Raw genomic sequence first — 57,671 nt, forward strand, 5'->3', positions numbered from 1 at the left:
TTCGCCATAAAAAAACCCCCAATAAAGTAAACAGATTTTTTATTATTTCATCTGTCTACTTTATCGGGAGCATATCAATTTGCACACGTCTTTTTGCTTATTTATTAGGGTTTTTAAGCATATTTAATAAGTGTTGGCATAGCTAATGACATCAATATATATGCTGGACAATAAGTATTGTACAATCAAAAGAGAATGCCAAAACTACTGTCAATATATTAGAGGCTTATGAAAGTATAACCAAACATTCTGTAATTAGGTTGAAGAATACTGAGTGCTATTATATAGGTTAAGTGAGATATTTTCACTTTAAAGATACATGGTTCATAAGGATTGATGCCTTTGTAGTTAAACTCTACATAGAACTATTGAAGCAGCATTCCTGTAAGGAGTATTTTAATGAACAAACGGAGCAGAAGCGTTTATTAAGGAAGTGCTACTGAAAAAAGCATAACATTAGATTATGGATGTTTATGGTAATGAAGAGCTGAATATGTTGAAAATAAAAAATGGCTTAAGAACCACTATCTCTTACGTCTAATGCATCTAAATTTAATGGTCGCGAGAACTGAGATTATTTAAAATTTTATTATATTCTTGGTCACTAATAATCCCTAACATTTTACATAAGTGAGAATGTAAACAGATTTTTTTCCTTTTTCGTTTAGATGGAGACACCCTTATCACTCCTTTTATTGATAGTATATTTCACTCTTTCAAAAAAGTTTCCTATAACCAAAAAACTGAATGAAAAGTATTGTCTATATTAAACTTAAAATAAAAATATAATCCCGCCGAAATAAATGCTTATCGACAACAAAAGTTTTGTGAAGGATTGCAATTAAATAACGAGCATTCCTTTAATAAGGGATGCCACTGTATTGAACAAACGAAGCCGATTTGCTCAATAAGAACATCGAATACATTATTAAATCTTTGTTGTTAATGAAAGGAGCAACCTCGTGAGGAAGTTTGACGATTATACTTTAAAACTAATTGGTGTTTTTTCCCTAGTGGCAATTGTGATAGGTACTGGCTTTACAGCACTCTGGTTAGCCCAAATTGTGGATTTACTAAGTGTTATTGCGAATAAGTAATGTATTATTTGAGGATGTTTTATTCGAAGAGCCGGAATTTATAATAAGGAAAACTCGCCCATTTTGTGGCGAGTTTTGCTTTTTTATATGCCAATTCTAATGTCAAAATGACTGTCATTTTGGTGCATATTTTTTAGTAAAGCACTTCAAAAATGGACCCTTTACCATATAAACTCTGAGCTTTTAGATCCTTTTGAGTATTTACATGTGGAACTTCGTTAGCTCTTCCTGTAATTCCTCTGCTAAACGATTTAATGCGAGGGCAGATGCAGCAATTTCCTGCATAGTTGCCAATTGTTGTTCAGATGCAGCAGCAACATTTTGAGAGTTAGAAGATGTGTCTTGTGCAATGGTAGCTAGAGATTGAACGTTATTTGTAATGTTTTCAGTGGTCTTAGCCATCTGTTCGGCAGAAGAGGAAACCTCGTTAATACGATTGGTAACCATTTGAACAGAATCGAAAATTCGTTTGAAGTTTTCTCCGGTTTCATGAATGACTTTTGTTCCAACCTCGACTTCCTTTAATCCATCAGCCATTGATTCTACTGCAGTCGATGTATGGAATTGAATTTGGTGAATCAGTTTCGCAATTTGGTCTGCAGAAGTTTTTGATTGCTCCGCTAATAATCTCACTTCGTCTGCTACAACAGCAAAGCCTCGTCCGTAGTCACCGGCACGGGCAGCTTCAATAGCCGCATTTAGTGCTAATAGGTTGGTTTGATCGGCTATTCCTGTAATGACACCAACAATTTCACCAATTTCTTTAGAACTTTCGCCTAAAGTAAGAACAAGATTAGAGGTGTGACCAACGGATTGTTGAATCGAATCCATTTGTTGTATTGCTTGTTGAACCAGTTCATTTCCTTCTTTTGCTCGTTGAGTAGAATCTTGAGATGCTTGAGCCACTTGGTTTGAAGCTTGGGCGATTTTTAACATATTATGGGCCATTTCATCCATGGTTAAAACGGTTTCTTGTGCACTGACAGATGATGTTTCAGCACCTGACACAATTCCTTGAATAGAGAAAGTAATTTGTTCGGCTGAAGAAGAGGTTTGTTCAGCGGAAGCATTAAATTCCTGTGAAGCAGCAGCCACTTGATTGGATGTTTCAGAGACCTTTTGTATTAATGACTTTAAATGATCTACCATGATGTTTGACGCACCGATTAAACGTCCGAGTTCATCTTTTGATTTCGTTTGTAAATGGTCTCCTCGTAAATCACCATTCGCGATTTTTTCTAACCGTTTAACGACTAGAGAGATATTATTCGAAATCACTCTTGCATTATATAACCCAATCATAATCGCAATCACAATGGCGATAAGAGAGCCAAAAGTAATCAGACTCTCAGAACTATCAGCTAAAGATTCCACATTTTCTGCTTGAGTCACTGTAATCTGATTCTGCATGTCTACGACTTTTACCCAAGCATCGATGGCTTCTTGGCTGTAAGGTAAGCATTTTTCCTCCATTAGGGCGATGGCGCCTTCCACGTCTCCACGATCATAAAGAGGAATAATTTCATCGGTTACAAGTTTTCGCCACTTACTTGTTTTTTCATCCGCATCAATCAATGCAGACTCGATTTCTTTAGAAATACGACCTTCATTAATCGCCGCTATTAATAATTGTTCGGTTTCTTTTGCAATTTCTGTTTCAGCTAGAAACTTCTCTTTAAACTCACTTTCATTAAAAAGGATGTAATCTCTAGCGATTTTCGCACGATTTGCTACACTAAAGGTCATAGAATTTGCAGCTTCTAAAAATTTCATATCGTTTGCTGTGATGTCTTCTACATCATTAGATATGGAAAAAATCGAATAGTAGCTGTAGGAGGCAATGATGACCAATATAGCAAGAATCAGACCAAAACTGAATAAAATTTTTCCCTTAATACTCCTCATAAAAATTCCCCTTTTGCAATTAAAATGTAATGTTAGACATCGGTGGATCGAAGAAATACGAGGACTAAACTAAGGTTGCGGTAAAACTTTCGTACTGAATTGTCCATTGGGTCTTTTGGTCTATAATTTAAGCAAAAAAATAGTTTGAATTAAAGGTAAAAAAGTTCAAACTGAATTCTATTTTTGCAACCTACTAAGCATTCTAGTATCCTCGTAATTAGAACTTTATTTTATACACGAGAATGCTAGAAGACAATTTTGAATGTGCTGTATCTTATGAATTCAGGGGATCCATTTAGGAAAGGGGTTAAAAACAAGATGATTACTTTAAGAAATGTTCAATCTACAGATTTAGAACAGCTTTTATTGATTGAGAATGAAGGGTTTTCTAAAGAAGAAGCTGCCACGAAAGACGCATTTGTGGAGAGGATTCAGTTGATACCTGATACATTTATAGTGGCAGAAATGGATGGACATATCCTAGGCTATATTAATGGCCCTATCATAAATCAGCCTTACATAACCGATGATCTTTTTGAGAAAATCAGTGAGAACCCGACAAGAGGAGGGTATCAGAGCATTTTAGGATTAGCTGTGTCCAAACAGGCAAGAAATCAAGGAATTGCAAAAATCTTGATTAAAAAAATGAAAGTGCTTGTTGAAGAAAATGAAAGAGAAGGAATCACGTTAACCTGTAAACAGGATTTAGTTTCTTTTTATGAAAAATTAGGTTTTGTAAACCATGGAATGTCCGAATCACAACATGGAGGAGTATGCTGGTATAACATGGTCAAACGGAACACTCTTGCATAGAAAAAGGAGGACATCTTTTAATAGAACGTCCTCCGATTCATTATCTTTGATTCGTATGAGTGGGACTCGATAACGAGTAACTTTTAATCATTTTTTGTAAATTGATGTGTCCTTCTCTTAATTTAATCGTTTCTTGGAGGATTTTCTGGAATCCTTCCAAATCGCGATCCGATGCATTTAATACAGATTTAGGTATCGCCTCTACAAGTTGTTGTAAGTTTAAGTCTGCCATAAAATGACCACCTTTCTTTATTTTTAAATTACTTAAGATTCATTTTTTCGTAGTGTTCATAAAACACTTTAAATAGTCTTTCATCCCCACCACGATCAGGATGAAGAAACTTTAGTAGTTTTCTTAGTTCTTTCTTCAGGAAGTCCTTGTCAGCATCCTCCTCGATCCCTAAGAGGGAGTGGATGGTATAAGGGGCAGGCGTGAATAAAGAATTCTCAGATCTGACCATTTTTTTCAACGAGCGAACTTTGGCTCGTTCGATTCGTAGAGTTATTTCTAGTTCTTCCATTTTCTCTTTTAATTTTGTATTTTCATGAAACGTTTTTTCCCAATGTTCATAATCAACGCCGAATTGTTGACTCAATCTCTCATTTTTCTTTTCAACAATAAAAGTGGCTAAATCGAAAGGATCAATAGAAAAGTTTATGTTCAAATCTTTTGTTCTTTTGGCCCTTATTTTCCCCTTGAGAATCCAACGAATGACCGTCTCTTCACTGTCCGCGATGCCTTCACTCCGAAGTAATTCAGTAGTTTCTTTCACATTTAACATAGTATCAACTCTTTAATCTTACTTGTAAATTTAATGTATCATAGGATTCACTATTACAAATTTACAGGTTTGTTTAAATTAGATGTTAAATGTAACTAATGTAACGATTATATTACATTTCAAAGTTCGAAAAGGGAGATTATGAGCTTTTTTAACATATAAATGGAAAAATATGATGTTTATAGTAAAATTAGGGAGAGATAATAAGTAGCTGGGAGGTTCCATGCATTTATACGAAACTCTTAAAAAGAAAAATGTGAAGATTAGGGAGATACCAAAATGGGCTCCGTACTTACGAAAGAAATGGGAAGTTCATTTTGCAAGTCACCTTAGTTCGGAGGAAAAAGAATCTATTCACTTTTATGACGATAAAGACCATGCCTGTGGGTTTATGTGGCATTTCTTTAGTTATGAAAAGACGAGATACTTGGAAAAAGAGGCAGCAAATGCAGCTCAGCGGCTTCCTTAATAGGTACCAAATCGATATTGGTGGGTATTCCTGTCAACTTAGGCATAAAAATGGTTCAATCCCATGTGACACTTGATCGTTTTGAAGTATTTCAAACACTGCAGCACGGGATTTAATTTGCGCTGGGGCAGGTGGGGAATAAGATCAGTTAACATGTGCTAATCATAGTGTGGGTATGTAGTCGATGAAGGTCATTTTAGAAGGAAAAGTTGGTGGAAATGACCTTCATCGAGGGTATGAAGGTCGTTTTTGAGTGAAAAGTTGGATGAAATGACCTTCATCGAGGGTATGAAGGTCGTTTTTGAGTGAAAAGTTGGTTGAAATGACCTTCATCGGGGGTATGAAGGTCATTTTTGCATGAAAGGTGGTTGGAAATGACCTTCATTGAGATCTCAAGATGATGTTGTGGAGAAAGGCTCTTGAATTAACGAAGGCCCCAATCTTGTTCAGATGGGGCCTTACATGTTACTGCTTTATAATTTTTTCTTCTACGCGTTTTTCGATCCTCTCGACTAATAACTTATCCTTTAGTAATTCCTCTTTATTTCGCTTCATCAGTTCTTCTAAAGTTAGTTTTCCGGGTTTCATCTCTTTCTTCCTTCCTGATATTAAAATTTGATTTTTCTGACAATATGATTCAATAAAAAACCTCTACCACTATGGTAAAGGTTTAATGTAAATAAACCTTTACAAACAGGTAAAGGTCTTGCTAACAACGACAAATGGTTGCCAACAAAGCCGGGAGTGAAGTGACTCCGTAATGACGACTTTGCTGTAAAAGCTACTCCCCTTTAAGGAGATATTTGTTTGTATGTGTTAATCATAAAAGATTGTGAATTATTAGTCAAATGATATGCACTGCTTTAGAAAGGAAAAACAAAGATTTAATTGGTAAAAGTGAGGAGTATAATAGTAGAATAAGATAAAAAGTTAAAAAAAGGGAATATAGGAAGACTTAGACAAGAGATATTTTTAGATTGGAGTCCTCTGGTATGGTGAAGAGTATTTATAAAAGTGTGGCAGGAAAAAGAATTTTGAATGAGCATTATGAACAGTATGTTAAATCGTTTCCTTTTCCAGTAGAACGAAGATACGCGAGTACGAGTTTTGGGGAAACGCATGTGCTTGTGGCAGGTCCACCAGAAGGGAAACCAGTATTTTTATTTCAGGGGGGCAACTGCATCAATCCCATGACATTCGCATGGTTCACTCCTTTAATTAATCAGTATCGCATATATGCACCAGATACAATCGGTCATCCCGGCTACAGTGCCGAAACGAGAATTTCCGCAAAAGACGATAGTTTTGCTAAATGGATTGAGGAGTTAATGAATGAGTTTCACATACCTAGCTGTGCATTTATCGGACCTTCTTATGGAGCGGGAATTATTTTAAGATTAGCGACTTACCTGCCTAATAAAATTGCCTGCTCCGTACTGGTGTCACCAGCAGGAATCAAATTGGGATCCAAAAGGAAGATGATTAAAGAAATATTACTTCCTTTACTGTTGTTTCACTCTTTCTCTCCAGACAAAAATTTAAACAAAATTGCTGCGATCATGTCTGATCATAGCATGAAAGAACTAGATAAACAGATTATCGGTGATGTGTTTCGTTATACAAGGCTGGAACAAGACATGCCTAAATTAACGGAGGCGGAAGAGTTAGTCCATTATCACGCACCGACACTTATTATAGCAGGTAAAAAAGATGTTTTTTTTCCTGAAAAAAATGTAAGCCCTACAGCAAAGAGCATTTTTTCCAATTTAATTGATTTTAAGTCGTATGATATGGGCCATTTTCCTTCAGAAGAATATTTAACCACCATTAATAAGGATATTTTGGAGTTTCTTCAGAAGTATTACTAATTTTCTAGTACATAAAAAAACGTTTAGAGCAGGGGCTCTGAACGTTTTTTACTTCGTTACGATTGTAAAAGAGCGGTAGAAGGGGAGTTGTTTGTTTCATTGTTCGCCGCTTATAAAATGTCCCTTAAGCGTGGCAAGTTAATCAAGGGTCGCATAATGATCATAGCAATAAGAGTCGCTAAACAAAGATTCAATCCAACCCGTTCCCCAGCCCCAAGCGTAAACACTAAATATCAACCAGGAAATAAAATAAACACAAATAAGGAATTGCTAGCAGAAAGGCGCTTTCGAAATGTGCTTTCGAATGATTCGGATGTATTTATTCATGGTTTCGAAGGTCGCTTCCGAGTCATTAGGAAGTATATATTCCTAGTTTCGAAGTTGGCTTTCGAATCATTCGTAAGGTAAAACAGTACGATCTATGTTTTCGAAGGTTGTTTCCGAGTCATTCGTAGGGTGAAATGAAATGACCCTTACTCAATACCTATTCGGAAAAGTAAAAGTGCAAGCAAAGCAGTAATTGGAGTCATTATGATGGTTTCAAAAAACGAATTTGATGCTAAATTTCCAATCGTATTTAGGATCATAAGAACAAACATAACCCAAATCCCCATATTTACAACTCTATTGAATTGTCCCTCGAACAAATATCCTGCCTTTACCCCAATTACAAAGAGAAATAGGATTTGTACAGTGATGGATATAGTTTCAAAGATGAACAAGTCAGTCGAACTGTTTAATCGGCCACCCCAAACAAAATGATACGGAATGATTTGAAAAAGGATCAGTATATGCATGAAAAGGGCTAATGTACAGATGGTTATGGTACTAATACTTGCAAGTTTAAAACTGATGAACTTTTTCATTTATATCCTCCCATATAACGAGGTTTTTCTATTTTAATATATTCATTGGGAAGCGATATATGTTAAATGAGTTTTTTTATCATGCTTTGATATTTTAACAAATGGTAGCCACATATATGTAACAATTGGAAATTAAACAATGCCAGAAATGGCCGATATAAGGTACGAGGGAACTAGATAGTATCTAAAATGTATATTTATACAAACACAACAAGAGTAACTTCCTGGAGGTAGGTTTATGATAAAGAGAAAAAGTAGTATTAAAATGAAAATGCTCAGTATGTTTTTACCTATTATTCTTATTTCAACCATTGCAATCACGGCTTTAAGCTTCTTTAGCTCGAAAAAAGAAATCACTGTACTTACAGAATCTAGTGTAAATAACCAGATGGCAACGATTTTAGAGGAAATGGAGCATGGTTTCACGGCCCATACAAGGCTTGCTGAGTCCATTGCCACGTTGTACAAGGTAAAAGGGAACACTCTAGTAAAAGAAGATTACAAAAAGTCCTTAGAAGAAACCATTAAATTAAACGCCAATACATTCGGGCTAGGCATCTGGTTGGAACCATTCCAATATAACCAGAATACTAAATTTTTTGGACCGTATGTTTATAGAGATGGTGAAACAATTTCGTACACAGAGGATTATGAAACGGCTGAATATAACTATCCGGAACTAGATTGGTATATTCAGGGGAAAGAAGTCGGGGAAGGCAAGATCGCATGGTCACCCCCTTACTATGATGAGGGATTAAATAAAACATTAATTACAGCATCTGTTCCTATTTTTGTGGGTGGGAAGTTCATTGGAAATATTACGGCAGATTACGATTTGACAACGATACAAGACTTGATTGTTACTCAAAAGTTTGAACAATCGGGCCATCTGTTCCTTGTAGGCTTAGCGGGAGAATTTATCGCCCATAAAGAAAAATCTATGACCGATAACATAATGGATGATTCCGAGCTAAAACAACTAGGAGAAGAGATACTTGAACATGAAAGTGGAACCAAGGTTTATACCACGAACAATAAAGAATGGGAAGCTTTTTACTCTACCTTTCCTGAAACAGGATGGAAACTGGTATCGGTAGCCCCTGCAAGTGAACTATATGATGGGGTTACTTCCTTGCTAGTAAAATCCGTTGGTATTACTGCCTTCTTTTTACTAGTGTCTATCACCTTAATTGTTGTATTTAGTTCGAGCATGTCAAAAAAGATGCAGCAGTTTGTTGAGAAGATAGGATTCCTTGCGGAGGGGGATTTAACTCATCCGATTCAAATAAAAACAAAAGATGAACTGGGACAAATGGGTGATCATTACAATCAAGCCTTGAGTCAGTTAAACCAGATGTTTTACACGATCCGTTCCTCTTCTGAACAAGTAGCGGCTAGTGCAGAAGAATTATCAGCGAGTGCCGAACAGACAAGTTCATCGGTAGCGGAAGTGGCAGGGTCTATCCAGGATGTTGCTGCGAATAATAATGAGCAAAACAATTATACGAGCCAAATGAAAGACAGTACGAGTGCTATTTATCAAAGTATGGAACAAATTACGTCCAATATTGAAAATGTGAAAGACTCTTCTGCTCAAACGACGATTCTCGCCCAAGATGGAACTGACGATGTGAAAAGGGCCATTGAACAAATGAATGAGATCCATTCAACGGTTCAACAAACAGCTCAGTCTATTAACCAACTAGATAACAAATCCAGACAAATTGAAGAAATCGTTGGTCTGATTAATTCAATCGCTGAACAAACCAACTTGCTTGCATTAAATGCAGCGATCGAAGCTGCGAGAGCTGGGGAACATGGAAAGGGCTTTGCCGTTGTAGCAGATGAAGTGAGAAAACTAGCAGAGCAATCAAGTAAAGCTTCTGGAGATATTAAGGAATTAATTCACGAAATTCAGAATGAAATTAGTACCTCCGTATCTGTTATGAAATCGAGTACTGAGTCAACTCAGTCTGGAATCCATGTGGTTGAACAAACAGGACAATCATTCAATCAAATTTATGATGCGATTGGAAATATGACGCAGCACACGGAAGAGGTATATCACTCCATCGTTCATATCCTTAAAGAAGTGGATCAAATGAAAGATGTAGTAGATGCGGTGAACGAATTGGCTGTAACCAATGATGAAAAAGCTCAAAATGTATCGGCTGCAACGGAAGAACAAGCTGCCATGGTACAAGAAATGACGGCTTCGAGTGAAGCATTAGCACAAATTGCAACGGATCTTCAACTAGAATTAGCCAAATTTAAGCTGTAAGAAAGGGAAGGAAAGATGGGAATCATACATCTTTCCTATTTTTTTTCGGCAAAATATTTCTTTCGCTTTCGATTGTTTTCTTGCAATCTCGAAGTCATTACAGAAACAAAATTCTGTATAAAGGCATTGTAATTGAAAGATAAAGCGATCTTATCAAGCGTTTCCACCGGTTCAACATCAGGTTTTGCTCGGAAATCTGCACTTGATGTTCCCCTAGAAAAATTCGAAATGTCAACTCTCGCTCTCCTCGAAAAGAATTGAAAAGACTCGGGGCTGACAATGGAGTATAGAGTAAGAACATCATGAACTGCGGCAGCCTGTAATCCAGGGATTAGTTTATTATACGCATTAATATAGTAATCCATTATGGGCTTAAATAAGCTTGAGAAAGGATTGCTGTTAAGTGAGGATATATAGTTTACTATTTGAGGAGATATAAGAGAATAATTCGTAACATTTAGCGGTAAAATCGTAATGTTCCTGCCTTTTTCTAAGACCAAATCACTCGCTATTGGATCACCATAAAAATTAGCCTCCGCCGAAGCTGTTACATTTCCTGGGTGATTAAATGCACCTCCCATAATATACATGGAGTTTACTTGATTCATAAATTCTGGCCCTGCTAATATAAATGCGGTTGCAAGTGAGGTTGAGCGACCAACATCCACGATCGTTAATTCACTTTTGTACGTCTCAATAATTTTAAATATGCTAGAAAAATCCTGAATATTTGCTGTAAAGGTATCAGGTGGACGTATCGGTCCAAGCCCTTCTGGTCCATGTATTTCAGGATAAAACTGTACTAATTCTCCGGAAAAAGGTCCTTTTGCTCCTCGTATGACCGGAATGTCTAGTCTCCCAGCTAATTGGAGCAAAAAAGCAGCATTTTTTGCAGCCTGTGTTTCATCCACATTTCCATATCCCGTAACCACACCCACTAATTCTATTTCTGGATGCAATAAGGCATAGATAATGGCAACTGCATCATCAATCCCTGGATCACCAAATAGCAACACTTTCTTCATCTCATTCACCTGATTTACTAAGACTTTTTAATAATATATAGCTCTCGATAAAAACAGGTAACTTGTTCGTTTGGATTTGATAATTCTTATCGGAGAAGTTAGTGAGAAGAGGTGAAAGCGTAAAACCCGAAAAAACGTTTTCAAACTAAGAAATTATTGTTAAGATAAATAGGTTGGATATATTTGGTAAGTAGGTGGTGATATTTCCAGTTGACCTATATGACACATTATTCTTACGGAGGAACAAAAAAATGAACTTTTTAAAAAATAAAATCGCTATTGTTACAGGGGTTAGTCGGCTGAAAGGAATAGGCGCGGCTATTTGCCTGGAGTTAGCGGAGGCAGGCTATCATCTGTTTTTTACGTACTGGACGAAATATGATCAAACGATGCCTTGGAGTGTTCAGAGTGATGAGCCAGCAAGATTAAAAGAAGAACTGCTGAAAAAAGGGGTGAAGGTGGGATGTATGGAGTTAGATTTAACGCTAGATGATGCGCCCTTACTGCTATTCGATCAGGTTTGTGAAGAGTTGGGGGAGCCTGATATTTTAATTAATAATGCCGCCTACTCTACAAATAATGATTATTCAAATATAACCTTCGAAGAATTAGATAAGCATTATCTAGTAAACATTCGGGCAACCACATTAGTTAGTACGACATTTGCCAAAAGGTTTCATAAAAAATTTGGTGGAAGAATCGTCAATCTTACTTCAGGTCAATTTAAAGGACCGATGCCAGGTGAATTAGCGTATGCAACCACAAAGGGAGCTATTGATGCGTTAACGATTACGCTGTCAGCTGAAGTGGCTCCTTTAGGTATTACGGTGAATGCCGTGAACCCAGGTCCAACGGATACTGGCTGGATGACGGAGGAACTGAAAGAGGAGTTAACACCATTATTTCCTTTCGGTCGAGTAGGGATGCCAAGAGATGTGGCAAAAACGATCAAGTTTCTCGTCAGTGAAGAAGCGGACTGGATCACAGGGCAGATTATTCATTCAGAAGGTGGATTTAAAAGATAACAAAAAGGCGGGGAAAATCCCGCCTTTTAGGTGACGCTTAGAACTCTCTTTTCTTCCTTTTTAGGTTCTTTAATTAACATAACTCCGATCAAACCCATAAATGAAAAAAGCACGGGAATTAAAAAGCCATAATGATACCCAATATGAATGGCTTGTGGTGGGAATAAATCTAGTATCTTTCCAAAAATACTAGGCAATAAAACGGCACTTAGAAATCCGCCTGTATTGGCAAAGCCTGATACCACACCAACTTCTTCTATAGGAAAAGACTTTCGTACGACAGCAAATGTAAGTGAACTCGCACCATTTCCAAATCCAATGATAAAAAGCAAAGCTACTACCATGAAAAAAGAAGGATTTACGCCAGCAAAAAACAGTCCTCCCCAACTAAAAAAGACGGTTATATGAATGAGGGTGTAAACTCTTTTGATAGAATCTAATCGGCTTGTTATCCAACTGATTAACGGTCCACCAATAATGGAGCCAAATAGACAATACATAATCAGTTGACTGGCCTCAGAACGTGACAAGTCAAACACTTGAATACCATAAGGAACACCCCATGAACCGATAAAGCCAATATAGGTACCAACGATTCCAAAGTGGCAGAGGAACGTGGCCCAACCTTGCTGAGTGGAAAACACTCGCTTTAGAATCGCCCAAACACTTTCACGCTTTATGGTCGAACGTTTTTTTGATTTTGGATTTTCTGTAAATAGTTTTTTAGGTTTAGAAACGAGAACCGTATAGAGGAGAACCGATGCTCCCACTAGGATAAGTCCGATGGTAAGAAAGGGTGTTCTCCAACCGGAAAAAGAAATCCACGCGGAGAAGGGAACGGTAGATGATAGGGATCCAAGACTGGCTGTCATCGAAACGACACCTAATAAACTGATAAATTCCTGAACTTTAAACCACTGATTCATAATTAAAACAAAGTTGACAAAAATCGTGGCGTCTCCCATTCCCACTAATATTCGAGAGAGCAATAATACATACTCATTCGGGGCAACACTGTAAATTATGCTCCCTATTCCATTAAGAAGGGTTCCAAAAATCAGAAAATGATTAGGACCATATCGATCAGACAGCAATCCGACCGGTATTTGCAGTCCTGCATAAGCTAAAAATTGAATGCCCGTAATGAGTCCAATGAGAGAAGCGGAAACTTGAAAATCAGTCATTAATTGGTCAGTGATGAGGCCAGGTGCGGTTCGTTGACTTACAATAATAAAATAGGCAAACAAGACGGTACCAAACACTACCCATCTGTAGTTGCTTTCCTGTTTGTTCATGTAGATTAGATCCCTTCTGAGTTACAAATATTATTCTATTACGTTTGTTGTTTTACTTCGAAAAAAGCCACCTAAATCAGCGATAGAAGGAAAGATAAAACGAAAGGTTGTCCCTCTACCCACTTCACTTTGCACACGAATCATTCCATTCATGGCTTTCACAATACTATACACCACCATCATCCCAAGACCCGTACCCTTTGATCCTTTGGTCGAATAATAAGGCTCTCCCAGTCGATCTAATTGTTCTCTTGTCATTCCAATTCCGTGGTCAATGACGGATATCGATACATTTTTTCTGCTTGTATCTGTACGTATGAATAACTGACCACCACTAGGCATGGATTCAATTCCGTTTTTTATCACATTCAAAAAGCATTGGTGAAACTTTAGTCGATCTCCGATAATATGTCCTTCTGTTTCAATTTGAGTAATTACTTCAACTGAATTTTGATTCGCTGTGGGTTGCAGCATTTTTACAATTAGAGTGAGTTCCTTACTAACATCTATGGGTTCCACTTTTTCTAACGATGGTTTTGAAAAGGTTAGGTAATCTTTTATGACCTGTTCCGCTAAAATCAATTCATGTGAAATAATCTTCAGATAGTCTATATGTTTTTGAGATGTTTGTGGACCTTCTAGTAGCAATTGAACAAACCCTTTAGCCGAGGTAAGGGGATTTCGTATCTCATGGGATATGGCGGCGCCCATTTGTTCCACGACTTCTAACTTACCTGATTTAATTAATTGATTTTGTAAATGGAAATTCTTTATAACAAACTCACTCGTTATGGAAATCATGGCGATACCTAAATTAGGAACCACTAAATACGCTATGTATGCATCAAATCGATTAACATTTAAATCCATAAATACCAAGGAAGAAACAGTTATGATACTAAGTACAATACCAAACGAGATGGAAATGACCACCCGACGAGATGGACGTTGATTCCAAAACCAGGGGTAAATCTTCCAAAAGAAAAAGGCTAATGGTAAATAAAGGGCGATATTTGTAAAGAATCCTGTATCGATTCCATATAATCCTCTAATAAAAATAACCATGATAGAAAGGATGGGACCAATTCCTAAGTAAAGTCCACCAATCAGCACGGGAAGCTCTCGTAAATCCATTGAAATATGTGGAACGGGTTGGTAAGAGAATTGGAAGCATGACCAAAGGAGAACGATGCCCCAAAATAATGAAAAACGTTTCGATATAGAAAAATTCCTCATCTTGGCTGACCATACAAGTGCAAAAAACAAAAGTATGAATATTAAGGAAAGATTAAAAAAGAAGTGTTGAGTGATTTCCATGAGACTTCCTCCGACAAATTCAACCATTTGATTCTATTATATATAGGGTGATTAGAAAAAACATTAACATATTTTGTCTTACATTCCTATGAAATTATAATATGGAAATTTATGTTATGATAGATAAAAAGAAAAATAGAGGGAGAGTGAAAGGGATTTTACCTAGAAAAATCATTGCTGCATCCATTTCAGGGTCTATTTTTGGTATTATTTTAGGATTCGTCTTTAATTCACTTGGTGAATCCAATAGCCAAGGGTATTTAGTTTCTGCTATTTCGAGCATTCCGTTTTATATGATGTATAGCTTTCCGGTTATTTTAATCTACGGAGTTAGTACATCGATGATTAGTGACAAAATCGGTGAGTTTATTTCAAAACAAAATAAAAGGACTGAATGGGTGGTTTCAGCAGGTTTTCACATTCTTTTTGGCCTAATACTGAAGTGGATTAGTCTTGGAGCATCCGTCCTATTTTTTATAACTGATCGGCTGTTAAGAAGACGTAAGCCTCATTACCCGTGGGGACAAGCGTTGAAAAGTTTGTGTATTCCTATAGGAACCTGGCTAGTTTGCATGATTACGGTTTGGGCTGTTTTTTAAACAAGATAGAAGTGGCGGTGCTTTCATATGGAACCCAAATGGTTAGAATGGGCGAAACAACTTCAATCCATTGCGCAAGCAGGATTAACGTACTCGAAAGATGTGTATGACATAGAAAGATTTGAAATGATTAGAGATCTAAGTGTTGAAATTTTGTCTTGTTACACGGATGTAAGTATGACGAAAATAAAGGATCTATTTGCGAACGAAACAGGATATGCCACTCCTAAGGTAGATATAAGAGCGGTTGTTTTTAGAGAGAATAAAATTCTAATGGTAAAAGAAAAGAATGATGGAGCTTGGTCTTTGCCAGGCGGTTGGGGAGATATAGGATTCACTCCTAGTGAGGTGGTGGTGAAAGAAGTGCAAGAGGAGTCAGGGTTTGATGTAAGACCCTTAAGATTAATAGCTGTTCTTGATAAGAAGTGCCATCCTCATCCTCCGGCACCATACCATGTATATAAAATGTTTATCCAGTGTGAAATAATCGGTGGGAAGGCAAAAGAGGGAATGGAAACGAGCGAAGTCGCGTTTTTTGCTGAAGATGAACTACCTCCTTTATCAATAGAAAGAAACACAGAATCACAAATTCGGATGGCATTCGAATACTTGCATGATTCGCTAAAAGCCGTTTATTTGGATTAGAACACATGAGGATGAATGATCAAATGAAATGTAATTGCGAACAGAAGACATGTTATGAAGTAAAAGTGGAAGCGGATGTTGGGGCAGATCCTCTCTGGTGTCAAAAATGCGGATACAATCTTGACCTCGACCAATTCATATTCTCCATGGAATTAAAGAAAGAATTAATGAAGTGGATGAAGCAATACGGGGAATGGATTGATTGGGACGCTGATAAGTTGGTTGAAAATGGGGTTAAATTGGAAGCGAAACATAACATAGAAGGTGAAAGACTAACGGAAAGAGTGAAAAAAGAACTTGGATTAGCATACAGAGTCATTTTTTCACCATCCACAGTGGCACGTAGTTATGCGAATAAATAGCATATTTGGGATTAAAAAAACCAGCTTCCCAAGGGAAACTGGTTCTCATATGTAGCGCCGCCTTTGCCGTATGAAGTGTAAGAAAGTTTTAAACCACCACTCCTCAAAGTGGGTGTCTGCAGAAACATTCCTGCCTGTCCTCCAGATCATATAGATGGAGACTTGTCATTCCTGTTTCAATGTTAAACTCCCTATTACAGCTTAAAGGTTAAAACTTACTTATGAATACGAACAATGCAGCTTGTATTGTTATACTAATATAATAGTGGTTGTGGTTCAATGGTAATTATTTCCCAGTTGGTAGCTTTGCTTCTTGATCTCTTTTTTCGAGAATAGTAAGGTTGTTGTGCTTTTCTTGGGTAAGTGACACGGGATTACCAGAAACTAGTGAAGATAACGAAAAGCCAGACAGACTTTTGGGGGAATTTTACAGATGAAGGGCGTTAACAAGTTCGATTGGTGCTTGGAACGTCCTACATAAAGGTGAGGAAAGACGCTATGGCATATATTTAGGTTCAAAACGTTCTTCATCGGTGCTATGAAGAACGTTTTGGCCTCATCCGAAGCACGAAATGAAGTTCATTGACGTTATGAAGGTCATTTTAGGTTTAATCGTTGCACGAATTGAAGTTCATCTACGCTATGAAGCTCATTTTAGCTTTAATCGTTGCACGAATTGAAGTTCATCGATGCTATGAAGGTCATTTCAGCTTCAATCGCAGTACTAATTAATGTTCATCAAGTCTATGAAGCTCTTTTTATCACACATCCGCTACATTCCACAGCTACCCCCACTCTCAGCCCCATCTAAATAACCACTTCACAAATTTAGAACCATTTTTTTCACGCTGAGTTGGGAAAAGAAGAATATGAAAACGGTTTCAACATAAAATGAAGTACACCGAGAATCAACCAGCTAGAATGGAAACGAAAGGGAGGGGACAAAGTGAGGATTTTATTATGTTGTGCCGCGGGAATGTCTACGAGTCTATTAGTGACGAAAATGGAGAAGTCCGCGGAGGAACAGGGGTTAGAGGCGAAGATTTGGGCGGTATCCGCGGACGTGGTTCGAAATCACGTCGACAATGCAGATGTACTTCTCGTGGGTCCGCAGGTTCGCTACATGCTGCCTCAACTGAAAAAACTTGGCCAGGAAAAAGGGATTCCGGTGGACATGATTAATACCGTGCACTATGGAACATGTAATGGCGCCGAAGTGTTGAAATTTGCAAAACAGTTAGTCACCAAATAAGGAGTGATTGGAATGAGCAAATTTACGGATGTGTTGGAAAACAAGGTAATGCCAGTGGCTGGACGCATTGCCGGACAGCGTCATTTACAAGCGTTGCGTGATGGACTTATTTTAACGATGCCTCTTATTATCGTCGGTTCCATTTTCTTAATACTCGGATTTTTGCCGATTCCTGGCTATGAAGAATTCATGGCGAATACCTTTGGTGATGCTTGGCTCACCAAGCTACTCTATCCAGTGGGTGCGACATTTGACATCATGGCGCTCATTGCAGGATTTGGGATCGCCTACCGGTTAGCGGAAAAGTACAATGTGGAGCCATTGTCTGCAGGTGCGATTTCGGTTTCTGCCTTCCTGCTTGCCACTCCATTTGAAGTGTCGTTTTTAGCAGAAGGTGCCTCAGAAGCGGTCATGGTTGGTGGGGCAATTCCGGCTGCTTTGATGGGAAGTAAAGGGTTATTCGTAGCGATGTTAATCGCGATGCTGTCTACTGAAATTTATCGATATATTATCCAGAAGAATATTGTTTTCAGACTGCCTGACGGGGTTCCGCCCGCAGTTAGTAAATCGTTCGTTGCGTTAATTCCAGGTGCGATTGTTATTTTCGTTGTTTGGATTTTACGTATATTAGTAGAAAATACCGACTTCGGGAGCTTACACAATATCGTCGGAGAGCTTCTTGGAAAGCCACTCGGCGTGCTTGGCGGAAGCTTGATTGGTAGTTTAGTAGCCGTTTTCCTTGTACAACTCTTATGGTCATGCGGATTACACGGTGCCTCCATCGTTGGTGGTGTCATGGGGCCGATTTGGTTAGCGGCCACAGATGCAAACCGTCTTGCTTTCCAAAATGGTTCGGATGAACTGCCAAATATTTTCACGGCTCAATTCTTTGACCTGTTCGTGTATATCGGTGGATCGGGTGCGACATTCGCGCTTGTGGTCATGATGCTACTTAGAGCACGAAGTCAGCAAATGAAGCAGCTCGGAAGGTTAGCGTTCGGACCGGGGCTCTTCAATATTAACGAACCGATCACGTTCGGGATGCCAATCGTGATGAACCCGCTGATGATTGTGCCGTTCATTTTAGCACCACTTACGATTGTCATCACCACGTATATCGCGATGAGTACAGGTCTTGTAGCCAAACCAGCTGGAATTGCCGTACCGTGGACGATGCCACCAATCATTGGAGGCTATTTAGCAACAGGAGGGAAGATTTCCGGAGCCCTTCTGCAACTCTTCAATTTCTGCGTCACCTTCGCGATTTATTATCCATTCTTTAGAATGTGGGATCGTCAGAAGTATGCGGAGGAACAAGGGAAATAAAGCATTTTAGGAGGAGCCTATGACAAAGTTAGTGATCAACGCAGATGATTTCGGGTACTCGAAAGGAGTCAACCTAGGAATCCTCGAAGCGTACAAACACGGAGTCGTCTCCTCAACCACCATGATGGTCAATATGCCTAGAGCTGCGCACGCTGCAGCTCTAGCGCTTGCCCATCCAGGGTTGGGAGTCGGGATTCATCTTGTGTTGGATTGTGGATATCCTGTCCACTCAAACGTTCCATCGCTCGTCGATGGTACAGGCCGATTTTACAAAATGGAAGAAATGCTGGAAAAAGCAGATCCTCATGACATTGAAAAAGAACTGAATGCTCAAATCGAGAAGTTTTTCTCATTTGGCTTAACTCCGACACACTTGGACGGGCATCATCATGTCCACGGACAGGAAAAGATCTATCCTTTTGTGGAAAAATTGGCCAATGCCTTCAAGCTTCCGATTCGGAAGGTGTCAGCTGATCCCAACCATTCAAGCAATCAGCTTCTACAAACCACCCAAACCTTCCTGTATGAATTTTACGGAAACACATTAACTCCAACTTCTCTCATAGATTTAGTAAAGAAGTCCACTTCCTTTGAAACGGCAGAAATCATGTGCCACCCAGCGTTTATTGACGAAGAGGTGCTAACGGGCAGTTCGTACAATGTCCAGCGTGTACGGGAGTTATCGATTTTAACTGACCCAATGGTCAAACAGATGATTGAGGAGAACGACATCGAGCTTCTTACATACAAAGACGTGATCAAGTAAAAGGGGGAGAAACATGGAACAAGAACAAATTGTGTTTCAAATCATTTTACACGGGGGAAACGGTCGGAGCTCTTCGATGGAGGCAATCATTGCAGCGAAGGCTGGAGATTTTGCTAGAGCACGGGCCAAGCTTCAGGAAGCAGCGGACGAGTTACATGAAGCTCATAAAATACAAACAAATCTCATTCAATCAGAAATCCGAGAAGGTCCATCTACAGTCTCGCTACTAATGGTTCATGCGCAGGATCATTTAATGAACGCGATCGTCGTAAAGGATCTGGCATCTGAATTTGTGGATTTGTATGAAACACTAGGGTTTTCACAGGAGGGTGAAGCATGACAAAAAAACTGAAGGTAGCCACGATTGGCGGAGGATCTAGCTATACTCCGGAATTAGTGGAGGGGTTTATTAAACGATACGACGAGTTCCCGGTCAGTGAGCTTTGGTTAGTCGATATTGAGGCAGGCAAGGAAAAGCTCGAGATCGTCGGAAACCTAGCGAAACGGATGGTGAAAAAAGCAGGCCTTCCGATTGAGGTTCATTTAACATTGAATCGTCGGGAAGCACTAAAGGACGCGGACTTTGTGACGACTCAGTTCCGGGTTGGCTTGCTAGAAGCGCGCGCGAAGGATGAGCGAATTCCGTTGAAATATGGAGTGCTCGGTCAGGAAACGAATGGTCCGGGAGGCTTGTTTAAAGGGTTACGCACGATTCCTGTGATTTTAGACATTTGCCGTGACATGGAGGAGTTATGTCCAAACGCGTGGTTGATCAATTTTACAAACCCAGCTGGCATGGTGACAGAAGCCGTTCTTCGTTATTCTACTATTAAAAAGGTCGTCGGGCTCTGTAATGTTCCGATTGGCATGGAAATGGGAATTGCGAAGCTGTTGGGTGTGGAGCACTCTCGTATTCGCATTGACTTTGCGGGGCTCAATCATATGGTGTATGGCTTGGATGTGTTTGTGGACGGGGAGAGTGTGAAGGAAAAGGTATTCACCCTTTTAACGGACCCGAATAACACAAGCTTTGTGAAAAACATCCCAGGCTACGGGTGGGAGCCGCAGTTTTTGAAAGCACTAAATGCCCTGCCATGTCCGTATCATATGTATTATTACAAAACAAAAACGATGGTCGATAAAACGCTTGAAAGTGCCGAAAAGGAAGGCACACGAGCCGAAGTTGTTCAACGGCTAGAAAAAGACTTGTTTGAGTTATACAAGGACGAAAACCTAAACATCAAACCACCACAGCTCGAAAAACGCGGAGGAGCGTATTATTCAGATGCCGCCGTTCGACTCATTACTTCTATCTATAATGATAAAGGGGACATCCAGCCAGTCAACACGAGGAACGCCGGTGCGATCGCAAGCATTCCGTACGACTCGGCCGTCGAAGTAAGCTGCATCATCACAAAGGACGGACCACGACCCATCACGATGGGAGACCTCCCAGTCGCTGTTCGCGGATTGGTTCAGCAAATTAAATCGTTTGAACGAATAGCAGCAGAGGCAGCAGTGACCGGTGACTATGCGACCGCGTTACTTGCGATGTGCATCAACCCGTTGACTCCGTCGGATACAGTAGCAAAAGAGATCTTGGACGAAATGTTGGAGGCACATAAGGAGCATCTGCCTCAATTTTTTAAAGAGAGCGGCGTGTGAAACACACGTCGTTTTTTTGTGGAGTGCCCGTGAATTCCAGAATTTAGTGGGATGGGGTCAATAAAAATAGATTTAGTGCCCTTGAAATCCATATTTTAGTAGAATTAGGTCACTAAGAATAGATTTAGTGCCCGTGGATTCCAAAATTTAGTGGAATAAGGTCACTAAGTTTAGATTTGGTGCCCGCGATTTCCATAATTTAGTAGGTAGAGGGAACTAAGTTTGGATCTAGGAACTGTGAATTCCAGAATCTAGGGTGATAATACTAATACTTGGAATTTTTTGTTGGATAAGCAGATAAAAACTCATTAAATATGTTCTTCATAGGTCGAAAATGGTAAAATTTACATTAATGAAATATAAAGGAGGTCCGGACCTGTATGCCCGTTATCATAGCTAGTCTTTTCTCAGCCCTCATTATCCTGATGACCGTATCATTCATGATTAAAGTATTACATATCGGTTATAAACGTAAGGAAATTAGTTTTCGCCAGCTTATCTTATATGTTTGTTCCTCTGTAGCCGTTGGATCAATCGTTGCTATAAGTCTGCCTTTTGCTTTCATAAAGCTGTTTCACTCGGTATTAGGAGCTTAATTTTAAAGAAGGGAGTGGCAAGAATGACGCTATCCACCGAAAGATTAATCCTTAGAAAGCTGGAAACAACAGACGCCAAGCGAATTGAAGAATTAGCAGGAGACTTCGATGTGGCGAAAACGACATTAAGTATTCCTCATCCATATCCAAAGGGCTCAGCAGTGGTCTTTATTCATAGTGTAAAAGAATCTGAGAGCAAGGGGAAACTGGTCACTTACGCGATCACAAAAAGAGAAACGAACGAGCTAATCGGACTTATGGCCATCAGCATCAACTCCACCTTTAACCGCGGGGAGCTTGCGTATTGGGTCGGAAAGCCTTATTGGGGACAAGGGTACGGGACCGAAGCCGCAAAAGCTCTTCTTCAATATGGATTTGAAGTACTTCAGCTGAACCGAATTTACGCACAAAGCTTTACTACCAATCCAGGCTCGTGGAGAATCATGGAGAAAATTGGTCTCACTTACGAAGGAACCCTCAGACAGCATGTGTCCCGATTTGGTCAATACTACGATTTGGCTCAATACGGTATCCTTAAGAAGGAGTTCAGTTAAGGAGGACTACGGTTGGAGAAACAGAAGAAGAGAAAACTAGATTATAAAAAAACTCTACTTTGGTTGATCGGGTTAACTATTGTCACCGGTGTTATGTATTATTTTGACAAACAAAAGGTGTACAAAGAAGAGAAGCCACCAGTACCTGTCGTTTCTTTGGGAGAGCAACCAACACAGGTGTATCTAGGTTCGTATACATGGAATGACGGTGATGTGAAAAAGAAGCTAGCCGACCTAAAAGACGTCAATTTTAAAAGAGTAGAGTACCAGGAACAGTTACATATTGATTTCCCAGAAGGCAAGGAACCTTTATACATAGCAAAAGGTGCATACGACCCAACTGGAAAGGCTACGTATCCCATACCGAGTATGTTTAATGATGAAAATGTTAGCTTCTTAGGGAATTATCCGAGCGTACTAACTCTTTCATTAAAAGCTTTCTGGAAAAATGGCAGGCGGGCGGAGTATATCGTCCCATTAAACGTTCAAGCGAATCCTCCAGATAAAGAGTATTTACCAGTGAATAAAGGATTTTATTCCTTACTAGGCGTTTACAGTGGAGATTCAGAGATTGATACAAAAATAAGACAACAAATTTCCGAAGTATCTCCGAATTTTTTAATGGAATATAAGGGGAATGTCCATTTAGAAATGGCTCGCAACTATTATCCAGAGCTACAGATTGAAAGGGCTCCAATGTATCTACTGTTTAACCATGAAAAAGAAGTTTTTCGAACAGATTCCGTTGATACATTGTTGCAATATATAAAAGAACACACGTATGTGAGTAAAGAGACCGTGGAAGGTATCGTAACCAAAGTCGATCGGGAATTTGGGTTCGTTTATGTAGACAACTATCCTTTTTATCTTATGGATACGTTGGTACGAGTGGGTCAAAAAATTCAATTAGATGTGGCTAACTTAAGCAACGAAATTCCTTATCAGCAAATCGTTGAAAAAGTAGAGGTGCTTGAAGAGCCTGATCAAGTTCTTTTGAATAAAGACTGGTTATCAAAGAAAGAAGAAGGTACGTTATCGCTTTTAGTTATAGGGGATACTGCATTCAGCAAACCCTTTAAGAACCCGCAAAAAGAAGATTTGACGTTAATTGACCAGATCACCATTAAGAAGTCCCTTTCGTCCATTGAAGAACCATCCATTTTTGTATTTAATACCGAAGAGCTGGTATTTCAAACAGAGGACTATGACAGTCTATTAAAATATTTGTTTGAAACGGAACAGCTGATGCCTTAGAAACTAATTTATCGAATTGAAAGCTGAGACCATAAAAGGCAAAGGGTTCCGTTTTGAAGTGCTTTTCTTAAAATACAGTAAAATAAGCGGAGATTTTCCGGTTAGATGCAGAATGGAGTTCGTTTCGGGGTAAATTAGGGGAGGTTTTCCGCTTATGCAAAGCAAAATCTCCCCTTTTCGACTTTATCAAGCCAATAGGCGTAATCTCTCCGTCTATTTAAGCTATTTTTAATAATAATTAATAATTAAGCGGAATTTCTCCGTCTATTTATCAGCTCGCGTGATTAACCTAAACCCCCAACCGATAAGTGCGGACCCTCTTGAACCTAGATGTGGGAATCATCAGCTTTTTATCGCTTATAAAGACCAATAAAAGTCAATTCTTGTGTATTTTAATAAGAAAGTACCCGAAAACGGAACCCTTTACATAAAAGGTCCTCAGCTATTTTTTTGGAAACATTAAAAAAATCCAGATAAAACCAATTCCGTGCTATTGAAAAAGATTATATATGAATTGTAAAAATATAAAATTAAACTGTAGTGATTAAAAAAGATAGGAGGTTTAAGTATGTAAAAGTATTTTGGACGAATTATGCTCTGGAAATTTTGTAAGCGCATTCAAAAAGGATAAGACTAATTAAATTGGATAGGGGGATGGATGATGAAGACATTTAAGAGTTTGATAGTGATGATTCTAACTGTTGCTTGTGTTTTTTCCACCATTGAACCTTTACATTCTCAAGCAGCTCGACTGGAGGGAAAGAAAGTAGACATCGTGAAGGTGGAAGGCGGGTTAGTGAAAGGCGTTAAATCAGATGTGGAGGGAGTTCAGTTATTTAAGGGAGTACCATTTGCGGGTTCTACTGCTGGTGAAAACCGATGGAGCGCACCTCAACCTGTGGAGCCTTGGGATGGGGTGAAGGTAAGTGATAGCTGGGGCGACCAGGTCATGCAAGATGTCACGTTAAACCCCATCGGAACGTTTTGGGGAGACGAGTTTTATTTCGATGATCGCTTTACTCCTAAAGCAAGTGAAAATGGACTAAACCTAAATGTGTATACGCCTGCTAAAAAAACAAACGAGAAGCTCCCTGTACTTGTTTACATCCATGGCGGAGGAAATAATCATGGGCATGCATCGGAAATGGAGTTTTATGCATCAAAGTTAGCTGAAAAAGGGATTATTGTTGTTACGGTTCAATACCGTGTAAGCATGTTTGGATTCCTAGCCCTACCAGAGTTATCAGAAGAAAGTGAACAAGGAGTGTCAGGCAATTATGCCGTATTGGACTTGGTAAAGGCTTTAAATTGGGTAAATGATTATATTGCTGGATTTGGTGGAAACCCAAAAGAAGTAACCATTGCAGGACAATCGGCTGGAGCAATGAATGTAACGGCACTTTTAAGAACTCCATTAGCTGATGGCTTATTTAATAGAGCTATTATTCAAAGTGGTTTTTACGGTCTATTAACTGCACAAGGAGCATCAGCCTATAAACCTCTTAAAGCAACAGAAACCCAGGCTGAAAATGCTGTTACGAATGCTTTCGGAAAAGAGATGAGTTTAGATGAGTTAAGAGCGTTACCTGCGGAATATTACATGACAACAAAAACCGCAGATGGAACCCAAACTCTGTATAATGCATTAACGGCAGCTTCCTTACAAGGTGGTGGGTACATATTAGATGGGTATGTGTTCACAGAAGAATCTGTTGATCTTATGAGAGACGGTGCCTTAGATGGGATCGATATTATGATTGGCGGTACAGCAGATGAAATGACTTCGCTCGTTCCTGGACCGTCTAACTTGTCGTTGGAGGATTTTCAAAATACGATGAAAGCAACGTATGGAGAGGAATATTCAAAGGCTTACAATCCTACAAACACAACGGAAGCCTATAACTTATCTTTACGCGCACGAAGTGATCAGTTACATCAAACATATCTTCTATCAGCCGAATATATACAAGCACATAATAAAAACCTAAATGTTTACACCTACTACTTCGATCATGCACCTCCTGGAAGAAATTCAGAATTTTATGGCGCGTTCCATTCCTCAGATTTATGGTACTTTTTCAATTCAATAAGAAATACTGCTGGTCAGAGATCATGGACACCAGCTGACTACTCCATGGCGGAGATAATGTCCTCTTACTATGCGAATTTTGTTAAAAAAGGAAATCCAAATGGAAATGGACTAGCAAAGTGGCAGGAAACGAGCTATAAAACTGGAGAAAATTCTGCATTTATAAGATGGTTTGATGGAAAGGCTGAAAATGTTACAAGCACTCCTTATCCATCGAGAGATGCTATAAACCGAAACGTAGTTTTAAAAGCCTTCGGAATGACAGAGGAAGATCTCAAATAATGATGATCATAGCGCCACTGTTTACTTGAGCATTCATTTAATGAGTGCTCTTTTTATCATATTTGATAGACCATCTAGAGAAAAAATGAGTACATCACTAAAAAAGTGAGACTTTCTGTAAAAGACTACTCTTGATATGATCTAAATATTAAGCGTTTACAATTCTTTTGGTAATTGAGGGGAGGTAGAAGAAGCTTTTTACTAGTGTTATAGATTAATTACTAAATAAATAGTTTGAGAGGGGAGTAAAAAATGAAATCACAGTTAAAAAGGTATATGTATTTCTTATTAATTGCAATATTTTTAACGAGTGTCTTAGCTTTGCCAGTTAGTGCACAAGATATTGGGGTGAAGGTGGAAAATAGTGTACAAAAAGAAGGAGTAACAGTTAAACGTGATAATCATTCCCCTACAGGATATACAGCAACTTTTGTATATAAGAATGCAACGGCAAATTCCGTTCAGTTTTATGGACAATTCCAATTTGCAAAGCCCGGTGTAGACTACCCAATTGATAATGTACCAACGTATAGCCCAGAAGAGTGGACAAAAGAAATGTTTCCGTTAAATATGAGCACGCCATACTTAAAGGGAATGACAAAAGTAGAAGGAACTGACTTTTGGACAATAAGCATGCCACTTCCAAGTGGGGGGTACCCATATTCCTATATTGTTGATGGGGTAACCATTTCAGATCCATCAAATATGCCAATCGAAAACCAGGATACTGGGAAACAGAATCTAAGCATGGCCTATATTCCTTTTGATTCAAAAAAACAATCCTTTGATTATTCCTATGTATTACCGAAAAAAGGAGCAAAGACTGGAAGTGTTTCCTTTGAAACATATTCAACCAGTGGATTATTAACAACAGATCAGTCTCTAGGAATCTATTTACCACACGGTTATGATCCAAATCGAAATGAGCCGTATAAAGTGATCTATTTATCACATGGCGGAGGTGGTAATGAAGCGGATTGGTTTAATACAGGTAGCGCTGCCAATATTCTTGACAACCTAATTGCACAAAAGAAAACGGAGCCTGTCATTGTGGTAACGATGAATAATTCCGTATTTGGTTGGGACATGGCTAAAATTACAAAGAATTTAATGGAAAATATTATTCCGTATATGGAATCAAACTACCAAGTATCTAAAGACTCCGATGATCGAGCATTTGCTGGTCTATCCATGGGAGCTTTAACCACTACGAACATTTATTACAGCAATTCAAATGATTTTGGTTATTTCGGGATCTTTAGTGGAGCAGATGCTAGGGTTGATTTAAGTAATTACAATTTAGATGACTTACGTAAACCTAAGCTATTCGTGGCTGCGGCATGGTATGATATGGCATACCATGATGTAGGCTTTAATTCCGAAATAAATACCCTAAAATTCATGTCAGTACTAGAAGCAAACCAAATACCATACGAATTTAAAAATGTAAATGGAGCACATGATTGGTTTACATGGCCACAATTATTGAATCAATTCTTAACAGACGTAGTGTGGAAATAGTAGTTCGTAAACACTCTTATACTTTTACTCGTATAGGAGTGTTTTTTCTATTATGCATGTAAAACCCACCTACTAAAGTCTGATTTTTCTGAATCGTTTTGAACTGTTACGTTAATTTTGATAAGATTTTATATAATAATTAACGCTCGTACAAACGATTTAAAAGAGAGGAAGATGGATTCTTCAATGAGAGCCCAATTAGACATTCAGTCAAAGGACGTACCTATGCAAGACTCAGAAAATATGTTTGTAGAATTTGAAGTATTTACTAATGAAAGAATTCAAAAACAGTTTCTAATCGTAAAACAATTGATTGAGGGTGATCTAGAAAGTGCAGAACAATCGATCAGTGAATTATTGGGACTGATACAACGTAGTCAATTGCCGAAACATATAAAGAAACAAGTAGTATACGGATTTTTAGATATCTTAATGTTTAAAATTCAACATCTTTCCCTTACAAAAGAAGGTACAAAGAAAGAAGACCTTTTATCGTTTTCTGAAATCAACAAAATGTTAACAACTAATGACTTCCAGGAGATCGAGAGGATGTTATTAGTCAATTATAGAAGAATAATAGAGTTTGAGAATCATTTGAAAAACAGCAGTAAAATGAAAGAAGTCTTAAACTATATCGATACGAATTATAGAGACCCGGAGCTTACCTTAAACAGTATAGCTCAGAATTTTGAATTAAATCATACATATGTCTCTAATACGTTTAAGAAAGAATTCGGTTATAATATCCTCGAATTAATCCAAATAAGAAGAATAACAGAAGCGAAATACTTACTTGAGAACACACAGCTGAGCGTCTCTAAAATCGCATTTAAAGTTGGCTATTACAGCTATAGAACACTATCTAATATTTTTAAACGCTTGGAAAAAATGACGCCAACGGAATTTAGGGAATTAAAAGAGAATTTTAAATTAAATGGTGTTATGAAACAGCCAACTAAATAGGGTAACTAGGACCAAAAAGGGTCCTTTTATTTTTGGTACCAGAATTAGAGTACCCAATATCTCTCATCTAATCTGAAGTCATACCGATTTCAGGTTTTTTATTTATAAACTGACTGGCTGCACTTGGGGTTTCACTGATGATATCGGCTACTTCAGCTTTCATCTATCTCAGAGATCAAGAGTGGAAAATTGAACTTTGAGAATGTCCGAAAAAATAAAGAAGTGCTCGACCTCTCGTTATTAGGGTTTGACGAACCCACTTTTGAAATCGTTTTATCAGAGCCGATTCAAAACAAAAGCAAAACTATACAACGAATTTTTTCATTTGACGATGAGCGTGGTTTTTACGAGCTAGTTAATCATGGGAGGATACACGAATGAGCATCTTCTATTGGGTGGTACTTATGTTCCTTGTCACGTATGAACCGGTCTATGGCTATTTTGACTATCAAAGGTTTAAAGGGAAAGTCCAGCAAAATCCATTAGAACGAGTGAAGTTTTATAAAAAAGTCATGTTCGGACTTTGGATTCCAACCCTTTTGATCTTAGCAGTAACTGCATTTGGTCCTTTGAACTTCCAAGACATCGGTCTAAAAGGAATCACCATTAACACATCAACATTAGGACCTTGGGTCACTTATTTTTCTTTCGGTTTAGCTGGAATCTATATTGTTAGTCTCATATATTATTTAGTAGGTTCAAAGGTTAGTCAAAAAATGAGAACCGAAATTGCTGAGCTAAAGAAAAGTGAGCACGAGAAAATCGCGTTCAAAGACATCCTGCCTCATTCCCAAGAAGACAAACGCGTATGGACGTTTGTGTCTTGGACAGCGGGAATCACGGAAGAAATCATTTACCGAGGCTTTTTGATTTTTGCAATCGCTCAGCTCTTTCCCGTCCTTTCTATTTGGCCCGTGTTGATCATTTCTTCCATATTATTTGGTCTTGCTCACACGTATCAAGGATTTCTGAATGTGATCAAAACCTCACTGTTCGGCTTGTTTTTCGCTATTTTATATATCGGATTCGATTCAATTGTCCCCCTGATGATTTTGCACTTTCTCATTGATTATGTAGGAAGATTGGGGATGACGAGGGATGAAACAATAAAGGAAGAGTTCCAACTACCTATTATCCCAATTGTTTATAAAACGTGGTGATCCTTTAGTAACGGATTCGGTTTTCGAGTACAAAAACTTCATTAGCAAACAAATTAGCTGTCCAATTCGCAACTGAATTGGACGGCATCTTTTTTGTTGAATATCAAGGCTTTCCATAAATGTAATGGTATTTTGCACCATCATTCGCATCTCTTTTAACAGGATGACAAAAGTTAGTGTCAGTGTTCGAATTTGTTGGTTAATTTAATTGGAGATTGATGTGCTGAAAGTGGTAGGTAGGTTTTTTGGATATTCAAGTTAGAAAATATTGTAGAAAGACAAGTTATCTGAAAGAAAGACTCTGTTGTTATTCATTGTTGACTTTTTCGCGGAGGTATAGGAACTAATAGGCGGAGAAATTCCGGTTAATGTGTATAGTAGGGGCTCAAGAAGCAGATATAAGCGGATATATTCCGATTAACTTCTCTATATATAACTAAATCTAAAGATTAGGTACATATAAGCGGAGAAACTCCGCTTATATTGCGGGAAATGTTGGTATTTCCCAAAATAAACGGAATTTTTCCGTTTATTTTTCAAACTTAGTGAAATCAATGTTCTATTATTTTGTTCAACTATAGAGTATAAAATAATGTAAAAAATGCTTGGAGACACAATGCTCCAAGCGTTTTTGCTTATCAAATTGCCTGTTAATTTAAGTGTGAATTACCGTTTGAATAGCAAGGTTAGTTCTAATTTTATACTTCAAAACCGAACTACTTGATCCTTTAGAAGATAGCTTTTTTACAAGTGCTAACAGGATTATTATGGTAAAATTTAAGCTAAAAAAGCGAAATTTTCTGGAGGGATTAACTCATGGAGAAAATCTTAGTTTAAAACAGGGATATATTCATTTATAGGCTCTTTCTTCTTATTAGTTATTTTTATGAAAAGGGAACAAGACACGATAGAAGTAGGTGGGATGACTACATTTACTGTGACACCTTACCCAGAGTTTTTCTTTACCATTTTTAGATATTCTGTAATCACTTCAGTGATTGCGGTAATACTTGTAGGTGGTTTTATACTGACAAATAAGAATAGTTCGGAATAAACTCAACAGTTAATTATTAGGTTATAGACAATATCAAGTATTGTTCTTTTAGTGGAGCGTGGTTATGGTAGATAAATGCTTTTTTGACGGGACGTAGTAGTAAAATTGAAAGATAATGATTTATATAATGTATTTAGGAGCCCAAGTGGCTTTTTTTTATGAAAGAAAATACCATAAAAAGCATATATTAAGGACAGGCCATAATTAGTTCGGAGATGAACCAAAATGATGTTCTTCCTTAAAAAAACGGGAATTGTCCTACTAGGCAGTATGTTATTGTCTTTTGGTATTAATTTCTTTTTAGTTCCGTTTGAAGTGCTTGATGGTGGGATAATTGGGATTGGTTTAATAATAAAGTATTTAACGGGGATACAAGCAGGCTTAGTCATTATACTTTTGAGTGTTCCAATTTTTGTGCTAGCTTGGTTGTATAACAAAAGGTATTTTTATAATAGTTTGCATGGGATGCTCGTTTCTTCCTTTGTCATTGATTTACTGGCCTCTTCTCAACTTTTACCATCCAACATGATTCTTCAGCCGATAGTAAGTTCGATATTGGGAGGTATTTTTATCGGAGTGGGTATTGGAATCATGCTTAGATATGAGACGAGTACAGGAGGGACAGACCTCATCGCCCAATTTATATCAAAATTATTTAATATCAACGTTGGAATGATCATATTCGTCATCGATACGATTGTTATATCCTTGGGAGGATGGCTCATTTCCAAAGATACCTTTCTACTATCCATTTTGACCGTGATCTTTGTGGGCTTTTTTACTAGCTTTTGTACATGGAACTACAAAACAGAAAATAAAGGGTATTTGTAATTGAAACGACAATGAAAATGGGTTTATAAAGCGAGGAGATTTATGAAAAAGGGTGCCATGTTTTTCCTGTGTGTTCTTATCCTACTAATTCCATCACAAGTTTTTGCACAACAAAAAGTCCCTATTTTAATATATCATTCGATCGACGAATTTAAGGGACTAGGTTCTAAGGAGTTATATGTAACACCTGAAAATTTTGAAAAACAAATGATTTATTTACGAGATCATGGCTTTACCTTATTAACGTTTGAGCAATGGAATGACCGATATAAAGTAAAAAAACCAATTTTCATTACCTTTGATGACGGATACAAAAACAATTTGAATGCATTTGCCATCTTTCAAAAACTAAAAAGTGAAGAGTTTCTACCAATGGGTACGGTGTTTGTTCTTTCTGACTTTATCGGCCGTTCCAACCGATTATCACAATCGGATCTCAAAATGATGGTTGATTCGGGGATGATCTCGATTCAGTCTCATACGGCAACACATCCTGATCTGACGAAAATAAATAATTTTGAATATGAACTAAAGAAGGCCAAAGAAAAAATTCAAAACATAACGGGCAAACCAGTAATTGCTCTTGCTTATCCATATGGAAATACTGATAAAAAAGTTGTAGAACAAACGAAGAAATACTATTCGTTTGGACTTACGACAACTCCTGAACTATTTTCAGAGAAAGGCATGAAAGAGGAGCTTTACTTTTTACCAAGAATGTATATTAAGTATTCCACTACTCTTGAGGAGTTCGGAAAGATTGTGGAAGGAAGATGAAAGCATTACTATGGTGCATTTATAAAAAAGAAAAGCTGCAAACCTGGCAGCTTTTCTTTTTTAGATTAAGAGCAAGCAGAAGGGTATTGGAATTTTGTAAGTGAAGCCAATCTTCCTTCTTGAACTCCCAAGTTAGTTTGAAACCTTTTCCCTTAATAACCGTAAATAAGTTAGTGACAAACTCGTTCTATGGAGGGAATAGAATGAAATTTATTGTACTTATAGCGGTTCTGCTTTTATTGCTTTTTGTATTAGAAAAACTAATAAATAAGTTCCTTGGAGTAGAAAAAAAGAAAATCTCTGATACACCTGGGAAAAAGATTGACCAATGGGGAAGAGGGATCACTCTTTTTATTTTTTTATTCGCATTATGGTTTGTGGTGGATAGTGATTCGTTCCTTGTAAAAAAGGTGTTTTGGATAAGTTACATAATCCTTTTAGGAGGATTTCAAGCCGTTCTAGAATATATTTATCTAAAGAATACAAAGCAATATATTACTACAGTAATTATGGTAATAGTAACTCTTATCTTTATTTTTAATATCGAACTTTTTAAAGACTTATAGAAAACATTCTAGACTCTGTTCCAAGGAGGATTAGAGTCTTTCACTACTTATACGCATTATTTTATCAGGGGGCTATTCATTTGGAATCAATAATTATGGTAGTATTCGTTTTCTTAGTATGTATTTGTATTAGTTCCGTATTAAATGTTCTTTTTAAAAAGACAGAGAAAAGGGATTGGCTTATCACCTTATTAATCAGTGTAGGTTTTTCTATGATCATAGTTCCCTTGCTTGCTGGTTAAGAGATTGAAAAGATTGTTCCAACTGAATATAGATGATTATGCATGGAATAAACATGAGCTGAAAAATAAATGAACAGTGTGGATTGATAGATATAAACCGAATACTGGACACAGAACTCTCAACTTTTTGTTCCCCAATGGAAGTTTTTATGATTAAATGAGGACAGAAAAGGGAGAGGATGGATCCAATGGCAGAATTTACGAATGTAACAATCTCAATGAAAGCAAATATTTACTTTGAGGGTAAGGTAACAAGTAGAACGGTAGTTTTTCAAGATGGAACCCGAAAAACGTTAGGAATTATGCTTCCGGGAGAATATGAATTTTCAACATCTCAAAAAGAAGAGATGGATATTCAAGCGGGAGTACTTGAATATAAATTACAGGGTGAAGATTGGAAATCAATCGAAAATAACGGCGTTTTTTATGTACCTGCAAACGAAAGCTTTTTATTAAAAGTTCATTCGGTTGTAGATTATTGTTGTTCTTATCTTTCTGAGGAGTAAATGGCAACTTTATTACTTATTTAAACCTTGGCTTTGCTTCCTATTGGAGTAAAGCTTTTTTAGTGGGGATTTTGACTGTCCCTTATCTAAATACGTCACAACAAAGACCGGTACACTGTCTTTCTGGGCAGTGACTGGTCTTATTTTTGGTAAAATCTTCTTGACTCGATGTAAAGTTTACTATACATTATGTATAACAGGTTTTACATGATGTAAAAGTAAATTGACAAGGGAGGTTCTTTATGACGTATCAAGAAAAGAAAAGCATCGTATCGTTGATTAGTGCTATTCTCATTTTTGGGTTTTATTGTTTGTATATGTACCCTCAGTATCCTGAAGGAGGGCTAGAGTCTCCCGAAGCCTTTCGTTTTTGGGGTAGCTTCGTCCTCATCTTGACTGTCGTTTCAATCGTCGCGCACATCGTAATTAGCATCATATTTAACATCGTCTTTAGAATGACAACCAGAGAAAAGGAACCAAATTTCGCGGATGAATTGGATAAGTTAATCGACTTGAAAGCGTTCAGAAACTCGTTTTTTGTGTTTGTCATCGGCTTTCTTCTTGCCATGGGATCACTGATCATCTACCAGCCGTTACACGTCATGTTCATGCTTCTGATCTTTTCGGGCTTTGTTTCCGATGTGACCGGATCGGCTACGAAACTTTATCACTATCGGAGAGGAGTCTAAAATGAGTAAAAATCTTGTCGGCAATCACATTCGAAGATTACGATTCAATCATGATGAAATGACCCAGCAGCAATTAGCTGACAAGGTGGGCGTAACAAGACAAACCATCGTGGCTCTCGAAAAGGGAAACTACTCCCCATCTCTTGAACTCGCTTTTCGCATAGCACATGCCTTTCACTTACCGTTGGAAGAAGTATTCTTTTATGGGGATGACCCAATGCAGTAAGAATTTTTGATTGTTCTTGCTTTATCGTTGGTCAATTTATGAACAGAAGGGGAGAAATAAATGGATTCAAACAAAAAAGCAGCCAAACTAGTGGGAGTATTGTTTATTCTTGCAGCCGTATCAGCGGTAGCGGGCGTGATTTTATACGATCCGATCCTAAACGGTTCCGATTATTTGATTAATGGTTCTGGACACGCGAACCAAGTCATATTGGGAGCACTAATGGAATTAATCCTTGTCGTTTCAGCGGTTGGTACAGCAACTACGATGTTTCCGATTTTAAGAAGATATAACGAAACCATCGCTCTGTGGCATGTTTGTTTTCGGTTTCTTGAAGCGATTGTCATTACGGTTGGTGTAATTAGCGTGCTGTCCCTTCTGACCTTAAGCCAGGAATTTGTTGCAGCTGGAGCTCCAGATGCAGCAGCTTTTCAAACGTCAGGAACCGTTTTAAAAGCCATTCATGAATGGACATTTATGCTTGGCCCTAATTTTATGCTCGGTATCAATACGATAATGTACAGTTATATATTTTATAAAACCAAGCTCGTACCGAGGTTTATCTCAATCTTAGGTATGACAGGGGCAACTCTTGTGTTTGTTTGTGCTTTGTTAGTCATGTTTGGGGTCATTGAACAGGTGTCTGTTTGGGGTGGGATGTTGGCACTGCCAGTAGCAGCGAACGAAATGATTTTAGCTGTATGGCTAATTGTAAAAGGATTCAATCCCTCTGCCCTTGCTAGCCTATTTTCAAAAAAGGATTAGACTAGTGGAAAAACTGAATACACAAGTAGCGGACCTCCATCTCACTGGAAGTCCTTTTTTTTAATCTTACTAGAAAAATAGTTAGTAATTCCCTTATTTTAGTCATGTTTGTTGTGTTATCTTGTGTTAAGAAGATCTACTAAAGTAAAGTTGGTGCAATAATATTGAGTAAAAAGAAGCGGAAAGCAAGGAAGAAGGAACCGAATTCATTTTTAACCGGACTGAAATTGTTCGGCTGTTTCTTCGTCGTATTATTATTGGGCTGGTATATGATCGTAGACCATATTGAAGGGGATTTTTTTCAAGGAGTAGTGGAGCTGCCACTAAAGGAGATCTATGCAAACGCCCTATATGGGTGGGCGTTGATTCATTGGGTCATAGGGATTCCGGCGATCATTGTAGCATTAGTGCTGATTATACGAGAAAGTAAAAGGGAATTCATGGCAACCTGTATTTATAGTGTGCCATTGTTTTTACTCAGCATGAGCTTTACGATTCAGTACATGGTTTTTTTAATCAAAGTTGATGCGGAATTTTCGGGATGGTTGTATATCGTGGTTACCACCATAGGATTCATCCTAGTTAATATATTTATCTATTTGGACAAAACGAAGATACATAGTTGGTTGTTCGGCCTCGGTTTGGTGTTAGTGTCTCTAAGTTGGGTAATCTTAATCATTTCGGACTCTGCGGTTGGGAATTATATCATAACCTATAAATCAAGCTTAAGAGGCAGCTTGATGGTGAAAACAATCGTGGGGACCTTTCAAACGTTGGGAATCTTCATTTTCCTAGCTATGTATGGCTATCTATTAAAGCTTCGATTAGCTGGGGAAGAGTGAAGCTCTTTCCCAACCCATTCTACGTCCATTCCTTCTTTAACAACTCCACTGCGGGAATATCGGCAGGTGCCCAAACTAGAGAAGACAGATGTTCTCGTTTCAGCCAAAGGAGTTTCGAGTGTTCACTCGGCAGCGGGGTGCCATCCACCAGGCGACATTTGATCGTGATCAATTGAATGATAAACATGTCATACTCATGGATATGCTCGTTATGTAATTCATCGGGTTCGATGAGACAGCCTAGTTCTTCGTGGATCTCGCGCTTAATCGCTGAATGCAAATCCTCGTTCTCTTCGACCTTTCCACCAGGAAACTCCCACATATTAGGCATGGCCATTGCTGATGAGCGGAGGGCGCATAAAATTTCTTCGTGTTCATTTTCAATTACGGCAGCCACAACTTTGATTTGCTTCTTCATGTTTACCTCCACAAGAGTAGTTTCTACCCCTATAGTAGCACTTTCTTTTTCCCATTAAAAACATGTTAAAGTAGTCTTGTCCATGAAATATGAACCATGCGAGAAAACGGTTTCAATAGTATAATAGAAGAAAGAAGGATATTAAACTAAAAAAGATGTAGTTTTACAAGCTTAGGCCTCATACACATAATAGTACCTAATTTCGTTGGAAACAAATCAAAAAAGATTGAATGGGAGTGAGGTCCATGAAAAAGAGTGAATATTTATTCTTCTGCCAGCATTGTGGAGTGCCTCAAAGAATTCCAGAGTTTGCGTTAAAAACGTATCTGTGTGATGAAAAGGTAAAGCAGTATTATTGTAACAATTGCAGTCGAGAAAATAAAATTCCGGAATACGTGAAAAAATTGAAATCGGAGCTCTAGGTAGGGCAAGGATTCCACATATGGCTAGGGAGATACCATGTAAATGCTTACATGGTATTTTTTTATGGATTTATATTTTTTAATAGAAAAGTAGAAAGAAAAAAAGTTATCAAAAAATTTAAAAAAGAAGTTGTCGAATTATGAAACATCTATTATAATACATTTTAATGAATGTCATATAACATAACATAATGGTGGGGGATTATCTAACATGACAAAAACTTTAGTAGAACTAGAAACTTCAACTTTAGATCAAATTAAAGAAACGATTAAAGAAAAAAGTGTGGAACTATTACACTTACAATTCGTTGATATTGAAGGAATCTTAAAGCATGTGACAGTAACAGTTGAACAATTAGAGGATGTAGTAGAAGGAAAAATGATGTTTGACGGATCTTCTGTTAAAGGGTTTTCCCCTATTAATAAATCCGACCTTTACTTACAACCGGATTTAACAACATTTGCTGTTCTTCCTTGGTCAGTTGAAGAGGGGTATGCGGAAGCAAGATTTTTATGCTCTGTAAAAAACCCGGACGGAACTCCATTTGATGGAGATACAAGAAATGTTTTAAAGAAAACGGTTGAGCGTGCTGCTGAAAGTGGATATACGATTTCAGTTGGACCTGAGCTAGAGTTTTTCTTATTCAAAACAGATGAAAATGGCTACGCAACTCAAGAACTAAGTGACAAAGCAGGCTATTTCGAGCCATCACCACACGATCTTGGAGAACGCGTTCGCTTAGAAATTTACCGTGCCTTAAAAGCAATGGGCTTTACAATTGAAGCATCTCACCACGAGGTAGCTGAAGGACAACATGAAATCAATTTCAAGTATGCCGATGCTTTAACAGCAGCAGATTTGTCTACTACGTATAAATGGGTAGTTAAGACAGTTGCTCAGAAATTTGGTTTGCATGCAACATTCATGCCAAAGCCAGCATTCGGAATCAATGGCTCTGGGATGCACGTGAATATGTCATTCTTTGAAGGAAGCGAAAATGCATTCTTCGATCCATCTGATGAGTTACAATTATCGAAGAAAGCATATCATTTCATTGCAGGTGTACTTGAAAACGTAAAGAGCTTCGCGGCTGTAACTAACCCGCTTGTAAACTCTTATAAGCGTCTAGTACCAGGCTATGAAGCACCTTGCTATCTTGCTTGGTCAGCGTCTAACCGTTCAGCGCTTATCCGTATTCCAGCTAAGAAAGGTCTTGCGACTCGTGTAGAATTACGTTGTCCAGATCCATCTGCAAATCCATACTTAACGTTTGCAGTAATTGCGGCTGCAGGTTTAGATGGAATTGAAAAAGAACTAGAAGCTCCAGCTCCAATTAACGAAGATATCTTCCATATGACAGATGAGAGAAGAGCTCATTTAGGAATTGAGAACCTTCCTGGTAGCTTAAAAGAAGCTGTAGTTGAATTAGAAGCAAGCAATTTTGGTGCTAAAGCATTAGGCGAGCACGTATATGGTGAATATGTGGCAATGAAAAAAGCAGAGTGGGATAGCTACCGCATCTCCGTTCACGCTTGGGAAATTGAAAACTATCACTCTAAATTCTAATCATAAAAACAAGAGAATAGATGAATGAAAGGATGGAACGAATATGTTCCATCCTTTCATTTTGGCTTGAGAGGGTTGTCCAAGAGGAAAGTGGTAAAGATTTTTTTATGAAAGGTCAAAATAACATTTATTCATCCCCTGTTTTAATATATAAAATAAATAAAATAGCCAAAAAGAAAGGAGAAAATATAGATGGATGCAACAGGGGTAACAGGAAAGCTTTATCATGCTTGTCAATGGATCTCTCGATTGGCCTATTTGAATCTCCTATGGTTGTTATTTATGGGACTGGGGCTGTTCATCTTTGGAGCTGCGCCTTCGACAGTGGCGATGTTCACGATTATTCGTAAGTGGTTACAGGGTGAAAAGGAGTTGTCCATTTTTTCACTCTTTTTTGAGATTTATAAAAAGGAGTTCTGGACAGCCAATCGTTTAGGGTTGGTGTTACTGGGTTTTACCTTAATTTTATTCTTAGATTGGATGTTAATCGGATCATTACAAGGATTTCTTTATCCAATATTATTAGGTTGTTTAATAGGTGTGGCATTCCTTTTTAGTATCGTCATGCTGTATATATTTCCTGTCTTTGTTCATTACGAACATAACACGTTTCAATATGTAAAGGTTGCTTTTTTACTCGGAATCTCTTATCCACTTTATTCCTTCGTCATGATGCTTGCAGTGATGTGTGTTGTCACCATTAGTATCTTTTTCAATGGGGTAGGATTGCTCTTTTTTGGAAGTGGGATAAGTTATATACTAATGTATATTTCAACTCTATTATTTCATAAAGTAGCTCAAAAATTTGAAGTGGAAGTTTCTAGATCCTAGTGTTCTCTTACGAAATAGTGGTCAAATTATTCTCATAACAGGTAAATTTATTGATATGTTGGTAAAAATTGATTTTGCTACACTTATTTTGTAAGGGTTTTCAATAAATAAAGTAGTAGGGGGAAAGAGAATGAAAAGGAAGATCTGGTCCATATTTATCTTAGTCTCTGTTTTTTGTATCGTATTAGCCGGTTGTTCAGGAAACAGCACCAAGGAAAAGGCATCATCTGAATCAGAATCAGATGAAAAGGTAACGATTAAATTCCACACGCACGGAAACGAAGCATCCTATAACTGGAAGGAAACGATTGCTGCCTTTGAAGAAAAACACCCTAACATTAAAGTGGATCTAGTTATTCTTAGTGAAAAGGGAGATACGCAGGAAGCAACGAAAAAGCTCGATTTAGCTGCAGCATCAGGAGAGCAAATGGATGTGCTTATGTTTAGTGATCCAGCAAGCTATGCTCAGCGTGTGAGTATGGGGATGGTGGCCCCAATCGATGAGTTTATTACAGAAGAAGGCTACAAGGTTACGGAAGAATATAAGGTAGATACACAAATTGACGGAAAGTACTATTCGCTTCCAGGCAAATTTAACCCATGGTATGTTCTGTTAAATAAAGACCATTTGGACGCTGCTGGTTTAGAAGTACCAACAGGTTGGACATGGGATGAATTTGCTGAATACGCGAAGGCCATGACAACAGACGATCATTATGGAACCTACTTCCACGGACCACAAAATGGTGGCTGGATGGAATTTTTAAAGTTAGCATTAGCAAGTGAAGAAGAAGATACTGAGTTTACAACAGTGGATGGAAAATCGAATCTTGATCATCCACTGTTCAAAAAGACTCTGGAACTTCGAGTGAAAATGGAGAAAGAAGATCAATCAGCCGTTCCTTACACAGATATCTTATCGCAAAAGCTTCATTACCGTAATCAGTTCTTTAATCAGGATGCAAGTTCGATTCTAATCGGCAGCTGGATGAATACAGAGCTTGGCGGTACAGAACAGTTCCCATTAAACTTTAATGTCGCGGTTGCACCATATCCGAAAAATGAAAAAGAGGCTACGGGCGGATTCACACCTGTAACAACTGACTTCATGGCAGTTGCGGGCACATCTGAACATAAGGAAGAAGCGTATACATTTATTCGCTGGTATACAACCGAGGGACAAATTGTACAAGGGAAGAACATTCCGTCTTGGAGCAAGGTGAGTGAAGGGGATTTAGCGGGTATTGTTGACAAAATCCTTAGCGGTACAGTGAGTCCTGAAAAAGTCGATAAAGACTCCTTAATTAATGTGTTAACAAATGCGAAGTCATCGAAGATCATCTCACCTGTATCCTATCAGGCTGAAATCTATAAAGTCATCAATGAAGAATATGAAAAACTCATCTTTGGTGAACAAGATGTAGAAAAAACGATTGAAGCGTCCCAAGAGAGAGTACAGGGAATCATTGATAGTAATAAATAATGATAGACAGCATGTAATGAAACAATAATAATAGAAAGAAAGGGTTGTAAACGATTACAACCCTTTCTTTGTATTAAAGGGTGTTTAGCGTATGAAGCTTAAGAAACATTGGAAGCTAGAGCCGAAATCATTTCGGTTCAAAGTGATTTTTATTTCAATTATTTGCCTAGTTATCCCTGCGACAATCTCGTTGTTTATCTATAATTACTTAACCACCGATACGCTGAAGGAACAGGCGCTTTCAAATGCCAATCGCGAACTGACAATAGCGAATGAATACGTGGAAAAGCTATTGGAAGACATGCTTTACATAACAAATTTTATCCAACTGGATGCGGAAATGAATACCATTCTAAAAGAAAAAGCGAAAAGTACCAGTGACCCCACATCATCAGAGTATGAAAGATTTATGGATGAAAATAGAATCAATAAAACGATTGAAAATATTACCCTTGTTGGTGAAAAGTCGTATGTGACGATTCTTTTAAAAAATGGAAAATCCTATACGAATTATTCAAGCTGGGAATACGATCCTAATCTTTTGGTTCATGAAGAATGGTTCAAACAATTAAATGACCTCCAAGGCTATGAATCGATATGGATTGGCAGTCAACCAACCATGATCAAATCAGAAGTAAAAAATAATCCATACCAAATATCTGTGGCTAGAACATTAAGAGACGAAAACGTAAAGGTGTATGGATACGTGATTGTCACCATCATGGAGAATAAAATTAATGAACTGTTCAGTGGCTTACAGGGCCACGAAGAAATGATGTTACTGAATGCTTCGAATCAAATCCTTTCTCACCGTGACGATTCAAGAATCGGTGAAAACTTTCAATATAGTTCACAGCTGAAGGAACAGAACTCATCCAATATTTTTCAAATTTCTAAAAAAGATTACTTAATTGCAGAGCATAACATTTCGTTTACAGGGTGGAAGCTGGTGTCACTCGTGCCCTACAAACAGGCTGTCAATAAAATTAACTCAATATTCAATAAAGTGTTTGTGGTGCAAGTTGTTTCCTTTGCTCTTTTCCTTTTTTTAATGGCTTATTTACTGCGAACGATCACCAAACCAATCGTTCATCTTGGAAATGTGGCGCAATCGGTAAAACAAGGGAATTTAACGATTCGTTCTCGTATTCAGAGTAGGGATGAGGTTGGCAGACTATCCGATTCCTTTGATCATATGTTAGATCGGGTGAATGAAATGATTGAAGAGATAACAGATACGCAGGAACGGAAACGTAAAGCAGAGCTTGCCATGCTACAAGCGCAAATCAATCCCCATTTTCTCTTTAATGTCCTGAATTCGATTCGAATGAAAGTGTTAGTAAGAGGAGATAAGGAAAGTGCAAACATGATTAGCTCCTTATCCAAACTGCTACGCATGACGATTGATAAAAATAAAGAAACCATTACCTTTCAAGAAGAAATTCAAATTGTGTTGGATTATATCAATCTTATGAATATGAGACAAAAGGAAGAAGTAAAGGTCGAGCTTTGTTTACATGAAGAAGCCCAATCGATCAGAATTCCACGATTCATCTTGCAGCCAATCATCGAAAACTCGATCATTCATGGGTTGAATCAAAGTGCAGGGACCATCGTAGTAAGAACCGAAATCATCGACTCTCAGATGGTGATTGTGATTGAAGATGACGGTCAAGGCATGGATCACGAAGCATTGGTTCATTTACGAAGAAAGCTAAGTCAAACTTCCGGAATTGAATACAGAAACAGTGAAAATCATAAAGGATTTTCGTCCTTAGGGTTATCTAATGTGTATGAGAGAATGTTTATCACTTTTGGCAAGTCCTTTCAGATGGATATCCAAAGCAAACCTGGAGAGGGAACGAAAGTGTTGTTAACGATTCAAAAAGGAGGCTGTCATCCTGATGTACAAAGTGATGCTAGTTGATGATGATTATCCGGTGTTACAGTTATTATCTGAAACCATTGAATGGGAGAAAATAGGGGTAACGCTGCAAAGCACACATGAAAATGGGGCAAGTGCCTATGAAAAGGCCATGCAAGACATGCCAGATATTTTAATTACGGATATTGGAATGCCCAAAATGAATGGTATCGAACTGACGAAAAAATTAAAAGAGAAAAACCCTAAATTACAGGTAGCTATTTTATCGTGCCACTCCGATTTTGTGTACGCCCATCAAGCATTAAAGCTTCAGGTTCAGGATTACTTGGTGAAAGACACGTTTGACCCAGATGATTTATATGAATTAGTAAAAAAATTCAAGGATACACTTGATGATCAAAATCATAAAAGAATCAAACAAATTCAGCTTCAGGAAATGCTTGATCGGAACAAAGAAAGTGTCAAACAAAGATTTATTAGAAAAGTGATAGATGGGTGTGAAATTCATGAGAAAGAAAGATTAGCAGAGTGCAAATCTCTTGGACTGCATATTGACCAAACCGGTTATGTTGGGTCATTGGCAATGATTCATGACTTTCCTTTAGCAAAAGAAAAATTTGTATCTGAGGATACATTGATGTTTGCGATGAACAATGTCGTTTCAGAAGCCATAGAGAGATTTTGTTCTGGTGCCGTTCATTTTCAACTGGGACCAAGAGAACTATTTGTCTTTTTTCCTTCCTCATTAGTGTTAAAGAACAATGCTCTTTTTGAAGCAAAAGAGAGTATGAAGAAGATCCAGCACGCCATAAAAAAATCAGCAGGCATTTCTCTTTCTTTTCTAGTAGGGGAAGGTTGTAAAACATTAGTAGAGTTCAAGCAGGAAGTAATCACCCTGATCAATAGCAAACACCAGAGTTTTTACATGGAACCAGGGGCCATTGTTGATAAGGCAAGCCTACAGGAGTCCCAAACAGAGGAGTTGTACTCCAAATATGATGAAGCTGCCGCAGAAATGAGAGAGCTCATCATGCTAAGGGACGAAGCTAGAATTCCGGTTTTTGTTACCAAGTGGACATCGTTTCTTAAAGATTATCAATTCCCACCCGAAATGGTTAAGGACTGGGTTCTAAAATTATTATTGGATTTAAGAGGAAAGCTTCAAGCCCTTCAGTTTTTCCGGTCTCAACATACAGTGGAACATATGCATAATGAAATTCTCGATATTCAATTTGTAAGTGAATTGCATACGTGGTGGATTCATTACTTTAAAACAACGTTAACGTTAGTAAATGAAGTGTACCAGCAAACAAGACGTAAAGAAATACTAGATGCATTTAAGTATGTTTCTTTGCATATTGAAAAGAAGATCAGCCTAGACGAGGTGTCTAGCCATCTGTACCTCAATCCCAGTTATTTTAGCCGTTTGTTTAAAAAAGAGGTCGGTGAAACGTTTGTTGAATACGTAACAAAAATGAAAATCAATCGAGCGAAAGAATTACTAGAACAAACAGCCGATTCCGTAGGGAAAATATGCGAAAGACTAGGGTATGACAACCAAAGCTATTTTATAAAAATCTTTAAAAACTATGTCGGCGTCACACCGATCGAGTTTCGAACAGGGAAGATGTAAGGATTAGTAAAGTATATTTGAATGGATTTGAGTGGAGGGTGGCGACTCCTGCGGGAAAAGCTTAGATTTTAAAGAAAGTTGTACGATTTCTAAGAAAGGTATACCGTTTATAAAAAAAGTTGAACTGTTTATAAGAATGTCGAACCGTTTAAAAATGATGTCCCTGAATATTCTACTTTTGATTTTTCTTCTTGAACAATAGGAGCAGGTTTATATAACAAGGATTTTTATAATAAAGGAAAACTTCCCTTCAATGTAGAACAATTGTATTAGTTTGTTTAATTAGAGGTGAAAACCAATGGGGAAAAAGCCTTCGTCTTACTAGCTGGGGGCTTCGGAATGTATTCGAAATATGCTGTTTTTTCAAATCTATACGTGTTTCTTATCAGTAAAATCATGTGATTGTTGGAGTTTCTAACTTTTTACATATTTTTCATTCTCTGAGAAAACAATAAAAACACTAAATAATATCGTAAATCGGAGGATGAACATTGGAGACAAATAGCCCAATTCGATTAACTGCTCCGAAATTGCAAGCCTATGGACTCAATACATTTTTGATACAATGTCCATTTGTTTCTTTCGTTATGCACTCGAACATATCGAAGATCAGGAAGTCAAATCGATCTACCAAACTTCCCTTGAATTATCCAAAAAGCATGTCCAAGAAATTACAGTATTCATGTTAAAAGAAAATCACCCTATTCCACGTGGGTTTACAGAAAAAGACGACGTAAACATTTACGCACCACGTCTTTTTCAAGACTCTTTCTACCTAAATTATATTTATATCATGACTTTGCAAGGAATGACTGGGTATGCTTTATCTGTTAGTAATTCAGTTCGTTCTGACTTACGGAAGTATTACATAACCTGTATGTCCGAAACGATGGAGCTTTTTGATCAATCCATTGATTTAATGCTTTCAAAAGGACTTTTTACTCGACCTCCTATTATTACACCACCTGAATCAATCGATTTTGTAAAGCACCAAAGTTTTTTAACTGGATGGTTAGGAGATCGTCGTCCGCTGAATGCTATGGAAATAGGAGATATTACTTTCAATATGCTAAAAATGCATTTACATGCTGGTTTAAAAGTGGGATTCATCCAAGTAGCACAATCAAAAGAGGCTCGTCTACATTTCAAGAGGGGACTGGACATTGCCAATAAACACATAAAAATATTTGAATCGGTACTTAAGGAAGATAAATTAAATTCACCTATTTCCTGGCAATCAATGATCACGAACTCTACTTCAATGACCTTTTCAGATAAATATATGTTGTACCAAATTCAATTGTCTACACAATTAACTCTTTCATATTATGGTTCAGCTTTGAGTGTTAATGCAAGAAGAGATTTAGGTGCTGATTACTTACGACTAATTTTAGAACTTTTACACTTTGCAGAAGACGGAGCAAACCTAATGATAAAAAATGGATGGTTAGAGCAGCCTCCAACAGCAAGTGATCGAGAATCGCTTGCAAAGGAAAGGAATGATAAATAATATTTCGGAAACTGGAAGCTAGGAACAATTCCTAGCTTTTGGAATTTTTGGCTATCTTTTACCTCCTAACTCTCCGAGCTACCTACTTCTCCTCTTTGATAAAGAAAGGTTTGACTTTTGAGTTTATGAAACGTGGAATAAAACATATCCACTTACCTAGACCCTCTTACTTAGTGGATATTAGATTGAAAGATATTCCGATTAGATTGTTTATCATAAATATGGTCATAACGGCCATTTATACAATTGGTGTACTATCAAGCCTTATATGCATCTTTAATAGCTCCAGAAAGAGCATCGACCTCTATAATGGCATCGGGACTTATTAATGGAGTGGCAACGAACCTACTTACCATATTTATTGACCCGAAAATTTCTATACTTGCTGATGATGTTATTAATCAAAGGGGAAGTTATACCAATCTAAAGGCTGTATCGCTAATGATGATTACCTCTCGTTTGTTAGGTACATTACTAGCTCAATTGTTCTTTATACAAGGGGCTGAATATATCGCTTGGTTTACCAAATTCATTGTATAGGAAAATAACGTTGGCATTGATTCGGATGAAGAATTAATGCCTATATTTTTTATAGTTGTAGTCCCAATTTATTGGATTTTACTAATCTGAGGTCATAATACGAAATAACAGTAAATAGTTGAAAGGAAATACATATATTTCACCTATCCATAGTTGCGCCCATAAACTAAGAGTGGGTGATGTATATGCAAAAACGGAATAAATGGGACATAACGTCTTATCATCAAAAATATTTCCGTCCATCTTGTTTGAAGGCTTTAAATTTAAGATTTAACAGTTCTGAGTTCTTTTCACTTTTTTCTGAAAAAACTCATGACCAAATCAAATTACCTTCTGAATTGACTAGAACCCCCGAAGATACCCTTCTTAATTATTTTAGCGTCCTGCGTGAAGCTGAATATATGGGTGGGAGGAGTTGCGGTTCGGTTGGTCAGGCACGTACTCCATTTCCAATTGCCTATAATTTTCTGTCTAAAGAGTATCAAAATAAATTAAGCTATGATGAATATTTTAATTCGTTTGCTGGGATAGGGCATACGAGTTTAATAAAGCTTTTTCGAGTACCTGATGGAAAAAGAGACATAAAGTTATTTTATGAAATTGAAACGATTGAAGGGTTTAAAGGTAAGCGAGCGGAGTATTTTGGTTATTCATACGGATTTATTTATCTTATTCATGAAAAAGAGGGTTTTCGAATCTCAGATTTGAGTAAGTTTGAAGAGGATTTTTTATGTGCACCATATCATGGTTGGGACCATGACGGGGAAGCTGTCATAGAAGTGAAATATGGGAGTTGGTGCAAATTAATACAACAAATGTACCCAACTGTGAAAAATGGATACTTTAAAAATATTTATTTTCTTGGTACGGATGGAGCTGATTATTGTTTTATTTTTGTTACATTGACGAATGGGACTGATGTAGAAATTGCTCAATATCGAAAACTAAGCAATGATATGTGGATACAGGTGAACATGAATCCCGAAGAAGAGTGTTTAACAAAAAAAGGACGTTAATACCGGGTTAACGTCCACCCGCAGCGGAAATCTAGCAGTACTGTTTAATAGCGGTCCACCTCTTTATGAGGTGGCTTTTTTTTTATTCACCGTAGGAAAATAAGTCAAAATAGTGTAGTGATACATCAAAATACTGTTAATAAAGAAAATTAGTATTCTTTTATAATAAAACTATACAAAAAATCGAGGTGAAAAAGATGAGTGCCAACACTGAACTCTCCAAACCAGCAAAGGTGGTTGGAAGACGTACGACTCGAAAAATGAATAAAGAGAAAAATGAAAATGTAGCAGGGCTGTTATTTGTCTCTCCCATGCTCATCGGTGTGTCCGTTCTCGTATTGATTCCTATTTTGGCGACATTTGTACTGAGTTTTTCCGAATGGAGTTTTATTACCCCATTATCACAATTGCATTGGGTGGGATTTGATAATTTTACAAGACTGTTTGAAGATCCTGTCTTTTTAAAATCACTCTTAAATAACGCGATCTTCATCCTGACCGTTCCGATCTGTATGATTATCTCCCTTTTATTGGCTATTACGATTGATCGGAATGTGTATCTAAAAGGATTTTTTAAAGTAGCCTTTTTTATGCCATATATTTCGAGTGTGGTGGCGATCGCTGTTGTTTGGCAGGTGCTATTCCATCCATCTGCTGGGCCGATTAACCAAGTCTTGATGTCTCTTGGAATCGACAGTCCTCCAAAATGGATTGCTGATCCGAACTTCGCCCTGATTTCCATTATGCTCATTCAAGTCTGGGTATCGATTGGCTTTAATATGATTATCTTTCTAGCAGGCTTGCAAAATATTCCTAAGGATCTGTATGAAGCAGCAGATATTGATGGAGCGAATGCATGGGTGAAATTCAGACATATTACGGTACCGATGATCTCTCCAACGTCCTTCTTCTTGTTCATCACGGGTATCATCTCAACCTTTAAAGTATTTGATCTCGTGGCGGTATTAACCAAGGGAGGACCTATGCATTCGACCTCCATGATTGTTTGGAACCTTTATGAAACCGCTTTCGTGAATTTAAAAATTGGGCCCGCTTCAGCAATGGCCGTCGTACTTTTTGTAATTGTATTCGCTATTACCATTATTCAATGGATTGGACAGAAAAAATGGGTGAATTATTAAGGGGGGGGAGTAAGAATGACAAAGTCCTTAGGAGTGAAAAAAAGTGTTATCACAGTGATGATGCTTGCAGTGAGTATCTTGTTTTTGTTGCCTTTTGTTTGGATGCTTTCGACATCCTTTAAAATTGAAGCCGATGTGTTTAAATTTCCTATTCAGTGGATTCCAGAACGATGGAATGGCTTTAATAACTATAAAGAAGTTTGGTTCGGGGATTACCCGTTTTATGTGTATTACTGGAACACGATTAAAGTAACGGTTTTAACCACCTTGGTTTCTGTCGTTGTTTCGGCACTTGCAGCATACGGATTTTCAAAGGTAAAGTTCCCGTTTGGAAAATTCCTTTTTATCATCGTGTTAGCCACTTACATGGTGCCACCACAGGCGATTCTTGTTCCGCAATTTATTTTATTTCGAAAAATTGGTTTGTTTGACAGTCATTTAGGACTGATACTGCTTGGAAGCTTTAGTGTGCTTGGAACATTTATGCTCCGCCAATTTTTCATGAGTATTCATAATGATCTGATCGAAGCAGCCAAAATTGATGGTGCGGGCCATTGGAAAATATTCTGGTCGATCGCCTTGCCAATCGTAAAGCCAGCCATAGCCACCTATGGAATCCTCAGGTTTATCTGGACGTGGAATGATTATCAAAATCCATTGATATTCCTACGAACGGATCACTTATTAACGATTCAGCTGGCCATGCAAAAATTCACCACCATTAATGGCGAATTCTACTCGTTGATCATGGCAGCAGCGGTTTCAGCGATTCTTCCGTTGGTGATTGTATTTATTATCGGTCAAAAACAGGTGATTGAAGGAATTGCGCTAGGTGGAGTCAAGGGCTAGGAGGGTAAACTTTGAATACTTCAGATTTTAAAAGCTTGCTAGATATGGAAGCTCCATTATTGTTTGATACTAACGAAGCGAAGAATCATTGGTGGAGGAAGGTAAAGAATACCCCAACCTACCAGCCATTTCTCGATGAAATTCAAATGGAAGGGAAAAGATTACTTCAAGAAAAAGAGCCAGAACTATCGTATTCTTTGTTTAAGCTTTTTGAAGAAAATGGCTCACGAGTGGAATATGAAAAGGTGTATTTTGAAAAAAGAAGGCGTCTGACTACCTTTGCCATTATGGTATTACTCGAACCTGACAATATAGTGTATCGAGAAGAATTAGAAAATTGTATTTGGTCCATTTGTAATGAGTATTCTTGGTGCCTTCCTGCTCATTTATTACACAGCAACGAAACATCAACGAATATACATTACTCCTTGCATACCCCGATGATACAGCAGTATTCGATTGACTTGTTTGCTGCAGAAACAGCCTTTTCGTTGGCAGAAATATTGAAACTAACCGAGGACTCTTTGTCACCGTTAATATGTAAGCGCATTTATGAAGAAATATATAAAAGGATTTTTTCTTCTTTCATTCGCACCACCTTCAAATGGGAAACCGAGACCCATAATTGGGCAGCTGTTTGTGCAGGTTCGATCGGGGCAGCGGCCTTTCATCTAATAGATGACCAAGAAGAGTTAGCCATCATTTTAGAAAAGGTACTACCAGCGATGGATTGTTATTTGAGTGGATTTAATAAGGATGGTTTTTGCCTCGAAGGCTATGGATATTGGCAATATGGCTTTGGATACTATGTCTATTTTGCCGATTTATTAAAAAAGCGGACTTTAGGGAAACTGGATTTATTTGCTTCAGAGAAGATTCATCAAATCGCCTTTTTTCAACAAAGATGTTTTTTAGAGGACCATCTCGTGGTGAACTTTTCGGATGCCGTTCCGACAGCTTCTGTCTATTTAGGACTCAGTCATTATTTGAGTCAGATTTACGGTGATGTGGAGGTTCCTAGACAAGAGCTTCGGGCAAAGTATACAGATGACCACTGCAGCAGATGGGCACCAGCCATCCGAAATCTTTTGTGGTTTGATGAAAATGCTGAAGAAAAGGCTTGGGGAAGTGGAACCTTCTACTCAAAAGATTCAGGATGGATGATTTCAAGATATCATGAACCCACGGGAAGTTTTTCCTTTGCGGCAAAAGGTGGGCATAATGATGAACCGCATAATCATAACGATCTTGGTCACTTTATCCTGCAGGGGAATCAAGAGGTATTTTTAAAGGATTTAGGATCGGGCTTATACAATAAAGATTATTTCGGTGAGAAGCGTTACACCTTTGTAGGGAATGGGTCACAGGGGCATTCGGTTCCGATCATTAATCATCAATACCAGGTAGAGGGCGAATCTCATTTTGCTAGAATTCTACAGGCGGATGCAGGAGAAGAGGTCGATTTCTTTGAGTTGGATCTAGTTAAAGCCTATGAAGTGGACACATTATCATCATTGATACGGAAGTTTTCATGGGTAAAAAAGAATCTACCTAAGCTGGTTTTGGAGGATACCTACACCTTTACCGAACAACCGGTATTGATCATTGAACGATTGATTGTTCCATCTCTACTGATTACAGAGGAAGAGGATGGTGTAGTTTTAGAAGGAAAAAGTAGAGTAAGAATTTTATATGATAAAAGACAGCTGTACTTAGATGTGAAAAAGTTCGAGTTTATCAATCATTCTGGTGTAACAGAAGAACACTTGGCACTCGACTTTACCGTTTTACACCCAGTTAAGAATTGTAAAGTAGAGTTGGTTTTTCAATTTGAATAAGGAGGAATAGACGATGACCGAACAATTGCTTTGGGTAAACACCGCTTGGGAACAGATCGTGAAAAAAATAGAAAGAACCAGTCAGCGAATGGGGGCGAATTTTCCTCATGCGAGTAAAGATGGTCAATACGATTTAGCCGAGCCGTATTGGTGGACGGCTGGTTTTTGGCCAGGAATATTGTGGCAGGTGTATCGAGATACGCAAAACAAGGAATTAATGAATCTAGCAGAGGAATGTGAACAGAAGCTGGATGCTGTTCAACAAAATTACTATCGACTGGACCATGATATGGGATTTATGTGGACCTTAACGAGTGTGGCTCATTATAAGTTAACAGGAAATGAGGATTCTAAGCGGCGTGCGTTGTTAGTAGCGAATCTATTGATGGGCCGCTTTAATGTGAATGGAAACTTTATTAGAGCCTGGAATCCATGGACAGAGGGCGAAGACAATAGTGGGGTGGCGATTATCGATTGCTTAATGAATCTTCCTCTCTTGTACTGGGCATCAGGAGAAACAGGTGATCCAAGATTTAAGAGTGTGGCGAAAAAGCACGCCGATACCGTGTTAGAGCATTTTATTCGCAGTGATGGCGCCGTTCATCATATTGTTCGATTTGATCCTGAAACGGGAGAAAGAATCGAAGCGTTAGGTGGCCAAGGGTATGCTCCATTTTCTGCCTGGTCAAGAGGAGCGGCATGGGCCATTTATGGGTTGACGTTAAGCTACCATTATACGAAGGAAGCAACCTATTTAGAGGCAGCTAAAAGAGTCGCTCATTTCTTTCTCTCACACCTTCCTGAAGATCTGGTACCGGCATGGGATTTCCGCCTTCCACATGATGTGGAGTCACCAAAGGATTCATCTGCGGGTGCGATTGCCGCTTGTGGCCTTCTTTTATTAGCAGAAAAGGTGCCTTCTACAGAAGCAGCCACTTATCAAAAGGCGGGAGTGAACATTTTAGAATCACTATATAAAAACTATGGGGATTGGGAAGGCACTGAAGAGGGGTTAATTTTACATGGAACAAGCCATTTCCCAGAAGGAAAATACACTGATAATCCCCTTATTTATGGTGATTACTTTTTTGTAGAAGGAATGGCTAGATTAAAAGGTTATAGAGAATTATTTTGGTAGATTTTTGCTAAAAGGAAGGAGGAATGGTGTCGATGTTAAAGCTCGATTTACCCATTCAAAGGAATCCACTCAAAACACGCCAAGATCTCATTGATTCATTATCGCAAATCCTAAAACCGTTAAAACCCTTGTATAGCAAGGGCAAAGCACGGCTTGAAATAGGAAACACGGGAACTAGTTACTCGGATTGCATTGCAGGAATGGAAGGCTTCTCTCGAATTCTATGGGGACTTGTTCCGCTTATGGCAGGCGGAGAAAGCTCAGACATGTGGGATGATCATTTACAAGGGATTAAAAATGGAACGGATCCGTCCCATGAGGAGTATTGGGGAGAGATTACGGACTTTGATCAACGTGCGGTGGAAATGGCTGCGTTTGGGTATGCCCTTGCCCTAGTTCCTGAGAGAATTTGCGATCCCTTAAATGACCTTGAAAAAGAAAACCTATTTCAATGGCTGAATCAAATCAACCAAATCAGCGTGTACGATTGCAACTGGCTGTTTTTTCCGGTGCTTGTGAATCTTGGTTTCAAGCGGGTAGGTCTACCGTACGACCGGGAGAAGTTGAAGCATAACCTCAATCGTATCGATGAATTTTATTTGGGTGATGGCTGGTATTCAGACGGTCCTGATGCTCACTGTGATTATTATGGGCCATTCGCCATTCATTTTTATAGTCTTCTATATAGCAAGTTAATGAGAGAAGAGGACCCTGTACGGGCGGAGCGTTACCGAAGTCGAGGGGAATCCTTCGCAAAAGACTTTATCTATTGGTTCGCTAACGATGGATCAGCTCTTCCTTATGGAAGAAGTTTAACGTATCGATTTTCCCACTCGGCCTTTTGGTGTGCATTAGTGTTTGCAGAAGTGGAACCATTTTCTTTAGGTGTATTGAAAGGAATCATTCTAAGAAACCTTCGCTGGTGGTTTAGTCAGCCGATATTTGACTCCAAGGGTTTGCTCACAATCGGGTACCGTTATCCAAACTTAGTGATGGCAGAAAACTATAACTCTCCAGGTTCACCTTATTGGGCTCTGAAAACCTATATGGTGTTGGCTTTGCCTGAAACACATCCATTTTGGACAACAGAAGAGGAGCCATTACCAGCATTAAAGGAAAAGGTGACCCAAGCCTCTCCTCGATTGATTGTCCATCGACAAGAGGAAAGTGATCATGTCGTTGCATTTAATGCGGGGTATCAGCACACGAATGAACATCCTCATACGGCAGCCAAATATGAAAAATTCGTCTACTCCAACTTTTTTGGATTCAGCGTTTCTAAAGCAGAGTGGGGATTAGCGCAAGGTGCTTTTGATTCCATGTTGGCGGTCAGTGAAGGCGACAATATTTATCGAGGAAAAAGAATCTGTGAGGAATATCGAATAACCGATGATGTCATCTACACAAGCTGGAAACCATGGTCAGATGTGGAGATCCAAACCTGGATCGTATCAGGAGCACCATGGCATCTGCGTATCCATCGCATTGATACGGGCAGACGCCTCGATTGTGCAGATGGAGGTTTTGCGTTGGGACTAGAGAATAGTCAAATAAATGGTCAAACAGCTAAAATTATTCAACAACCCAAACAATGCGCAAGCTTTTTCCCATGGGGAGCAAGCGGCATTAAAAGCTTAGATGAAAACGGCCAGGCAGAGCTCTTATATCCACATGCGAATACAAATCTTATGCAAGCAAGAACCGTCATTCCCACCATCAAATCTAGTTATCAACCTGGTATACACTGGATGATTAATGCAGTGTTTGGGGAAGTGGGAACGGATGGGGTGATGAATGGATGGGAATCTGTTCCGGAGGTTAAGGTACAAGATGGTAAGATCACAGTTGGTCAAGGGGTGGATCAACTCATCATTCCTTTCTAGGTGTTCTTATTTAATGAAAGGCATTTTAGTTAGAATCAAACCTCACAAAATTACGCATCAAGGAGCAGTTGAACTAAGCCACTGCTCCTTGATCCTTTATGCGTTTTTCTTTTTATCATAGGTTTCTTTCAGTCGCTTGATATCTTCTTTAGGTGGTAAACCAAATAGTCTAGAATATTCACGGCTGAATTGGGATGGACTTTCATAGCCAACTCGGAATGCGACATCGGCAGCACCTGCCGCCTCAGTTAATAACAAATGCCGAGCTTCCTGCAGTCTCAGTTGTTTTTGGAACTGGATAGGGCTCATGGCTGTAACCTCTTTAAAAAGTCTATGAAGCGAAGAGACACCCATTTTTGCTAGTTCCGCTAGTTCCTCCACCCGTATAGCCCGATCATAATGATTCATGATATGTTCAATCGCGTCACTGATTTGATAGGTAGAACTTCCTTCAACCGCAATTTGTCCTAGCGCATCACCATGTCGTCCTTTTAGAACCCTATAGATGATTTCCTTTTTGATAAGAGGATAGAGAATAGGGATATCTTCAGGATGGTCAAGCAAACGAACCAATCTGGTTACTGCGTCTAACAGAGGTAACTCTATCAAGTTAACATACATACCTCTGTTCCTATTTTCCTTTTCATTCACCCCTATTTGAAATTCTCCTAAAACTTCTAAAATTTCATTAGGTGTAAATTCAAGTTTGAGAGCCAAATATGGAACCTCGGAAGAAGCTACCGTTACATGTCCGATAATGGGCAAGTTAACGGATGAAACAAGGTAATCGGCAGGTCCGTACCTAAAGAGCTCCTGTGACAGCATGGCCTCTTTCATCCCTTGGACGACGATACATAAGGAAGGTTTAGTAACACCGTAAAATGGTCCAGCGACATTCGAGTAATGAGAGAAAAATAAAGACGGAATCGCAGTCTCATGACCAACGTCCTGGCCTGTGTGTGACTTAATAAGTTTGGAAAGTTCAGCCTGATATGTATGGACTTCTTTAAACATACAGATCTCCTTTCTTCCATTATGATATCTCAATTGTAATGGAGGTAACTCTGTTGCGAAAGGGGAGAGAGAGGATTAGGCAATGAATTGATAGGAATGGGATATCAGTCGCCTAAGGATTTGTTGCATAATAATTAAGTACGAAGCCTTTCATAAGCGGAGAATAGATGAAACTCACGATTACTAATAGCACAAATTATAAAATACAGGAGGAATTTATATGCAAAAATTAATATTGAATAATGGTGTGGAGATGCCCATACTAGGCTTTGGTGTTTTCCAAATGAATGATCCTAAAGAATGTGAACAAGCCGTTTACGATGCTCTTATGACAGGCTATCGTCTGATAGATACGGCTGCCTCTTATTTAAATGAAGAAGCCGTGGGCAGAGCCATTAAGCGGAGTGGTGTACCAAGAGAGGAATTGTTCATTACAACCAAACTATGGGTTCAGGATGCTGGTTACGAGAGCACAAAGAGAGCATTCGCAAAATCATTAGAAAGACTGCAATTGGATTATTTAGATTTGTATTTAATTCATCAGCCATATGGAGATGTATACGGTTCTTGGCGTGTGATGGAAGAATTATATCGAGTAGGTAAAATCAAGGCTATCGGAGTAAGTAACTTCCATCCAGACCGCTTGATCGATTTAATCCTTCATAATGAAGTGATTCCTGCGGTTAACCAGGTAGAAACTCATCCATTCAACCAGCAAATAGAAAGTGCTCAATTCATGAAAGAGAATCATGTACAAATACAGTCTTGGGGACCTTTTGCTGAAGGGAAAAATGATATTTTCCAGAATGAAGTATTAGTTTCTATTGCAGAAAAGCATAATAAATCCGTTGCTCAAGTGATTTTACGTTGGCTGACACAAAGAGAAGTCGTTGCCATTCCAAAGTCAGCTCGCAAAGAAAGAATCATTGAAAACTTTAATATCTTCGATTTTGATTTGACTCAAGGAGATATGGAGCAGATTTCTACTTTAGACATGAAAGAAAGCTTGTTCTTTTCACATAGAGACCCTGAAATGGTGAAATGGATTGGTACCCGTAAACTTGATATTTAAATACTCTTTTATGTTTCAATAAGGGGGATACAAATGAAAAAGACGATATATCTCATGAGACATGGACAAACATTATTTAATAAAAGAAGGAAAGTTTCTAATTCTATTACACTAGCCTCTGAGTTATTTCTAATAATAGGTAAAAAATACACATAGGCAATTGTCATTTTATGTTAAAATAATCGTGTGTACAAACATTGAATAAGTAATCTTTAATAATTCTGACATGAACAATAATAAGTAGATAAAAATTACTTTAGTCTTTTAAAGGACTTGGCGAGGTGATAGTATGTTAAATAAAATTAAAGCGTTACCTGAAAAGGTGGCATTTTCTATTGGCTTAACATTGATATTGTTTAGTGGATTATTGTTATTTTTATTTTCCGTTTTGTTCCCTATTAGTATTTGGACGACTATAATTATACAAGGTATTGTTTGGTTATTTGCTTTCTTATTTATACAAAGTGCGGCTGAAAAAAGACATTCGCGTAGTAATAAGATATAGAAAAGCATTATATATCAGTTAAAGCGCTTGAGTTAAAGATAACCCAAGCGTTTTTTGTGTTGACCTCGTTATTTCGTTAATTGATCTAGTGCAAATATGTTTAAGAAATAAATCAGGTCGGTTGAGTAAAAATATGAACGGTGGTATAAATATACATATGATTTTCTTCTTATAAAATAATTTATTAGAAAGGAGAAGTATTGATGGAGATTGAACTCGATGAGCTAAGTCCTGCTAAAGAAGATTTTATAAAGTTGCATCAAACAACTGGCTGGAATGCAAAAGGGTTGTATACATATGGCCAATTATATACGGCAATTTGTAACAGCTGGTACTCCATTTCTATCTATCATAATAGAAATTTAATCGGTTTTGGCCGGATTATCTCGGACGGAATTTATCAAACTCTTATTTGTGATGTAATGGTTCATTCTGAATATCAAGGACAAGGTATTGGGAAAAAACTAATGGAAGCATTGCTAAAAAAATGTGAAGAGGAAGGAATTAAGTGGGTTCAATTATTTTGTGCAAAAGGTAAACAAGAATTTTATCCTAAACTAGGCTTTATAAGCCGAGAATCTGATGCACCTGGTATGTCGATATTTTTATAAGCAAGTATTCAACGAACTATATGGGGGAGAAAGCTGGAT

Annotated in this window: 56 protein-coding genes and 1 pseudogene; 47 read left to right on the forward strand and 10 right to left on the reverse strand. The window is 38.1% G+C overall.

From position 1 onward, the window contains the following. The first annotated feature begins 962 nt into the window (after positions 1-962). The gene (locus ACRX5O_RS20205) at positions 963-1,097 is read left to right on the forward strand and encodes a hypothetical protein (protein WP_433907623.1); all 135 of its coding nucleotides are present in this window, start codon (positions 963-965) and stop codon (positions 1,095-1,097) included. 201 nt (positions 1,098-1,298) lie between these two features. On the opposite strand, the gene ACRX5O_RS20210 is transcribed toward ACRX5O_RS20205, so the two are convergent. Next, the gene (locus ACRX5O_RS20210; RefSeq protein WP_433907624.1) at positions 1,299-3,002 is read right to left on the reverse strand and encodes a methyl-accepting chemotaxis protein; all 1,704 of its coding nucleotides are present in this window, start codon (positions 3,000-3,002) and stop codon (positions 1,299-1,301) included. A 318-nt stretch (positions 3,003-3,320) separates the two neighbouring features. Between ACRX5O_RS20210 and ACRX5O_RS20215 the strand changes: the two genes are divergently transcribed. Continuing rightward, on the forward strand, positions 3,321-3,815 hold the full coding sequence (locus ACRX5O_RS20215; protein WP_433907625.1) for a GNAT family N-acetyltransferase: 495 nt from the start codon (positions 3,321-3,323) through the stop codon (positions 3,813-3,815). 40 nt (positions 3,816-3,855) lie between these two features. Here the strand turns inward: ACRX5O_RS20215 and ACRX5O_RS20220 are convergent, their stop codons facing one another. Then, positions 3,856-4,047, reverse strand: a complete 192-nt coding sequence (locus ACRX5O_RS20220) for a hypothetical protein (protein WP_433907626.1) — start codon at positions 4,045-4,047, stop codon at positions 3,856-3,858. A 28-nt stretch (positions 4,048-4,075) separates the two neighbouring features. Beyond that, positions 4,076-4,597: a J domain-containing protein gene (locus ACRX5O_RS20225; protein ID WP_433907627.1), complete on the reverse strand. Its 522-nt coding sequence runs from the start codon at positions 4,595-4,597 to the stop codon at positions 4,076-4,078. Between the two features lie 223 nt (positions 4,598-4,820). Here ACRX5O_RS20225 and ACRX5O_RS20230 point away from each other — a divergent pair, with 223 nt between their 5' ends. Beyond that, positions 4,821-5,066: a DUF4275 family protein gene (locus ACRX5O_RS20230; protein WP_433907628.1), complete on the forward strand. Its 246-nt coding sequence runs from the start codon at positions 4,821-4,823 to the stop codon at positions 5,064-5,066. Positions 5,067-5,531: 465 nt separating this feature from the next. Here ACRX5O_RS20230 and ACRX5O_RS20235 read toward each other — a convergent pair whose 3' ends face one another. Then, a complete protein-coding gene (locus ACRX5O_RS20235) occupies positions 5,532-5,654 on the reverse strand; it encodes an FbpB family small basic protein (protein WP_430775717.1) in 123 nt (40 codons plus the stop codon). Positions 5,655-6,058: 404 nt separating this feature from the next. Here ACRX5O_RS20235 and ACRX5O_RS20240 point away from each other — a divergent pair, with 404 nt between their 5' ends. Further along, positions 6,059-6,934 carry an alpha/beta fold hydrolase gene (locus ACRX5O_RS20240; RefSeq protein WP_433907629.1) on the forward strand — a complete coding sequence of 292 codons (876 nt, stop codon included), beginning with the start codon at positions 6,059-6,061 and terminating at the stop codon, positions 6,932-6,934. Between the two features lie 473 nt (positions 6,935-7,407). Here ACRX5O_RS20240 and ACRX5O_RS20245 read toward each other — a convergent pair whose 3' ends face one another. Further along, positions 7,408-7,800: a hypothetical protein gene (locus ACRX5O_RS20245; protein ID WP_433907630.1), complete on the reverse strand. Its 393-nt coding sequence runs from the start codon at positions 7,798-7,800 to the stop codon at positions 7,408-7,410. Positions 7,801-8,038: 238 nt separating this feature from the next. Here ACRX5O_RS20245 and ACRX5O_RS20250 point away from each other — a divergent pair, with 238 nt between their 5' ends. Then, positions 8,039-10,081: a methyl-accepting chemotaxis protein gene (locus ACRX5O_RS20250; RefSeq protein WP_433907631.1), complete on the forward strand. Its 2,043-nt coding sequence runs from the start codon at positions 8,039-8,041 to the stop codon at positions 10,079-10,081. A gap of 35 nt (positions 10,082-10,116) precedes the next feature. On the opposite strand, the gene ACRX5O_RS20255 is transcribed toward ACRX5O_RS20250, so the two are convergent. Beyond that, a complete protein-coding gene (locus tag ACRX5O_RS20255; RefSeq protein WP_433907632.1) occupies positions 10,117-11,106 on the reverse strand; it encodes a nucleoside hydrolase in 990 nt (329 codons plus the stop codon). Between the two features lie 251 nt (positions 11,107-11,357). Between ACRX5O_RS20255 and ACRX5O_RS20260 the strand changes: the two genes are divergently transcribed. Next, on the forward strand, positions 11,358-12,131 hold the full coding sequence (locus ACRX5O_RS20260) for an SDR family oxidoreductase (RefSeq protein ID WP_433907633.1): 774 nt from the start codon (positions 11,358-11,360) through the stop codon (positions 12,129-12,131). Positions 12,132-12,157: 26 nt separating this feature from the next. On the opposite strand, the gene ACRX5O_RS20265 is transcribed toward ACRX5O_RS20260, so the two are convergent. After that, complete coding sequence (locus ACRX5O_RS20265; RefSeq protein ID WP_433907634.1) at positions 12,158-13,426, reverse strand: MFS transporter; 1,269 nt, start codon at positions 13,424-13,426, stop codon at positions 12,158-12,160. A 30-nt stretch (positions 13,427-13,456) separates the two neighbouring features. Beyond that, the gene (locus ACRX5O_RS20270) at positions 13,457-14,743 is read right to left on the reverse strand and encodes an ATP-binding protein (protein WP_433907635.1); all 1,287 of its coding nucleotides are present in this window, start codon (positions 14,741-14,743) and stop codon (positions 13,457-13,459) included. Between the two features lie 116 nt (positions 14,744-14,859). Between ACRX5O_RS20270 and ACRX5O_RS20275 the strand changes: the two genes are divergently transcribed. The 25 genes from ACRX5O_RS20275 to ACRX5O_RS20395 all read left to right on the forward strand — a co-directional run bounded on the left by ACRX5O_RS20275 (position 14,860) and on the right by ACRX5O_RS20395 (position 36,275). Further along, complete coding sequence (locus ACRX5O_RS20275) at positions 14,860-15,342, forward strand: hypothetical protein (protein WP_433907636.1); 483 nt, start codon at positions 14,860-14,862, stop codon at positions 15,340-15,342. A 27-nt stretch (positions 15,343-15,369) separates the two neighbouring features. Beyond that, complete coding sequence (locus tag ACRX5O_RS20280) at positions 15,370-15,987, forward strand: NUDIX hydrolase (protein ID WP_433907637.1); 618 nt, start codon at positions 15,370-15,372, stop codon at positions 15,985-15,987. A 23-nt stretch (positions 15,988-16,010) separates the two neighbouring features. Beyond that, positions 16,011-16,349, forward strand: coding sequence for an immunity protein CdiI family protein (locus tag ACRX5O_RS20285; RefSeq protein WP_433907638.1), 339 nt, complete (start codon positions 16,011-16,013; stop codon positions 16,347-16,349). Positions 16,350-17,295: 946 nt separating this feature from the next. Next, positions 17,296-17,601 carry a PTS sugar transporter subunit IIB gene (locus tag ACRX5O_RS20290; RefSeq protein ID WP_251518333.1) on the forward strand — a complete coding sequence of 102 codons (306 nt, stop codon included), beginning with the start codon at positions 17,296-17,298 and terminating at the stop codon, positions 17,599-17,601. A 12-nt stretch (positions 17,602-17,613) separates the two neighbouring features. Beyond that, complete coding sequence (gene celB, locus ACRX5O_RS20295) at positions 17,614-18,927, forward strand: PTS cellobiose transporter subunit IIC (protein WP_433907639.1); 1,314 nt, start codon at positions 17,614-17,616, stop codon at positions 18,925-18,927. 19 nt (positions 18,928-18,946) lie between these two features. After that, on the forward strand, positions 18,947-19,693 hold the full coding sequence (gene chbG, locus ACRX5O_RS20300) for a chitin disaccharide deacetylase (RefSeq protein WP_433907640.1): 747 nt from the start codon (positions 18,947-18,949) through the stop codon (positions 19,691-19,693). Between the two features lie 13 nt (positions 19,694-19,706). After that, on the forward strand, positions 19,707-20,033 hold the full coding sequence (locus ACRX5O_RS20305) for a PTS lactose/cellobiose transporter subunit IIA (protein WP_119708031.1): 327 nt from the start codon (positions 19,707-19,709) through the stop codon (positions 20,031-20,033). Then, positions 20,030-21,358 carry a 6-phospho-beta-glucosidase gene (locus ACRX5O_RS20310; RefSeq protein WP_433907641.1) on the forward strand — a complete coding sequence of 443 codons (1,329 nt, stop codon included), beginning with the start codon at positions 20,030-20,032 and terminating at the stop codon, positions 21,356-21,358. The genes ACRX5O_RS20305 and ACRX5O_RS20310 overlap by 4 nt, the downstream gene beginning before the upstream one ends. A 380-nt stretch (positions 21,359-21,738) precedes the next feature. After that, positions 21,739-21,954: a hypothetical protein gene (locus ACRX5O_RS20315; protein ID WP_433907642.1), complete on the forward strand. Its 216-nt coding sequence runs from the start codon at positions 21,739-21,741 to the stop codon at positions 21,952-21,954. Between the two features lie 23 nt (positions 21,955-21,977). After that, positions 21,978-22,508, forward strand: a complete 531-nt coding sequence (locus ACRX5O_RS20320; protein WP_433907643.1) for a GNAT family N-acetyltransferase — start codon at positions 21,978-21,980, stop codon at positions 22,506-22,508. A 12-nt stretch (positions 22,509-22,520) separates the two neighbouring features. Beyond that, positions 22,521-23,762, forward strand: a complete 1,242-nt coding sequence (locus ACRX5O_RS20325) for a hypothetical protein (protein ID WP_433907644.1) — start codon at positions 22,521-22,523, stop codon at positions 23,760-23,762. Positions 23,763-24,423: 661 nt separating this feature from the next. Then, on the forward strand, positions 24,424-26,133 hold the full coding sequence (locus tag ACRX5O_RS20330; protein ID WP_433907645.1) for a carboxylesterase/lipase family protein: 1,710 nt from the start codon (positions 24,424-24,426) through the stop codon (positions 26,131-26,133). Between the two features lie 252 nt (positions 26,134-26,385). Then, complete coding sequence (locus ACRX5O_RS20335; RefSeq protein WP_433907646.1) at positions 26,386-27,654, forward strand: alpha/beta hydrolase-fold protein; 1,269 nt, start codon at positions 26,386-26,388, stop codon at positions 27,652-27,654. Between the two features lie 174 nt (positions 27,655-27,828). Next, a complete protein-coding gene (locus ACRX5O_RS20340) occupies positions 27,829-28,617 on the forward strand; it encodes a helix-turn-helix domain-containing protein (protein ID WP_433907647.1) in 789 nt (262 codons plus the stop codon). 189 nt (positions 28,618-28,806) lie between these two features. Next, on the forward strand, positions 28,807-28,998 hold the full coding sequence (locus ACRX5O_RS20345) for a hypothetical protein (protein ID WP_433907648.1): 192 nt from the start codon (positions 28,807-28,809) through the stop codon (positions 28,996-28,998). After that, entirely contained in the window at positions 28,995-29,777 is a 783-nt protein-coding gene (locus tag ACRX5O_RS20350) for a CPBP family intramembrane glutamic endopeptidase (protein WP_433907649.1), read from the forward strand. The genes ACRX5O_RS20345 and ACRX5O_RS20350 overlap by 4 nt, the downstream gene beginning before the upstream one ends. A 1,282-nt stretch (positions 29,778-31,059) precedes the next feature. Further along, positions 31,060-31,662: a YitT family protein gene (locus tag ACRX5O_RS20355; RefSeq protein ID WP_433907691.1), complete on the forward strand. Its 603-nt coding sequence runs from the start codon at positions 31,060-31,062 to the stop codon at positions 31,660-31,662. A gap of 42 nt (positions 31,663-31,704) precedes the next feature. Further along, on the forward strand, positions 31,705-32,439 hold the full coding sequence (locus tag ACRX5O_RS20360) for a polysaccharide deacetylase family protein (protein ID WP_433907650.1): 735 nt from the start codon (positions 31,705-31,707) through the stop codon (positions 32,437-32,439). A gap of 203 nt (positions 32,440-32,642) precedes the next feature. Beyond that, positions 32,643-33,005, forward strand: coding sequence for a DUF4181 domain-containing protein (locus tag ACRX5O_RS20365; RefSeq protein WP_433907651.1), 363 nt, complete (start codon positions 32,643-32,645; stop codon positions 33,003-33,005). 80 nt (positions 33,006-33,085) lie between these two features. Then, positions 33,086-33,247: a hypothetical protein gene (locus ACRX5O_RS20370; RefSeq protein WP_433907652.1), complete on the forward strand. Its 162-nt coding sequence runs from the start codon at positions 33,086-33,088 to the stop codon at positions 33,245-33,247. Between the two features lie 188 nt (positions 33,248-33,435). Further along, positions 33,436-33,753, forward strand: coding sequence for a pyrimidine/purine nucleoside phosphorylase (ppnP, locus tag ACRX5O_RS20375; protein WP_433907653.1), 318 nt, complete (start codon positions 33,436-33,438; stop codon positions 33,751-33,753). A gap of 242 nt (positions 33,754-33,995) precedes the next feature. Beyond that, entirely contained in the window at positions 33,996-34,442 is a 447-nt protein-coding gene (locus ACRX5O_RS20380; RefSeq protein ID WP_433907654.1) for a hypothetical protein, read from the forward strand. 1 nt (position 34,443) lies between these two features. Next, entirely contained in the window at positions 34,444-34,668 is a 225-nt protein-coding gene (locus tag ACRX5O_RS20385) for a helix-turn-helix transcriptional regulator (RefSeq protein ID WP_433907655.1), read from the forward strand. A 60-nt stretch (positions 34,669-34,728) separates the two neighbouring features. After that, the gene (locus ACRX5O_RS20390) at positions 34,729-35,433 is read left to right on the forward strand and encodes a DUF4386 domain-containing protein (protein WP_433907656.1); all 705 of its coding nucleotides are present in this window, start codon (positions 34,729-34,731) and stop codon (positions 35,431-35,433) included. Between the two features lie 164 nt (positions 35,434-35,597). Next, positions 35,598-36,275 carry a hypothetical protein gene (locus ACRX5O_RS20395; RefSeq protein WP_433907657.1) on the forward strand — a complete coding sequence of 226 codons (678 nt, stop codon included), beginning with the start codon at positions 35,598-35,600 and terminating at the stop codon, positions 36,273-36,275. A 19-nt stretch (positions 36,276-36,294) separates the two neighbouring features. On the opposite strand, the gene ACRX5O_RS20400 is transcribed toward ACRX5O_RS20395, so the two are convergent. Then, positions 36,295-36,693, reverse strand: coding sequence for a (deoxy)nucleoside triphosphate pyrophosphohydrolase (locus tag ACRX5O_RS20400; protein ID WP_433907658.1), 399 nt, complete (start codon positions 36,691-36,693; stop codon positions 36,295-36,297). 245 nt (positions 36,694-36,938) lie between these two features. On the opposite strand from ACRX5O_RS20400, the gene ACRX5O_RS20405 reads away from it, so the two are divergent. The 14 genes and pseudogenes from ACRX5O_RS20405 (at position 36,939) to ACRX5O_RS20470 (ending at position 54,430) form a co-directional block, all read left to right on the forward strand. Then, positions 36,939-37,115 (forward strand): hypothetical protein, encoded by a 177-nt coding sequence (locus tag ACRX5O_RS20405; protein WP_433907659.1) that lies wholly within the window; start codon positions 36,939-36,941, stop codon positions 37,113-37,115. Between the two features lie 211 nt (positions 37,116-37,326). Continuing rightward, positions 37,327-38,682, forward strand: a complete 1,356-nt coding sequence (glnA, locus tag ACRX5O_RS20410) for a type I glutamate--ammonia ligase (protein ID WP_433907660.1) — start codon at positions 37,327-37,329, stop codon at positions 38,680-38,682. A gap of 192 nt (positions 38,683-38,874) precedes the next feature. Beyond that, positions 38,875-39,513, forward strand: coding sequence for a YesL family protein (locus ACRX5O_RS20415; RefSeq protein ID WP_433907661.1), 639 nt, complete (start codon positions 38,875-38,877; stop codon positions 39,511-39,513). Between the two features lie 130 nt (positions 39,514-39,643). Next, the gene (locus tag ACRX5O_RS20420) at positions 39,644-40,996 is read left to right on the forward strand and encodes an ABC transporter substrate-binding protein (RefSeq protein ID WP_433907662.1); all 1,353 of its coding nucleotides are present in this window, start codon (positions 39,644-39,646) and stop codon (positions 40,994-40,996) included. Positions 40,997-41,087: 91 nt separating this feature from the next. Further along, positions 41,088-42,923 carry a sensor histidine kinase gene (locus ACRX5O_RS20425; RefSeq protein ID WP_433907663.1) on the forward strand — a complete coding sequence of 612 codons (1,836 nt, stop codon included), beginning with the start codon at positions 41,088-41,090 and terminating at the stop codon, positions 42,921-42,923. Further along, entirely contained in the window at positions 42,901-44,514 is a 1,614-nt protein-coding gene (locus tag ACRX5O_RS20430) for a response regulator transcription factor (RefSeq protein WP_433907664.1), read from the forward strand. Before ACRX5O_RS20425 ends, ACRX5O_RS20430 begins: the two co-directional genes overlap by 23 nt. Before the next feature lie 514 nt (positions 44,515-45,028). Next, positions 45,029-46,024 (forward strand): DUF3231 family protein, encoded by a 996-nt coding sequence (locus ACRX5O_RS20435; RefSeq protein ID WP_433907692.1) that lies wholly within the window; start codon positions 45,029-45,031, stop codon positions 46,022-46,024. A gap of 50 nt (positions 46,025-46,074) precedes the next feature. Further along, positions 46,075-46,564: pseudogene (locus ACRX5O_RS20440) on the forward strand (lipid II flippase family protein); the annotation flags it as partial. A gap of 185 nt (positions 46,565-46,749) precedes the next feature. After that, positions 46,750-47,580, forward strand: a complete 831-nt coding sequence (locus ACRX5O_RS20445) for a hypothetical protein (protein ID WP_433907665.1) — start codon at positions 46,750-46,752, stop codon at positions 47,578-47,580. Positions 47,581-47,840: 260 nt separating this feature from the next. Continuing rightward, complete coding sequence (locus ACRX5O_RS20450; protein WP_433907693.1) at positions 47,841-48,722, forward strand: carbohydrate ABC transporter permease; 882 nt, start codon at positions 47,841-47,843, stop codon at positions 48,720-48,722. 15 nt (positions 48,723-48,737) lie between these two features. Further along, positions 48,738-49,571: a carbohydrate ABC transporter permease gene (locus ACRX5O_RS20455; protein WP_433907666.1), complete on the forward strand. Its 834-nt coding sequence runs from the start codon at positions 48,738-48,740 to the stop codon at positions 49,569-49,571. An 11-nt stretch (positions 49,572-49,582) separates the two neighbouring features. After that, a complete protein-coding gene (locus ACRX5O_RS20460; RefSeq protein ID WP_433907667.1) occupies positions 49,583-51,409 on the forward strand; it encodes a hypothetical protein in 1,827 nt (608 codons plus the stop codon). 13 nt (positions 51,410-51,422) lie between these two features. Beyond that, positions 51,423-52,547: a glycoside hydrolase family 88 protein gene (locus tag ACRX5O_RS20465; RefSeq protein WP_433907668.1), complete on the forward strand. Its 1,125-nt coding sequence runs from the start codon at positions 51,423-51,425 to the stop codon at positions 52,545-52,547. A gap of 32 nt (positions 52,548-52,579) precedes the next feature. Continuing rightward, positions 52,580-54,430, forward strand: coding sequence for a DUF2264 domain-containing protein (locus ACRX5O_RS20470; RefSeq protein WP_433907669.1), 1,851 nt, complete (start codon positions 52,580-52,582; stop codon positions 54,428-54,430). Between the two features lie 96 nt (positions 54,431-54,526). Here the strand turns inward: ACRX5O_RS20470 and ACRX5O_RS20475 are convergent, their stop codons facing one another. Further along, positions 54,527-55,444 carry an AraC family transcriptional regulator gene (locus tag ACRX5O_RS20475; protein ID WP_433907670.1) on the reverse strand — a complete coding sequence of 306 codons (918 nt, stop codon included), beginning with the start codon at positions 55,442-55,444 and terminating at the stop codon, positions 54,527-54,529. Positions 55,445-55,664: 220 nt separating this feature from the next. Between ACRX5O_RS20475 and ACRX5O_RS20480 the strand changes: the two genes are divergently transcribed. Together ACRX5O_RS20480 and ACRX5O_RS20485 are read left to right on the forward strand one after the other, a co-directional pair. Then, complete coding sequence (locus ACRX5O_RS20480; protein WP_433907671.1) at positions 55,665-56,516, forward strand: aldo/keto reductase; 852 nt, start codon at positions 55,665-55,667, stop codon at positions 56,514-56,516. A gap of 708 nt (positions 56,517-57,224) precedes the next feature. After that, the gene (locus ACRX5O_RS20485) at positions 57,225-57,632 is read left to right on the forward strand and encodes a GNAT family N-acetyltransferase (protein WP_433907672.1); all 408 of its coding nucleotides are present in this window, start codon (positions 57,225-57,227) and stop codon (positions 57,630-57,632) included. The last annotated feature ends 39 nt before the right edge of the window (positions 57,633-57,671 follow it).

Origin of the sequence: Robertmurraya mesotrionivorans (assembly GCF_050971805.1) — a bacterium.
In the GTDB taxonomy this organism is placed as follows: Bacteria; Bacillota; Bacilli; order Bacillales; family Cytobacillaceae; genus Robertmurraya_A.

Bases quoted from the DNA above. Each gene is read 5' to 3' on its own strand.
- ACRX5O_RS20210 (WP_433907624.1), bottom strand. From the start codon at position 3,002: ATGAGGAGTATTAAGGGAAAAATTTTATTCAGTTTTGGTCTGATTCTT.
- ACRX5O_RS20215 (WP_433907625.1), top strand. From the start codon at position 3,321: ATGATTACTTTAAGAAATGTTCAATCTACAGATTTAGAACAGCTTTTA.
- ACRX5O_RS20220 (WP_433907626.1), bottom strand. From the start codon at position 4,047: ATGGCAGACTTAAACTTACAACAACTTGTAGAGGCGATACCTAAATCT.
- ACRX5O_RS20225 (WP_433907627.1), bottom strand. From the start codon at position 4,597: ATGTTAAATGTGAAAGAAACTACTGAATTACTTCGGAGTGAAGGCATC.
- ACRX5O_RS20230 (WP_433907628.1), top strand. From the start codon at position 4,821: ATGCATTTATACGAAACTCTTAAAAAGAAAAATGTGAAGATTAGGGAG.
- ACRX5O_RS20235 (WP_430775717.1), bottom strand. From the start codon at position 5,654: ATGAAACCCGGAAAACTAACTTTAGAAGAACTGATGAAGCGAAATAAA.
- ACRX5O_RS20240 (WP_433907629.1), top strand. From the start codon at position 6,059: ATGGTGAAGAGTATTTATAAAAGTGTGGCAGGAAAAAGAATTTTGAAT.
- ACRX5O_RS20245 (WP_433907630.1), bottom strand. From the start codon at position 7,800: ATGAAAAAGTTCATCAGTTTTAAACTTGCAAGTATTAGTACCATAACC.
- ACRX5O_RS20250 (WP_433907631.1), top strand. From the start codon at position 8,039: ATGATAAAGAGAAAAAGTAGTATTAAAATGAAAATGCTCAGTATGTTT.
- ACRX5O_RS20255 (WP_433907632.1), bottom strand. From the start codon at position 11,106: ATGAAGAAAGTGTTGCTATTTGGTGATCCAGGGATTGATGATGCAGTT.
- ACRX5O_RS20260 (WP_433907633.1), top strand. From the start codon at position 11,358: ATGAACTTTTTAAAAAATAAAATCGCTATTGTTACAGGGGTTAGTCGG.
- ACRX5O_RS20265 (WP_433907634.1), bottom strand. From the start codon at position 13,426: ATGAACAAACAGGAAAGCAACTACAGATGGGTAGTGTTTGGTACCGTC.
- ACRX5O_RS20270 (WP_433907635.1), bottom strand. From the start codon at position 14,743: ATGGAAATCACTCAACACTTCTTTTTTAATCTTTCCTTAATATTCATA.
- ACRX5O_RS20275 (WP_433907636.1), top strand. From the start codon at position 14,860: ATGATAGATAAAAAGAAAAATAGAGGGAGAGTGAAAGGGATTTTACCT.
- ACRX5O_RS20280 (WP_433907637.1), top strand. From the start codon at position 15,370: ATGGAACCCAAATGGTTAGAATGGGCGAAACAACTTCAATCCATTGCG.
- ACRX5O_RS20285 (WP_433907638.1), top strand. From the start codon at position 16,011: ATGAAATGTAATTGCGAACAGAAGACATGTTATGAAGTAAAAGTGGAA.
- celB (WP_433907639.1), top strand. From the start codon at position 17,614: ATGAGCAAATTTACGGATGTGTTGGAAAACAAGGTAATGCCAGTGGCT.
- chbG (WP_433907640.1), top strand. From the start codon at position 18,947: ATGACAAAGTTAGTGATCAACGCAGATGATTTCGGGTACTCGAAAGGA.
- ACRX5O_RS20305 (WP_119708031.1), top strand. From the start codon at position 19,707: ATGGAACAAGAACAAATTGTGTTTCAAATCATTTTACACGGGGGAAAC.
- ACRX5O_RS20310 (WP_433907641.1), top strand. From the start codon at position 20,030: ATGACAAAAAAACTGAAGGTAGCCACGATTGGCGGAGGATCTAGCTAT.
- ACRX5O_RS20315 (WP_433907642.1), top strand. From the start codon at position 21,739: ATGCCCGTTATCATAGCTAGTCTTTTCTCAGCCCTCATTATCCTGATG.
- ACRX5O_RS20320 (WP_433907643.1), top strand. From the start codon at position 21,978: ATGACGCTATCCACCGAAAGATTAATCCTTAGAAAGCTGGAAACAACA.
- ACRX5O_RS20330 (WP_433907645.1), top strand. From the start codon at position 24,424: ATGAAGACATTTAAGAGTTTGATAGTGATGATTCTAACTGTTGCTTGT.
- ACRX5O_RS20335 (WP_433907646.1), top strand. From the start codon at position 26,386: ATGAAATCACAGTTAAAAAGGTATATGTATTTCTTATTAATTGCAATA.
- ACRX5O_RS20340 (WP_433907647.1), top strand. From the start codon at position 27,829: ATGGATTCTTCAATGAGAGCCCAATTAGACATTCAGTCAAAGGACGTA.
- ACRX5O_RS20350 (WP_433907649.1), top strand. From the start codon at position 28,995: ATGAGCATCTTCTATTGGGTGGTACTTATGTTCCTTGTCACGTATGAA.
- ACRX5O_RS20355 (WP_433907691.1), top strand. From the start codon at position 31,060: ATGTTCTTCCTTAAAAAAACGGGAATTGTCCTACTAGGCAGTATGTTA.
- ACRX5O_RS20360 (WP_433907650.1), top strand. From the start codon at position 31,705: ATGAAAAAGGGTGCCATGTTTTTCCTGTGTGTTCTTATCCTACTAATT.
- ACRX5O_RS20365 (WP_433907651.1), top strand. From the start codon at position 32,643: ATGAAATTTATTGTACTTATAGCGGTTCTGCTTTTATTGCTTTTTGTA.
- ppnP (WP_433907653.1), top strand. From the start codon at position 33,436: ATGGCAGAATTTACGAATGTAACAATCTCAATGAAAGCAAATATTTAC.
- ACRX5O_RS20380 (WP_433907654.1), top strand. From the start codon at position 33,996: ATGACGTATCAAGAAAAGAAAAGCATCGTATCGTTGATTAGTGCTATT.
- ACRX5O_RS20385 (WP_433907655.1), top strand. From the start codon at position 34,444: ATGAGTAAAAATCTTGTCGGCAATCACATTCGAAGATTACGATTCAAT.
- ACRX5O_RS20390 (WP_433907656.1), top strand. From the start codon at position 34,729: ATGGATTCAAACAAAAAAGCAGCCAAACTAGTGGGAGTATTGTTTATT.
- ACRX5O_RS20400 (WP_433907658.1), bottom strand. From the start codon at position 36,693: ATGAAGAAGCAAATCAAAGTTGTGGCTGCCGTAATTGAAAATGAACAC.
- ACRX5O_RS20405 (WP_433907659.1), top strand. From the start codon at position 36,939: ATGAAAAAGAGTGAATATTTATTCTTCTGCCAGCATTGTGGAGTGCCT.
- glnA (WP_433907660.1), top strand. From the start codon at position 37,327: ATGACAAAAACTTTAGTAGAACTAGAAACTTCAACTTTAGATCAAATT.
- ACRX5O_RS20415 (WP_433907661.1), top strand. From the start codon at position 38,875: ATGGATGCAACAGGGGTAACAGGAAAGCTTTATCATGCTTGTCAATGG.
- ACRX5O_RS20420 (WP_433907662.1), top strand. From the start codon at position 39,644: ATGAAAAGGAAGATCTGGTCCATATTTATCTTAGTCTCTGTTTTTTGT.
- ACRX5O_RS20425 (WP_433907663.1), top strand. From the start codon at position 41,088: ATGAAGCTTAAGAAACATTGGAAGCTAGAGCCGAAATCATTTCGGTTC.
- ACRX5O_RS20430 (WP_433907664.1), top strand. From the start codon at position 42,901: ATGTACAAAGTGATGCTAGTTGATGATGATTATCCGGTGTTACAGTTA.
- ACRX5O_RS20445 (WP_433907665.1), top strand. From the start codon at position 46,750: ATGCAAAAACGGAATAAATGGGACATAACGTCTTATCATCAAAAATAT.
- ACRX5O_RS20450 (WP_433907693.1), top strand. From the start codon at position 47,841: ATGAATAAAGAGAAAAATGAAAATGTAGCAGGGCTGTTATTTGTCTCT.
- ACRX5O_RS20455 (WP_433907666.1), top strand. From the start codon at position 48,738: ATGACAAAGTCCTTAGGAGTGAAAAAAAGTGTTATCACAGTGATGATG.
- ACRX5O_RS20465 (WP_433907668.1), top strand. From the start codon at position 51,423: ATGACCGAACAATTGCTTTGGGTAAACACCGCTTGGGAACAGATCGTG.
- ACRX5O_RS20470 (WP_433907669.1), top strand. From the start codon at position 52,580: ATGTTAAAGCTCGATTTACCCATTCAAAGGAATCCACTCAAAACACGC.
- ACRX5O_RS20475 (WP_433907670.1), bottom strand. From the start codon at position 55,444: ATGTTTAAAGAAGTCCATACATATCAGGCTGAACTTTCCAAACTTATT.
- ACRX5O_RS20480 (WP_433907671.1), top strand. From the start codon at position 55,665: ATGCAAAAATTAATATTGAATAATGGTGTGGAGATGCCCATACTAGGC.
- ACRX5O_RS20485 (WP_433907672.1), top strand. From the start codon at position 57,225: ATGGAGATTGAACTCGATGAGCTAAGTCCTGCTAAAGAAGATTTTATA.